55 protein-coding genes and 1 tRNA gene (2 of these 56 running past the window's edge) are annotated in these 57,438 nt (G+C 67.5%); 14 read left to right on the top strand and 42 right to left on the bottom strand.

Annotated features, from left to right (window positions below; translation table 11 throughout):
* The 15 genes from radA to VGK32_16730 all read right to left on the bottom strand — a co-directional run.
* On the bottom strand, positions 1-1,331 hold the 5' portion of the coding sequence (gene radA / locus VGK32_16800; protein HEY3383433.1) for a DNA repair protein RadA. Its footprint begins 58 nt before the window's first position; the window shows 1,331 of its 1,389 coding nt (coding positions 1-1,331); it begins with the start codon at positions 1,329-1,331; the stop codon falls past the left edge of the window.
* Positions 1,332-1,445: 114 nt separating this feature from the next.
* Positions 1,446-2,582: an alanine racemase gene (gene alr / locus VGK32_16795; GenBank protein HEY3383432.1), complete on the bottom strand. Its 1,137-nt coding sequence runs from the start codon at positions 2,580-2,582 to the stop codon at positions 1,446-1,448.
* Positions 2,583-2,627: 45 nt separating this feature from the next.
* On the bottom strand, positions 2,628-3,968 hold the full coding sequence (gene dnaB, locus VGK32_16790; protein ID HEY3383431.1) for a replicative DNA helicase: 1,341 nt from the start codon (positions 3,966-3,968) through the stop codon (positions 2,628-2,630).
* Positions 3,969-4,119: 151 nt separating this feature from the next.
* Positions 4,120-4,833: a CDP-alcohol phosphatidyltransferase family protein gene (locus VGK32_16785; GenBank protein ID HEY3383430.1), complete on the bottom strand. Its 714-nt coding sequence runs from the start codon at positions 4,831-4,833 to the stop codon at positions 4,120-4,122.
* Complete coding sequence (locus VGK32_16780; GenBank protein ID HEY3383429.1) at positions 4,830-6,380, bottom strand: sodium:solute symporter family protein; 1,551 nt, start codon at positions 6,378-6,380, stop codon at positions 4,830-4,832. Before VGK32_16780 ends, VGK32_16785 begins: the two co-directional genes overlap by 4 nt.
* Before the next feature lie 186 nt (positions 6,381-6,566).
* Positions 6,567-7,064, bottom strand: a complete 498-nt coding sequence (rplI, locus tag VGK32_16775) for a 50S ribosomal protein L9 (protein HEY3383428.1) — start codon at positions 7,062-7,064, stop codon at positions 6,567-6,569.
* 13 nt (positions 7,065-7,077) lie between these two features.
* On the bottom strand, positions 7,078-7,383 hold the full coding sequence (rpsR, locus tag VGK32_16770; protein HEY3383427.1) for a 30S ribosomal protein S18: 306 nt from the start codon (positions 7,381-7,383) through the stop codon (positions 7,078-7,080).
* Between the two features lie 2 nt (positions 7,384-7,385).
* A complete protein-coding gene (gene rpsF / locus VGK32_16765) occupies positions 7,386-7,808 on the bottom strand; it encodes a 30S ribosomal protein S6 (protein HEY3383426.1) in 423 nt (140 codons plus the stop codon).
* A 126-nt stretch (positions 7,809-7,934) separates the two neighbouring features.
* On the bottom strand, positions 7,935-8,519 hold the full coding sequence (pth, locus tag VGK32_16760) for an aminoacyl-tRNA hydrolase (GenBank protein HEY3383425.1): 585 nt from the start codon (positions 8,517-8,519) through the stop codon (positions 7,935-7,937).
* Positions 8,520-8,533: 14 nt separating this feature from the next.
* Positions 8,534-9,229 carry a 50S ribosomal protein L25 gene (locus tag VGK32_16755; GenBank protein ID HEY3383424.1) on the bottom strand — a complete coding sequence of 232 codons (696 nt, stop codon included), beginning with the start codon at positions 9,227-9,229 and terminating at the stop codon, positions 8,534-8,536.
* A 52-nt stretch (positions 9,230-9,281) separates the two neighbouring features.
* The gene (locus VGK32_16750; protein ID HEY3383423.1) at positions 9,282-10,235 is read right to left on the bottom strand and encodes a ribose-phosphate pyrophosphokinase; all 954 of its coding nucleotides are present in this window, start codon (positions 10,233-10,235) and stop codon (positions 9,282-9,284) included.
* Positions 10,236-10,294: 59 nt separating this feature from the next.
* A tRNA-Gln gene (locus VGK32_16745) sits at positions 10,295-10,368 on the bottom strand.
* A 103-nt stretch (positions 10,369-10,471) separates the two neighbouring features.
* A complete protein-coding gene (gene ispE, locus VGK32_16740) occupies positions 10,472-11,386 on the bottom strand; it encodes a 4-(cytidine 5'-diphospho)-2-C-methyl-D-erythritol kinase (protein ID HEY3383422.1) in 915 nt (304 codons plus the stop codon).
* Between the two features lie 68 nt (positions 11,387-11,454).
* Positions 11,455-12,261, bottom strand: a complete 807-nt coding sequence (locus tag VGK32_16735; protein HEY3383421.1) for a hypothetical protein — start codon at positions 12,259-12,261, stop codon at positions 11,455-11,457.
* On the bottom strand, positions 12,258-14,273 hold the full coding sequence (locus VGK32_16730) for a tetratricopeptide repeat protein (protein ID HEY3383420.1): 2,016 nt from the start codon (positions 14,271-14,273) through the stop codon (positions 12,258-12,260). Before VGK32_16730 ends, VGK32_16735 begins: the two co-directional genes overlap by 4 nt.
* An 82-nt stretch (positions 14,274-14,355) precedes the next feature.
* Here VGK32_16730 and VGK32_16725 point away from each other — a divergent pair, with 82 nt between their 5' ends.
* The 4 genes from VGK32_16725 to rfaE1 are packed head-to-tail and all read left to right on the top strand — an operon-like array spanning position 14,356 to position 17,889.
* A complete protein-coding gene (locus VGK32_16725; protein ID HEY3383419.1) occupies positions 14,356-14,529 on the top strand; it encodes a Trm112 family protein in 174 nt (57 codons plus the stop codon).
* Positions 14,530-14,535: 6 nt separating this feature from the next.
* Positions 14,536-15,621, top strand: a complete 1,086-nt coding sequence (locus tag VGK32_16720; GenBank protein HEY3383418.1) for a glycosyltransferase family 9 protein — start codon at positions 14,536-14,538, stop codon at positions 15,619-15,621.
* Positions 15,622-15,652: 31 nt separating this feature from the next.
* Positions 15,653-16,864: an O-antigen ligase family protein gene (locus tag VGK32_16715; GenBank protein ID HEY3383417.1), complete on the top strand. Its 1,212-nt coding sequence runs from the start codon at positions 15,653-15,655 to the stop codon at positions 16,862-16,864.
* Positions 16,865-16,902: 38 nt separating this feature from the next.
* Positions 16,903-17,889, top strand: a complete 987-nt coding sequence (rfaE1, locus tag VGK32_16710) for a D-glycero-beta-D-manno-heptose-7-phosphate kinase (protein ID HEY3383416.1) — start codon at positions 16,903-16,905, stop codon at positions 17,887-17,889.
* Between the two features lie 52 nt (positions 17,890-17,941).
* Here the strand turns inward: rfaE1 and purH are convergent, their stop codons facing one another.
* Entirely contained in the window at positions 17,942-19,579 is a 1,638-nt protein-coding gene (purH, locus tag VGK32_16705) for a bifunctional phosphoribosylaminoimidazolecarboxamide formyltransferase/IMP cyclohydrolase (protein ID HEY3383415.1), read from the bottom strand.
* Between the two features lie 205 nt (positions 19,580-19,784).
* On the opposite strand from purH, the gene VGK32_16700 reads away from it, so the two are divergent.
* Positions 19,785-19,991 carry a cold shock domain-containing protein gene (locus VGK32_16700; GenBank protein ID HEY3383414.1) on the top strand — a complete coding sequence of 69 codons (207 nt, stop codon included), beginning with the start codon at positions 19,785-19,787 and terminating at the stop codon, positions 19,989-19,991.
* Between the two features lie 99 nt (positions 19,992-20,090).
* On the opposite strand, the gene VGK32_16695 is transcribed toward VGK32_16700, so the two are convergent.
* Positions 20,091-20,696: an MXAN_5187 C-terminal domain-containing protein gene (locus tag VGK32_16695; protein ID HEY3383413.1), complete on the bottom strand. Its 606-nt coding sequence runs from the start codon at positions 20,694-20,696 to the stop codon at positions 20,091-20,093.
* Between the two features lie 15 nt (positions 20,697-20,711).
* Positions 20,712-21,167 carry a hypothetical protein gene (locus VGK32_16690; protein ID HEY3383412.1) on the bottom strand — a complete coding sequence of 152 codons (456 nt, stop codon included), beginning with the start codon at positions 21,165-21,167 and terminating at the stop codon, positions 20,712-20,714.
* Between the two features lie 117 nt (positions 21,168-21,284).
* Here VGK32_16690 and selA point away from each other — a divergent pair, with 117 nt between their 5' ends.
* Together selA and VGK32_16680 are read left to right on the top strand one after the other, a co-directional pair.
* Positions 21,285-22,727, top strand: coding sequence for an L-seryl-tRNA(Sec) selenium transferase (selA, locus tag VGK32_16685; GenBank protein HEY3383411.1), 1,443 nt, complete (start codon positions 21,285-21,287; stop codon positions 22,725-22,727).
* The gene (locus tag VGK32_16680; GenBank protein HEY3383410.1) at positions 22,724-24,067 is read left to right on the top strand and encodes an HDOD domain-containing protein; all 1,344 of its coding nucleotides are present in this window, start codon (positions 22,724-22,726) and stop codon (positions 24,065-24,067) included. The genes selA and VGK32_16680 overlap by 4 nt, the downstream gene beginning before the upstream one ends.
* Before the next feature lie 178 nt (positions 24,068-24,245).
* Here the strand turns inward: VGK32_16680 and VGK32_16675 are convergent, their stop codons facing one another.
* The 14 genes from VGK32_16675 to VGK32_16610 all read right to left on the bottom strand — a co-directional run bounded on the left by VGK32_16675 (position 24,246) and on the right by VGK32_16610 (position 36,743).
* Entirely contained in the window at positions 24,246-24,467 is a 222-nt protein-coding gene (locus VGK32_16675) for a hypothetical protein (protein HEY3383409.1), read from the bottom strand.
* Positions 24,468-24,553: 86 nt separating this feature from the next.
* A complete protein-coding gene (locus VGK32_16670) occupies positions 24,554-25,999 on the bottom strand; it encodes an NADH-quinone oxidoreductase subunit N (protein ID HEY3383408.1) in 1,446 nt (481 codons plus the stop codon).
* Positions 26,000-26,003: 4 nt separating this feature from the next.
* The gene (locus tag VGK32_16665) at positions 26,004-27,575 is read right to left on the bottom strand and encodes an NADH-quinone oxidoreductase subunit M (protein ID HEY3383407.1); all 1,572 of its coding nucleotides are present in this window, start codon (positions 27,573-27,575) and stop codon (positions 26,004-26,006) included.
* Between the two features lie 19 nt (positions 27,576-27,594).
* Entirely contained in the window at positions 27,595-29,628 is a 2,034-nt protein-coding gene (gene nuoL, locus VGK32_16660; protein ID HEY3383406.1) for an NADH-quinone oxidoreductase subunit L, read from the bottom strand.
* Between the two features lie 33 nt (positions 29,629-29,661).
* A complete protein-coding gene (gene nuoK, locus VGK32_16655) occupies positions 29,662-29,964 on the bottom strand; it encodes an NADH-quinone oxidoreductase subunit NuoK (protein HEY3383405.1) in 303 nt (100 codons plus the stop codon).
* A 16-nt stretch (positions 29,965-29,980) separates the two neighbouring features.
* Positions 29,981-30,508, bottom strand: coding sequence for an NADH-quinone oxidoreductase subunit J (locus tag VGK32_16650; protein ID HEY3383404.1), 528 nt, complete (start codon positions 30,506-30,508; stop codon positions 29,981-29,983).
* Positions 30,498-31,526 carry an NADH-quinone oxidoreductase subunit NuoH gene (gene nuoH, locus VGK32_16645; protein HEY3383403.1) on the bottom strand — a complete coding sequence of 343 codons (1,029 nt, stop codon included), beginning with the start codon at positions 31,524-31,526 and terminating at the stop codon, positions 30,498-30,500. Before nuoH ends, VGK32_16650 begins: the two co-directional genes overlap by 11 nt.
* A 6-nt stretch (positions 31,527-31,532) precedes the next feature.
* A complete protein-coding gene (nuoF, locus tag VGK32_16640) occupies positions 31,533-32,813 on the bottom strand; it encodes an NADH-quinone oxidoreductase subunit NuoF (protein HEY3383402.1) in 1,281 nt (426 codons plus the stop codon).
* Between the two features lie 124 nt (positions 32,814-32,937).
* Positions 32,938-33,549: an NADH-quinone oxidoreductase subunit NuoE gene (gene nuoE, locus VGK32_16635; protein ID HEY3383401.1), complete on the bottom strand. Its 612-nt coding sequence runs from the start codon at positions 33,547-33,549 to the stop codon at positions 32,938-32,940.
* Positions 33,546-34,727, bottom strand: a complete 1,182-nt coding sequence (gene nuoD / locus VGK32_16630) for an NADH dehydrogenase (quinone) subunit D (protein HEY3383400.1) — start codon at positions 34,725-34,727, stop codon at positions 33,546-33,548. Before nuoD ends, nuoE begins: the two co-directional genes overlap by 4 nt.
* 20 nt (positions 34,728-34,747) lie before the next feature.
* Complete coding sequence (locus VGK32_16625; protein HEY3383399.1) at positions 34,748-35,335, bottom strand: D-sedoheptulose 7-phosphate isomerase; 588 nt, start codon at positions 35,333-35,335, stop codon at positions 34,748-34,750.
* The gene (locus tag VGK32_16620; GenBank protein ID HEY3383398.1) at positions 35,332-35,892 is read right to left on the bottom strand and encodes an NADH-quinone oxidoreductase subunit C; all 561 of its coding nucleotides are present in this window, start codon (positions 35,890-35,892) and stop codon (positions 35,332-35,334) included. The genes VGK32_16625 and VGK32_16620 overlap by 4 nt, the downstream gene beginning before the upstream one ends.
* A gap of 4 nt (positions 35,893-35,896) precedes the next feature.
* A complete protein-coding gene (locus VGK32_16615; protein HEY3383397.1) occupies positions 35,897-36,373 on the bottom strand; it encodes an NADH-quinone oxidoreductase subunit B family protein in 477 nt (158 codons plus the stop codon).
* A gap of 10 nt (positions 36,374-36,383) precedes the next feature.
* Entirely contained in the window at positions 36,384-36,743 is a 360-nt protein-coding gene (locus VGK32_16610; GenBank protein HEY3383396.1) for an NADH-quinone oxidoreductase subunit A, read from the bottom strand.
* A 157-nt stretch (positions 36,744-36,900) separates the two neighbouring features.
* On the opposite strand from VGK32_16610, the gene VGK32_16605 reads away from it, so the two are divergent.
* The 6 genes from VGK32_16605 to VGK32_16580 all read left to right on the top strand — a co-directional run bounded on the left by VGK32_16605 (position 36,901) and on the right by VGK32_16580 (position 42,224).
* Positions 36,901-38,298, top strand: a complete 1,398-nt coding sequence (locus VGK32_16605) for a glycosyltransferase family 4 protein (GenBank protein ID HEY3383395.1) — start codon at positions 36,901-36,903, stop codon at positions 38,296-38,298.
* An 88-nt stretch (positions 38,299-38,386) separates the two neighbouring features.
* Positions 38,387-38,605, top strand: coding sequence for a sulfur carrier protein ThiS (gene thiS, locus VGK32_16600; GenBank protein ID HEY3383394.1), 219 nt, complete (start codon positions 38,387-38,389; stop codon positions 38,603-38,605).
* A gap of 4 nt (positions 38,606-38,609) precedes the next feature.
* Positions 38,610-39,386: a thiazole synthase gene (locus VGK32_16595; GenBank protein HEY3383393.1), complete on the top strand. Its 777-nt coding sequence runs from the start codon at positions 38,610-38,612 to the stop codon at positions 39,384-39,386.
* Between the two features lies 1 nt (position 39,387).
* Positions 39,388-40,242: a DUF3108 domain-containing protein gene (locus VGK32_16590; GenBank protein HEY3383392.1), complete on the top strand. Its 855-nt coding sequence runs from the start codon at positions 39,388-39,390 to the stop codon at positions 40,240-40,242.
* A 96-nt stretch (positions 40,243-40,338) separates the two neighbouring features.
* Positions 40,339-41,292, top strand: coding sequence for a glycosyltransferase family 2 protein (locus VGK32_16585; protein HEY3383391.1), 954 nt, complete (start codon positions 40,339-40,341; stop codon positions 41,290-41,292).
* Positions 41,293-41,300: 8 nt separating this feature from the next.
* The gene (locus VGK32_16580) at positions 41,301-42,224 is read left to right on the top strand and encodes a glycosyltransferase family 2 protein (protein HEY3383390.1); all 924 of its coding nucleotides are present in this window, start codon (positions 41,301-41,303) and stop codon (positions 42,222-42,224) included.
* A gap of 17 nt (positions 42,225-42,241) precedes the next feature.
* Here VGK32_16580 and VGK32_16575 read toward each other — a convergent pair whose 3' ends face one another.
* The 6 genes from VGK32_16575 to VGK32_16550 all read right to left on the bottom strand — a co-directional run bounded on the left by VGK32_16575 (position 42,242) and on the right by VGK32_16550 (position 50,474).
* Positions 42,242-43,645 carry a sulfatase gene (locus VGK32_16575; protein ID HEY3383389.1) on the bottom strand — a complete coding sequence of 468 codons (1,404 nt, stop codon included), beginning with the start codon at positions 43,643-43,645 and terminating at the stop codon, positions 42,242-42,244.
* Positions 43,629-45,482 (bottom strand): hypothetical protein, encoded by a 1,854-nt coding sequence (locus VGK32_16570; GenBank protein ID HEY3383388.1) that lies wholly within the window; start codon positions 45,480-45,482, stop codon positions 43,629-43,631. The genes VGK32_16575 and VGK32_16570 overlap by 17 nt, the downstream gene beginning before the upstream one ends.
* The gene (locus tag VGK32_16565; protein ID HEY3383387.1) at positions 45,483-46,640 is read right to left on the bottom strand and encodes a glycosyltransferase; all 1,158 of its coding nucleotides are present in this window, start codon (positions 46,638-46,640) and stop codon (positions 45,483-45,485) included.
* A 313-nt stretch (positions 46,641-46,953) separates the two neighbouring features.
* A complete protein-coding gene (locus VGK32_16560) occupies positions 46,954-48,063 on the bottom strand; it encodes a hypothetical protein (protein ID HEY3383386.1) in 1,110 nt (369 codons plus the stop codon).
* A 192-nt stretch (positions 48,064-48,255) separates the two neighbouring features.
* Positions 48,256-49,416 (bottom strand): glycosyltransferase, encoded by a 1,161-nt coding sequence (locus VGK32_16555; GenBank protein ID HEY3383385.1) that lies wholly within the window; start codon positions 49,414-49,416, stop codon positions 48,256-48,258.
* Entirely contained in the window at positions 49,416-50,474 is a 1,059-nt protein-coding gene (locus VGK32_16550) for a glycosyltransferase family 4 protein (protein HEY3383384.1), read from the bottom strand. Before VGK32_16550 ends, VGK32_16555 begins: the two co-directional genes overlap by 1 nt.
* A gap of 164 nt (positions 50,475-50,638) precedes the next feature.
* Between VGK32_16550 and VGK32_16545 the strand changes: the two genes are divergently transcribed.
* Positions 50,639-53,710, top strand: a complete 3,072-nt coding sequence (locus tag VGK32_16545) for a hypothetical protein (GenBank protein ID HEY3383383.1) — start codon at positions 50,639-50,641, stop codon at positions 53,708-53,710.
* On the opposite strand, the gene VGK32_16540 is transcribed toward VGK32_16545, so the two are convergent.
* The 4 genes from VGK32_16540 to rfbD all read right to left on the bottom strand — a co-directional run.
* On the bottom strand, positions 53,617-54,597 hold the full coding sequence (locus tag VGK32_16540; GenBank protein ID HEY3383382.1) for a glycosyltransferase family 2 protein: 981 nt from the start codon (positions 54,595-54,597) through the stop codon (positions 53,617-53,619). The genes VGK32_16545 and VGK32_16540 overlap by 94 nt on opposite strands.
* A complete protein-coding gene (locus VGK32_16535) occupies positions 54,594-56,129 on the bottom strand; it encodes an oligosaccharide flippase family protein (protein HEY3383381.1) in 1,536 nt (511 codons plus the stop codon). Before VGK32_16535 ends, VGK32_16540 begins: the two co-directional genes overlap by 4 nt.
* Before the next feature lie 13 nt (positions 56,130-56,142).
* Complete coding sequence (gmd, locus tag VGK32_16530) at positions 56,143-57,138, bottom strand: GDP-mannose 4,6-dehydratase (GenBank protein HEY3383380.1); 996 nt, start codon at positions 57,136-57,138, stop codon at positions 56,143-56,145.
* A 63-nt stretch (positions 57,139-57,201) separates the two neighbouring features.
* Positions 57,202-57,438, bottom strand: partial view of a dTDP-4-dehydrorhamnose reductase gene (gene rfbD, locus VGK32_16525; protein HEY3383379.1) — the 3' end only. The gene runs 627 nt beyond the window's last position; 237 of the gene's 864 nt are visible here — the last part of the coding sequence; its start codon lies off the right edge, out of view — the gene reads right to left on this strand; its stop codon occupies positions 57,202-57,204.

The following is a 57,438-nucleotide window of genomic DNA, read 5'->3' as shown; positions in this document are numbered from 1 at the left end:
CCGTCGCCGCCTGGCAGGTCGCGCGGGTCGATGTTGCCTTTAGGAAGGATACAGCGAGTGAACCCCATCTGTGCAGCTTCTCTCACACGTCGGGCAGCCTGAGTCACCGCCCGAATCTCGCCAGCCAGGCCAATTTCGCCGAAAACAGCCGTCTTCTGCCGCACCGGGCGGTTGCGGACGCTCGAGGTGATGGCCGAGGCCACCGCCAGGTCGGCGGCCGGTTCGTCGATGGTCATGCCGCCGGCGACGTTGACGAACACGTCCTCGCCCACCAGATTGAGGCCCGCCCGTTTCTCGAGCACCGCCAGCAGCAACGACAGGCGGTTCTGGTCGACGCCAATCGCCATCCGCCGGGCGTTCCCATAGAGGCTGCTGCTGACGAGGGCCTGGACTTCGACCAGGATCGGACGCGACCCCTCGATGCAGCAGACGACCGCCGATCCGGGCGACGCGGCGGGCCGCTCGGCAAGGAAGAGTTGCGAGGGGTTCGGCACCGGCCGCAGGCCCGTCCCTGTCATCTCGAACACGCCGAGTTCCGATACTTCGCCGAACCGGTTCTTGACCGCGCGGATGATCCGGTGGACGTGATGGTGCTCACCCTCGAAGTACAAGACCGTGTCCACGATGTGCTCGAGCGACTTCGGGCCCGCGAGGCTGCCCTCCTTCGTGACGTGGCCGACGAGGAACGTCGGCAAGTTGTGGCCCTTCGCGGTGAAGAGCAACTGAGTGGCTGCCTCACGCACCTGTCCGATGCTGCCCGGCGCCGACTGAAGCTTGAGCGAGAAAACGGTCTGGATCGAGTCGACCACCAGCAGCGCCGGCTTCAGACGGCCGGCTTCCTCGAGGATCCGCTCGAGGCACGTTTCAGCCAATAGATAGAGCGGCGCGTCACCGACACCCAGCCGTTCGCCGCGCGACTTCACCTGATGCTCGGACTCCTCGCCCGAGCTGTACAGCACGGGTCCCACGCGCCTGGCGAACGAGGCGGCCACCTGCAGCAGGAGCGTGGACTTGCCGATGCCGGGCTCACCGCCGAGCAGCACCAGTGAGCCGGGCACGATGCCGCCGCCGAGCACGCGGTCGAACTCCTCGATGCCGGTCGGCAGCCGCGGCGCGTCGGCCATCTGGATGTCGGCGTACAGCCGTGCGCCACCCCTGTTCGCCAACGCGTAGCGGGACGCGCCGATTGCCTCGGCCCCTGGGGCCACCGGTTCCTGCACGCGCTCCTCGACGAGCGAGTTCCAGGCTCCGCAGTCGGCGCAGCGCCCCATCCACTTGGGCGCCTGCGCCCCGCACTCCTGGCAGACGAACACCGATTTCTTGTCTTTCATCTTCGGGCCCGGGCGCAGCCTGCTACGCCCCTACCGGGACGGCGCTTTTCCTGCTGGGTTCTCGCGGCTCACTTCTGAATTCTCACTTCTGAATTCTGGCTCCTGGCTCCTGTCTCAGTCCGTCCCATCATATATCCGCTCGATCCGTGCGCCGATGCGGCACAGGATTTCGTACGGGATCGTGCCGATCGCGTCAGCCATCTCGCGGACGGTGATCTCGTCGTGTCCCTGGCTTCCGAGGAACACGACCTCGTCGCCCGGCTCTGCCGGCAGTCCGGTCACGTCGACCGCGAGCATGTCCATCGATACGGCGCCGACTATCGGCGCCCGACGGCCGGCCACCAGCACGTGGCCGCGACCGCCCAGCCGCGTATCGAGCCCGTCCGCGTAGCCGGCCGGGACGGTGGCGACGAGCCGCGGCGTGTCGGGCACGAAGCGGCCGCCGTAGCCGACGCTCTCCCCCGCCCGCACATTCTTCACGGCGACGATACGGCTGCGAAGCGAAAGCACCGGCCGCAGCGTTACCGGAAGCCCGGTGCCGAACGGCGCGACGCCATAGAGCAGGATGCCGGGCCTGACGAAGTCGAACCACGTGCGCGGATCGCGAACGAGCGCGGCGCTATTGGCCGCGTGGCGGGCAGGTGGGTGCACGCCCATCGCGTCGAGGCGCCCGATCGCCTCGTCGAAGCGCCGGCGCTGCGTGTCGAACAGCGGATCGAGCGGATCGTCGGCCGTCGCAAAATGGGTGTAGACGGCGGCCAGATCGAGGTTGGGGCTCGCAAACAACTCCGGCAGCGTGCGTTGAAGATTGTCGTGGCGGAACCCGAGCCGGTTCATGCCGGTGTCGATCTTCAGGTGATAGCGCAGGCGACGATTCCGCGCCGCCGCGGCCGCCTGCAGCGCGCGTCCTGCGGCCGGCGTCGAACAGGTCGGCGTGAGGTCGTGCTCGAACAGGCCCGCCAGGTCGCTCACGCTCAGGGCGCCGAACACCAGGATCCGCCCTTTCACGCCAGCCTGCCGCAGGACGATCCCCTCCTCGACGTCCGCGCACGCCAGCATCGTCGCGCCCGCCTGCTCGAGCGCCTGGGCGACATGGCGCGCGCCGTGGCCGTACGCGTTCGCCTTGACGACGGCGACGATGTTCGGCGAACGGCGTTCCGGCGACGTTCGGCTGTCGAGGAAGGCTTCGATGGCGCGGTAGTTGGCCTGAAGCGCGGCAAGATTGACGTGGGCGACGGTGCAGCGGACCACGGGGGGATTGTACGATCTTCAGCCGTCAGCGTTCATCCTTCATCGCTAGGCTCCGGGCGCGAGGTTCTCGAAGCGCGTGCGTTCGCGGATGAAGGCGAGCTTCACGGTATCGGTTGGGCCGTTGCGCTGCTTCGCGATGATGATCTCCGCGACGCCCTGCGTCTCCGCTTCCCGGTTGTAGGCATCCTCGCGGTAGATGAGCAATACGACGTCGGCGTCCTGCTCGAGGGCGCCCGATTCGCGGAGGTCGGAGAGCAGAGGCCGGTGGTCGGAGCGCGCCTCCGGCGCGCGGCTCAACTGCGACAGCACGACGACGGGAACGCTCAACTCCTTGGCCAGGCCTTTGAGTGAACGCGAGATGGCGCCCAGTTCCTGAGTGCGGTTGTCGAAGCGGCCCCGCCCCTGCATCAGCTGAATGTAGTCGATCACCAGGAGGTGCAGGCCGTGTTCGGCCGCGAGGCGCCGTGCCTTGGCGCGCATCTCGAGCACGCCAATCGACGGGGTGTCGTCGATGAACACCTTGGCCTCGCCCAGCACGCCGAGGGCGTGCGTCAGCATCTCCCAGTCGTCGGTCCGCAGAAACCCGGTGCGCAGCCGGTGGCCGTCGATCTGGGCCTCGGACGACAACATGCGCAGGAAGAGCTGCTCCTTCGACATCTCGAGACTGAACACGCCAACCGTCTTCTTGACCTTCGTGCCGACGTGCTGCGCGATGTTGAGCGCGAGGCTGGTCTTGCCCATCGACGGCCGTGCCGCGACGATGATGAGGTCGCCCTTCTGGAAGCCCGACGTGAGGTTGTCGAGTTCCTCGAATCCCGTCGGGACGCCGGTGATGAGCTGCTTCTCTTCGTGGGCCTTCTGGATGGCCTCGACACTGTCCTGTGCGATGTCGTAGAGCGACACGAACCCCGAACGGATGCGCCCTTCGGCAATGCGGAAGATCGACTGCTCGGCGCGGTCGAGGATCTCGGCGGCGTCCTGGTCGGCCTCGTACGCATCGACCACGATGGTGTTGGCCGCGGAGATCAGGTTCCGCAGGACGGACTTCTCCTTGACGATCTTCGCGTAGTGCTCGACGTTGGTCGCGCGCGGCACGCCATCGACGAGCGACGCGACGTACGCCGGTCCGCCCACGGCGTCGAGATCACCGGCGCGTGCCAGCTCTTCCTTGAGCGTGACGAAGTCCACCGCGGCCCCGCGTTCCGAGAGCGCGATGATCTTGTCGAAGATCCGGCGGTGCGCGTCGCGGTAGAAGTCCTCCGGCACCAGCAGTTCGGCCGCCAGGTTGTAGGCGTCGTTCTGGATCAGGATCGCGCCGAGCACCGATCGCTCGGCCTCGAGGTTGTGCGGAAGGACACGTTCGGCAGCGTTTGCGAGGTCAGCCACGGGAGTCAGAAGTCGGACATCACGGAGTACCAGCCCGAGGCCACGGGGCGTCAGTCGGAGGCCACGGAGTGCCAGTCGAAACCACGAGCCGTCGGTCGAGAGCGCGGCGCCTGGAGCCCAGAGTCGAGAGCCCAGAGCGTCAAGTTGAGAGTCAGGGAGAAAGTCTACCACGCCAGTGGCGAACGGAGACCGTCCACGACGCCAGCATGTAGTAGGCCGGAAACGCGAGCGAGACGAGCACCAGCCAGGACGGCGCGGCTTGCCCGCGCCAGACGATGACGACGAGCGCGACAGCCCAGATCAACGCGAGGACATTCGTGACGGTGCTGAGCGGACCTGCGTGCGATGGATACAGGTAGCGAGCCGGCGCGAAGGTCAGGATGGCGAGTCCAACGAGCACGACGACGACCCACGCCTCGGGCGGCCGGATCAGGTAGAGATACAGCGCCACGATGTTCCAGTACGACGGAAATCCGAGAAAGTAATTGTCGTCGGTCTTCGCCTCGACCTGGCAGAAGCCGTACGCGCTTGCGACCAGGGGCACGAGCATCCACAACGGGCTCGCGGCGCCGAGGACGCCCGCGCGCCACAGCAGGAGCAGTGGCAGGCACGTGTAGGTCTGGAAGTCGATCAGGTCGTCGAGGCGGCGGCCGTCGAATCCGGGCAGGACCTCCTTCACGCGAAAACGGCGAGCCAGCCACCCGTCGGTGGCATCGATCGCCGTCGCCAGCATCATGACCAGGAATGCCGCGCGCAACGCCGCGTCGCCGCCCCCGACGATGAGTACGGCGATACCTGCCGCACACACGAGGCCGAGCGCCGTGTAGGCGTGCACACACCAGGCGAGGACGCGGGCGCGTGTCATGCCGCCTCCACGTTGCGCAGCGGGCGGGGCGCGTCCCAGCGCCCCGTCAGCCGCGACACGACAGGCAGAAGCACGACGCCCGTCGCCGCCGCCATCGTCTTGAAGGGAAAGAGCAGCGATCCGTCGGCCGGGTCGTACCAGCTCGCCGCCGAGCCCGGGATGAACCGCGCCAGGAGTTCGGGGTAGTGAATCAGCGGCGGGACGCCGAACAGCGGCTCGCCACCGCCCAGGCGCAGGACCAGCGACACCGAGAACGCGACGATCGATCCGATGCGGTTCACGCGGGAATCGAACAGCGCAAAGACCAGCTGCGGGAACAGCAGCACGAAGATCAGGTCGCTCGTGAAGAACCAGAGCGTCTGCACGCTCCGGACATCCAGCGCAAGCACGGTGGCCAGCACGCCCAGCGCGACAATCGACAGGCGGATCAGCCGCGTCAACTGCACGTCGCCGAGCCGGGGCTTCCAGAGCCGATAGCAGCAGTTCCAGGTGAACATCGACGCGGCGGAGAGGATCGATGCACTGAAGCTCGAGGTGACCGCTCCGATGATCGCGCCAAGCCCGAGCAGCGCGACCCAGGGGGGCGTCACGTAGCGGAGGATCATCGGCAGCGCCTCGGCGGGCTGCGCCTGAATCTGCGCCAGTTGGTCCGCCGGCCACGCCACGCCCAATCCGCCGATGCCGATCAGGAGCGGCGGCACGGTGAACGCCATCGTGAGCAGCCCGGCCAGGATCGAATGCCATTGCGCCTTGGCCGGCGTCTGGCAGGAGAGCACCCGCTGGAAGTAGCAGTTCCACGGAATCCCGCCGAGCATCAGCATCGCGCTGACATCCCACCAGTTGATGATGGACGGCGTGCTCCATGTGCCGGCCGCCCGAAGCGGCGGCAGGAGGCCGACACCCGACGGCCGTGCGGCCGCGTAGGTCTGCCACGCATGCGCCATCCCGCCCGCGGCGGCGAAGACGAACGGCACCGCGACGACGAGACCGAGCGCCACCAGGGCCAACTGGAACGCATCGGTATAGGCGACCGACCACATCCCGCCCAGCATCGTGTAGAGCGTCACCACGATCGCGGACAGCAGGATCGCCGTCGTCAGGGTCAGGCCCATCATCACGCCAAGCGTCGATCCGATCGCCACGAGCAGTTCGGCGCTCCAGAACACCTCACCGAGCAGCGCCGGGATCAACAGGACGACAGCCCAGCGCTTGCCGAAGCGCGCTTCGAACGGATCGATCAGCGTGGTGAAGCGGAAGTGGCGCATCCGGCGGGCGAAGAACAAGCCGCCGAGCACCAGGCTCACACCGAAGCAGAGGCCGCCCTGCGCGCCCAGAGCGAGTCCCGACTTGAAGGTCCCTTCGACCGTGCCGAGCAGGTAGCCGCCGTCCACCCACGTCGCGGTCATCGTGAAGACGGCGAGCCACAGTGGCATGGCACGGCCCGCGACGAGGAGATCGCTCCACGCCCCGCCCCGCGCTCTCCGGGCCGCGACGACGCCAATCCACAGGAAGGTGCCGTAGAGGCACAGCAGCGCGACCATGGCCATAGGGGATCACCGAGCCGGACCAGGCATGGTAGCGCAGAACGGTGAAGTGAGAAGGGAGAAGTGAGAAGCCAACCGCCAACGGCGGACGGGCAGGGGCCCGGCGCGGGGGCGACCCTCATGGCCGCCCGTCAACAACGGTTACAGGCGTGAAGGGCGGGCTCGCGGCCCGCCCCTGCGCCTGTCAACCTATTCGGCTGGCGCTGGCGGTGCCGCCGGTGCGGCCGGAGCCGCGTGCTCGGCGCCAAGCGCCACGATCTTGACCTTGACGTGCGCCGGCACGTCGTGGTGGATCCTGACCGGCACCTCGAACTCGCCGATGGCCTTCAGCGGTTCGTGCAGAACGATCTTCCGCTTCTCGATGTCGAACTGCTTCTCGGCCAGCGCGTCGGCGATGTCCGCCGAGGTCACCGACCCGTAGAGCGTATCGTTCTCGCCCACGCGGCGGGCCAGGACGATCTCGACCGCCGCCAGCTTCGCGGCGATCGCTTCCGCATCCTGGCGCTCGGCCAGCTCGCGCGCCTCGGCGACCTTGCGCTCGCGCTCGATCTGCCGGCGGTTCTGCTCGTTGACGGGCAGGGCCAGCTTGCGCGGCAGGAGGAAGTTGCGGGCGTAGCCGTCCGCCACCTTCACCACGTCGCCGCGGCGGCCCAGGTTGTCGATGTGTTCACGCAGAATGACTTCCATGGTCCGTCACCTCTCAGTCCGTCACGTAGGGCACGAGGGCGAGCTGACGGGCCCGCTTGATGGCCGTCTGCAGCGCGCGCTGGTGCGGCGCGCACACGCCCGAGATTCGGCGCGGCAGGATCTTGCCGCGATCCGGCACGAACGGCATCAGCATCCGCACGTCCTTGTAGTCGATGTAGTCGATCTTCTCGGAGCAGAACTTGCACACCTTGCGGCGGCGGAAGAGCGATCGCCGCTGCCCGGTTCCCTTGTCTGCATTGCGCGACGCGCTTCCACGGCCACGCCCGCCACCACCACCTCGTCTCTGTTCGTCCGCCATTGCTATACCTCCGCGTCATCGCGGTCGTCGCCGCTGTCAGAGTAGTCACTTCCGTGGCCCATTCCCTCGCCTCCGGGAGGCCCGGTCCGGACCTTCCGCCGCGAGCGGGTGCGCTCGGCAGCCCGCAACTCCTCGTCCACGCGGACGACGAGGTAGCGCAGGACCTTCTCACTGACCCGCAGGCGCCGCTCGAGCTCCTTCATCAGCTCGCCGGAACCGTTGATCAGCTCGAGGACGTAGACACCTTCCTTGTGCGGCCCGATTTCGTAGGCCATCTTGCGGCGGCCCCAGTTCTCGGACTTCACCAGTTCGCCGCCGATGCGGGCGATCTGGGCCTCGACCTGCGTGTGCAGATCGGTGACCTCCTGCTCGCTCGCGTCGGGCGAGACAATGTAGACGAGTTCGTACTGTCGCGTTGCGCTCATGATTCTCCTTCTGGACGTCAACGAGCAACGGCCACCACACGGTGGCAAGGAGCCGATGGGTCAATACAGGGTTGGATTGACAGTCGGCTGGAGTCCTCTCACTTGGGCGGGCACGGAGGCCCGCCCCTACTCGGACACATCGTCGGCCGGGCCGTTGAAGCGGTTCATCACCCGCTCGATGCCCTCGGCGACGAACATCTCACTCGCGTCAGCCGCGCGCCCGATCGACTCGGTCACCACCGGTCGCTCGTCCGCGTCGAACCCGGCCAGGACGTAGTCGGCCAGGTCCCGTCGAGGATCGCCGCGACCGACGCCCACACGCAGCCTCGCGAATTCCTGCGTCCCCAACTGCTCGATGATCGACCGGAGGCCGTTGTGCCCACCCGCCGACCCGCCCGGTCGCACACGCAACCGTCCGAGCGGCAGGTTCACGTCGTCGGCGACCACGAGCAGATCGCCGATCGCGATCCGAAAGTAACGGGCCAGTTCCGACACCGCGAAGCCGCTGAGGTTCATCATCGTCAGCGGCTTGAGGAGCAGCGTCCCCTCGGGACCGAACGACCGGGCGCGCGCCATCAGCGCCTCGGCCGGCGCGGCCTCGAATGTCGTCCCGAACCGCCGCGCCAATTCGTCCGCGATCGCGAAGCCAATGTTGTGGCGCGTGTCGCGGTACTTCTTCCCCGGGTTGCCGAGCCCCACAATCAGCTTCATCGAGCCGCCCGCGGCTACTTCTTGGCTTTCGTCTCGGGTTCCGCTTCCTCTTCCTTGTCGGTCTTGCCCTTCTTGATGACCTCTGGCTCAGCCGGCACGGCCGCCACTTCACCCTCGGCCGGCGTCGGCTCGGCCTCGGCCTTCGGGGCGACGATGTGGATCAGCATGAGATCCACCTCGGCCAACGGCTTCCACTTGACGCTCTCGGTGATCTCCCGCAGGCGCACGCTCTGGCCCAGCATGAGGTTCGACACGTCCACCTCGATGTGCTCGGGGATGTCGCCCGGCAGGCACTCGATCTCGATCTCGCGGTGGACGAAGTCGAGCAGGCCGCCCTGCTGCTTCACGCCCGGCGCCTCGCCGCGCAGCACGATGGGAACGGTGACCTGGATCGCCTTGTCCATCGCGATGCGGTAGAAGTCGGCGTGCAGGAGGTGGTGCGTGACGGGGTCGAGCTGGTATTCCTTCAGCATCACCATCGGCGACTGGTCGTCGACCTTCAAGGTGATCAGGGTGTTGGCGCCCGACTGCGAGTGCAGGATGCGCATCAGGTCCTTCGGTTCGATCGAAATCGGCAGCGCCTCGGGCTTGCCCGATTCGTCCTTCACGCCCCCGTAGAGCACCGAGGGGAGCCGCCCTTCACGCCGGATGCGCCCTGCCTCGTTCTTGCCGAACCGATCCCGCTTGACGGCTTCAAGTATGGCTTCCATGTGTCAATCCTGTCCTTCCAGGCGCCCGGCGACGTGCGACGCGCGGGGAATGCTACACAAACAACGATGAAACCGAACTCTCCTCGTGGATGCTCCGGATCGCCTGCGCGAGCAGGCGCGCCACCGACAACACCACGATCTTGTCGCACCGCGCCCGCTGGTCGTCCAGGCGGATCGTGTTGGTGACGATCATCTTCTCGATCGGCGACTGCTCGATGCGGGCGATCGCGGGCCCGGACAGCACGCCGTGCACCGCGCACGCCACCACGCGTTCGGCGCCGTTCTTCTTCAGCGCCAGTGCCGCCTTCTGCATCGTCCCAGCGGTGTCGACGATGTCGTCCTGGAGGATGCAGGTGCGACCCTCGACGCCACCGATGACGTTCATCACCTCCGCCGCGCCCGTTTCCTGCGAGCGGCGCTTGTCCACGACCGCCAGTTCCGCCCCGAGCCGCTTAGCGTAGGCGCGCGCGCGCTCGGCACCCCCGGCGTCCGGCGCCACGATCGTCAGGTTCGGCAGCCGCTGACGCGCCAGGTGCTCGATGATGACCGGCGCGGCGAACAGGTGATCGACCGGAATGTCGAAGAAGCCCTGGATCTGCGCCTTGTGCAGGTCCATGGTCAGCACCCGGTTCGCCCCCGCGGCGCTCAACACGTTCGCGACGAGCTTCGCCGAGATCGGCACCCGCGGCTTGTCCTTGCGGTCCTGCCGCGCGTAGCCGTAGTACGGAATCACCGCCGTGATGCGCGCGGCCGACGACCGGCGGAACGCATCGATCATGATCAACAGCTCGACGAGATGCTGATCGACCGGGGGGCTCGTGGGCTGCACCACGAACACATCCGTGCCGCGGATGTTCTCGTCAATCTGGAACGACACCTCGGTGTCCGGAAAGCGGCTCAGTCGCGCCTGACCGATGGGAATCCCGAGATGACCCGCAATTTCCGCGGCCAGTTCGGGATGTGCGCTGCCGGAAAAGACTTTCAGCTCCGCGAAAGCCATCCTCATGCCCGCACCCTCGAGCCGTGCATCCTCACATCCTCCCGGGGGTCCTCTGCGTCGCGTCATGGCTGGGGCGGAAGGATTCGAACCTTCGATGCGGGATCCAAAGTCCCGAGCCTTACCACTTGGCCACGCCCCATCACCCGTCGCCGGCTGCCGCGCGTACCCTCCAGGCAGACGTACCCCAAGGCGTGGCCCGACAACGGCGGCGCAAACAGTTAGTGTATACGAGAGGAGACGGATCAGACAAGCAGGCGAGCCTGCCGCCTGGTCGCCGTCCGGGTCACGAGCGCACTCCAGCCGGCGGCGGTCAGGCGGTCGGCGGCGCCGCGTGCATCGACCTTGACGGTGAACAGACCAAAGACGGTCGAGCCGCTGCCGGTCATGGCCGTGTCTTCAGCGCCCGCCAGTTCGAGGAGGCGACGCACGTGGCCGATCTCGGGATGGCGGCGGGTGACCGGCGGCTCGAGGTCGTTGACGATCTGGTCGCAGGCCAGGAGGCTCGCACCGCACGGCAACAGGCTGGCGCGGGGGTCCTTCGCCGTGTCGATTAGGGCGACGCCGGTGTCCCTGCGTGCGTCGTTGTCCTCGTCGAACCACCGGAACGCATCCGGCGTGGAGACGCCGAAGGGCGGGAAGACCAGTACCACCCAGCGCGCCGTCGCGTCCACCAGCGGATAGATCTCGTCCCCACGTTCGAGGCCGAGCGCGGTGCCCCCGCACAGGAAGAACGGCACGTCGGCGCCAAGACGGGCGCCAAGCGCGAACAGCGCGGTGCGCGGCAGATGGGTGCCCCACCATCGGTCGAACGCCACGAGCGCCGCCGCGCCGTCGGAACTCCCACCACCCAGCCCGCCCTGCGCCGGGACCCGCTTGGACAACGTCACGCGCACGCCGTCCGGCTCGCCACCGCGGCCGGCTCCCTCTCGCCAAATCAACTGCGCTGCACGCACGATCAGGTTGCGGCTGTCCAACGGAATCCCGGGTGTGCGGCAGTCGAGCGTGAGCGGGCCCTCGCACGGCTCGAATGTCAGCGTGTCGTGCAGGGCCAGCGACTGGAACACCGTCTTCAATTCATGGAAGCCGTCGGGACGACGTCCCATGACCCTCAGGCTGAGATTGACCTTCGCGTGGGCGTGATAGGTGAAACTGGACATCGTCGGCTCTCGGCGCCAGACTCCTCGGCTCTCGGCCGGCTCCTGGCCCAGAGCCGGGAGCCGAGGGTCTACCTCTTTGCTCCCAGCGGCCCGGCGTTCCGCAGTTCGGTCACGCTCATCGCCCGGGCGTCGGGGGGAACCTTCACGGCGAACACGTCCGCGCCAAGTGGCACGTTGATATCCGCTTGGGCGACGGCGATGCGCAGGCCGGCCGCGGTCGCCCCGTCCGGGTCGAACCGCACGCGCGCCACCGCCGGAACCGGACCGGCCCCCAGGTCGTACTCCACCGTCATCCGCGGACGAACGCCCGCGCGCAGGCGCCACGCCTGTTGGCGGTCCTGCTGAAGGAACACCGCTCCACCGGAGGCCAGGTCCACCCGGGCCCAACCGCCCGAAAACCGATGCGCCCCGGTCGCCTGCGGATCCGGCGCCACGCAACCCGCCAGAATCGCCAGCAGCTCATCGGGGCCGAGTTCGATTCCGACCAACGCCTCGAGGATCGCCGCCGGCGACGTGTCGCGCACGACGCGATTGTCGCGCGGGAGGAGCAGCATCGCACTGGCGCCGTCAGCCACCAGCACGAACACCGGCGGGCCGAACGGCGCGATGCCTTCGAGTCGAATGCGTCCCGGCGCGGCGAGACCAACCGTGGCGCGCCCTCGCAGATTCCCGCCGCCGACCCGGCCGGTGATTGCCAGTTCCGCCGACAGCGTCCGCACCGCCCGACACCCGGCGGTGGCCTGCACGAACGCCGGCGAAAAGTCCGGAAACGCCTGGCCGTCGCCCGCAGGCAGTGCGAGGCCCCGCGGTGCGCACGCTGCGGACAGCGCGGCAAGGAGCACGCCCGCTGCGGCCCCAGCCGAGCGGGGCGTCACTGCTTCTCAGCCCGGTCGAGGGCCGACCGGAGCTTGCGATCGATCGCCGCCTTGTCGATCTGCTCGCCGTCGCCCTCGAGCGCGCGCTTCCAGGCCGACGCGGCCTCCCGGTAGCGTCCCAGCTTGAAGAGCAGGTCACCCAGGTGATCCTGAACGGCGGAATCGCGCACCCGCTGTTCGGCCGCCTGCCGCAGGTTGGTTTCCGCGAGGCCCAACTTGTTCAGCTTGAAATACACCCAGCCGAGGCTGTCCAGGTACGCGCCGTTGTAGGGATCGGTCCGAAGCGCCCGCTTGATGTAGCCGAGCGATTCGTCGAGCCGGTCGCCGCGGTCGGCCAGCATGTACCCGAGATAGTTCAAGGCCTGCGCGTGCAGCGGGTCCTTCGCCAGCACCTGGCGGAACGTGCGCTCGGCGTCGGCAAACCGCTTCCCTCTTTCGTACACGGCCCCGAGTTGGAACGTCACGGTGAGATTCGACGGGAACTGCTCCTGCGCCTCGCGCAGCACACGGGCGGCCGGTTCGAGTCGCCCGACCTGCATGTAGTACTCGGCGAGCGCGAGGTACGCCGACACGTCGCCGCGATGCGAGTCGAGGGCACCGGTCAGCAGACGCGCGCCTTCATCCCCCTGCCCCGTCTGTCGCAGCGCCTCGGACTGGAGGCGGAGCACGCGCTGATCTCCAGGATGCGCGGCGAGCCACGCCCGCGCCGCCTCGATCACCGCCGGGTAGCGCCGCGCCGCAAGGTGCGCCTGCATGACGTAGATGTCGATGGCGGTGTTGCCCGGCGACGAGGCGCGGGCGCGCTCGAACGTGGCAACAGCCTTGTCGTAGTCGGCAAGCTCGACGTACGCGAAGCCCAGATGGACGAATAGCGGCGTAATCTCGATGCCGCTCGCGCCCCGGTTGGGCGGCTTGGCGACCGCCGGCTCGAGCACCGCGACCACCTGACGGTACTGCTGCTTCTGCTCGAGCACGAGCGCCAGCGCGTACGGCCCGGTCAACGACGCGGGGGCGACGGCCAGCAACTCACGCGCGGTCTTCTCCGAATCATCCAGCTTCCCGGCCGTTCGCTGTGCCTGTGACAACAGGTACAACACGCGGGAATCTCCGGGGTTCGCCTGCCGAACCTGTTCGAGCACAGACAGTGCACGCCCGGACTTCGTGGCATCCCCGCCCGACAGCAGCGCTATCGCCAGGCGCGTCTTCAACTCGAGGCTCTTGGGATTGCGCGCGACGCCCTTCTCGTACGCCTCGGCAGCATCATTCCACCGCTGCTGGCGCTCGTATGCCTCGCCGAGCATGGGATAGAACTGCGGCTGCTCGGCCACGGTCGCTTCCAGCAGCTTCACCACATCGTCTGATCGTCCTGCCTGCGCGTACGCCTGGAGCAGCAATTCGACCGGCTCTGGCCGCCCGGCTTCATCCGTCACGACGGGGGTGAGCAGACCGATCGCCTTCTCCGCCTCGCCCGTCCGCAGGTAGAGGCGGCCGAGCATCAGGTCCATGCCCGACTGCGGCAGAAGAGTGGTCTTTCTCGCCGCCTCGAGGTGGGCCACCGCCTTGGCGGCGTAGGCCTTCGAATCGGAGTCGGCGCGCGTGGACGGATCCTCCACCCGGGCCAGGCTCGCATACACGATCCCGAGCACCCGGTGCGCCTCGGCGTTGTCCGGGTCGAGCCCCAGTGCGGCGTCGGCCGCGTCGATCGCCTCGCGAACGCGATTCTGCCTGGCGTAGGCCCCGCCGAGTTCGGCCTGGATCGCTGGTGACTTCGGGTCCAGGCGGACCGCTTCCTTGTACGCCGCAATCGCAGCGTCCGCGTCACCCTCGGATTCGAAGTGTCGCCCCAGCAGGAACTGATAGTAGGCGTCGGCGTTCGGCGGGGTCGGGGCCGAGAGGCCCTGGGCTGCCTGGGTCTTGATCGGCGCCTGCGTCGCCCAAGCCGCCACGGGAAGCCCGTCCGCCAGACCGGAACCCGCCAGCAGCCAGCCGCCGATGAACATGGAGAGGATCATCGGCTCGATTGTTCCATAAAAGGCCGGGAACGGATAGGGGCGGGCCGTTTTGGTATAGTTCCTCCAGACACAAGGAGGACACGTGCCTGTCGACCCTGAACTGCTCGAGATTCTCGTCTGCCCGGAGTGCCATCAGCCAGTGCAGCCGGTCCACGACGGGACCGGCCTGAAGTGCCCCCAGTGCCACCGCGTCTACCCGGTCGGCGACGACAACATCCCGGTGATGCTCGTCGAAGAGGCCAAGGTCGAAGACTGAGCCGCGGTGAACATCCTCCTCATCCGCCTGCGCCTGATCGGAGACGTCGTCTTCACGACGCCGATCATCCGCGCGGTTCGGCGGCACTGTCCGGCCAGCCGCCTCGCGTATCTGGTGGAGCCGCACGCGGCGCCGGTCGTCGCGGATAATCCGCACCTCGACGAGGTCATCGTCGCCGCCCGGCCGGAGTCCCGGGGCCGGCTCACGGCCGATGTCGCGCTCGCGCGCCGGCTCTACACGAATCGATACGACCTGGTCATCGACCTGCACGGCGGACCGAGGAGCGCGCTGCTCGCCTGGGCGACGCGGGCACCGCGGCGCATTGGATACACGATCACGGGACGGAGCTGGATGTACACTGAGCGTGTGCCGCGCGCGCGGGCGCTCCGGCCCCGCCACTCCGTGATGAATCAGTGGGACCTGATCGCGCCGCTCGGCATCCCGGCGCCGGATCCGGAGCAGGATGGAACAGAGATGCGGCCGTCAGCGGCTGCCATCGCGTCGGTGGGCGCCAAGTTGGCCTCTGCCGGAATCGACCCCGCGCGAGGGCGACCGATTGTGATCCACGTCAGCGCCGGGAACCCGTTTCGCCGCTGGCCGCCCCCCGCGTTCGTCACGCTGCTGACGCTGCTCGTCCGGCGCGACCCTCAACGACGGGTGATTGTCATGTCCGGCCCGTCGGAGCATGAGGCAGCCGCGACCGTCGGGCGCGCGGCGCGCGCCGAACTCGGCGCACTGGGTGCGGCGATCGTCGAGGGAATCGACTTCAACCTCGGCGAACTGCGTGCGTTGATGGACGTATCGTCGCTGTTCATCGGGGGTGACAGCGGACCGCTGCACGTGGCGGGAACGAGTGGTGTGCCGATCGTCGGGGTGTACGGGCCGACGCTGGCCGCGCGCTCGGCGCCGTTCCGGCCGGCGCGCTTCGTGACCGAGTCGCTCGAAGTCACGGATCTTCCGTGCCGGCCTTGCGATCAGCGCCGGTGCGAGCCGGGAGACTTCCGTTGCCTGGGCCTGATCACCCCCCAACAGGTCGCCGAGGCCGCGGAACGAGCAATCGCGAATCTCGGAATTGCCATCGGTCGCGACTGATTGGTCCCGACCCCAATGCCCCCGAGTATCTATGACGACTGAAGACACGGCGCCGCGGAACCACGGCCGGCTCGACCAGGTGATGCTGATCGCCCTGCTCGCGTTCGTCGCCACGGTGCAGTTCTCGATTGCCATCGCGGAGAGCCTGCTGGCCGTGACGCTCGTCACCTGGCTGGCCTCGCTGATCGTGCGACGTGAACGCCCGTCGGTGCCACCCTGGTTCTGGGCACTGCTCGCGTACGCAGCCGTCTCACTCGTCGCCACCGCCTTCTCGCTCGAGCCGTTCACGAGCCTCGGCGCGGCCAAGCAGATGCTGCTCTTTCTCGTCGTGCCCGCCACGTATTCGATTGCCGGCGGCCGCCGTGCCACCACCGTGATGCAGGTCATCCTCACGGTCGGCGCCATCAGCGCGATCGTCGGCGTGTTCCAGTATGGGGTGTTGAACTACGACTGGCTCGGCCAGCGGCCGCGTGGCACCCTGGGCCACTACATGACGTACGCCGGACTGTTGATGCTCGTCATCTGCTCAGCGGCCGCACGGCTGCTCTACGAGCGTCGCGATTGGATCTGGCCCGCGCTGATTCTGCCTGCCCTCGTCGTGGCGCTCGCTCTCACGTTCACGCGGAGCGCCTGGGTCGGCGCATGCGCGGGCGTCGGTCTGCTCCTCCTGCTCAAGGACCGTCGGCTGCTGGCCGTGCTCCCGGTCGTAGCCGCACTCTTCATTGCCGTCGCGCCCGCCGCCATCACCGACCGCGCGTACTCGATGTTCAGCCTGAAGGACCCCACCAATCGCGACCGCGTCGCGATGCTCGAAGCAGGCAAGGAGATCGTCGCGCGCTACCCGCTGACCGGCGTCGGCCCGAACCTCCTGAAGAAGATCTACCCCACCTACCGTCAGTCGAATGCCGTCGACCTGACGCCGCCGCACCTGCACAACGTGCCGCTGCAGATTGCCGCCGAGCGCGGATTGCCGGCGCTGGCGGTGTGGTTCTGGTTCGTGGTCTCCGCCGCCATCGGACTCTGGAGAAAGCTGCGGAACGACAGGCCGCGCTACCTGGCGGCCGCTGGCCTGGGCGCACTCGTGGCCATGATGGGCGCCGGGCTGTTCGAGTACAATTTCGGCGACTCCGAGTTCCTGATGATGCTGCTCGTCCTGCTCACGCTGCCGTGGGCGGCGGCCCGCGAGCGTGACCCGGAAATCATCACGACGGGCGAAACGAAGGTTCCACTGGAGAAGACCTAGCGACGGGCGAGAGGCCCGTGTTCCTAGGCAACACATCTATGCCTTCGACCTACGACCAGCTCCGCCGCGCGATCGACCGCTTCTCCTCATCCTCGGTGCTCATCGTCGGCGACGTGATGCTCGACCAGTTCGTCGTCGGCCGCGTGAACCGGATTTCGCCGGAAGCGCCCGTGCCGGTCGTGGAGTACGAACACGACGAGTACCGCGTCGGCGGCGCGTCGAACGTCGCGAACAACGTGCGGGCGCTCGGAGGTGCGGTCGAACTCGTGGGGCTGACGGGCGCAGACGGAGCGGGGCATCGCCTCCGCCACCTGCTGATCGACTGCGGCGTCGGAACGTCGGGCCTCGTCACGGACTCGTCGCGCCGGACGACAACGAAGCTGCGGATCGTGACGACGCGCAACCTGCAGGTGGCCAGGATCGACTACGAGAGCGACCACGAGACGAGCGGCGAGACGGAACTGGCGCTGACGGCGCAGATCGACCGGCTCGCGGGTAGCGCGAACGTCATCCTGGTTTCGGACTACCTGAAGGGTGCCGTGTCCCGCGCGCTGATGACACGAGTGATCGCTGCAGGACGCAAGCACGGGATCCCGGTGCTCGTCGACCCCAAGATCCCTCACCTCAACTACTACCAGGGCGCCACGCTCATCACGCCGAACCACCACGAGGCGGAGATCGCCACGCACCGACGGATTCGCACGCCCGAGGACGCGGTGGAGGCCGCGACGCTGTTTCGCGAACGCGCCGGCTGCGAGCACGTCCTCATCACACGGGGCGAGCACGGCATGTGCCTGCTCGACGTCCACCAGGCCCTGCACTTCCCGGCCGCAGCACGCGAGGTCGCCGACGTCACCGGCGCCGGCGACACGGTCATCGCGACCACAGCCCTGTCCCTGGCCGCAGGCTCGAGCCTGGCCGATGCCTGCAACCTCGCCAACCACGCCGCCGGCGTGGTGGTCGCGAAGTTCGGACCCGCAACGCTCACGCGAGACGAACTGGTGGAGGCGGTCGCGGGGGTGTAGCCCGTGCGCAGAAGGTGCAGGAGATTCCCGCGGGCTGCCTGCGGCCGCCGAGTCAGTGTCGGAAGTGCCTCCTCCCGGTGAACACCATCGCCAGGCCGTGCTCGTCGGCCGCCGCGATGACCTCGGCGTCGCGAACCGACCCACCGGGCTGGATCACTGCCGTCGCACCCGCTGCCGCCACCGCATCGAGGCCGTCGCGGAACGGGAAGAAGGCGTCCGACGCCGCCATGCTTCCGATGAGCAGCGCCTGACCGGCCGCGGTCGCGCCCTGGCGTTCTGCCGCCTTCATCTTCGCGACGTGGACCGCGTCCACACGACTCATCTGCCCCGCGCCGATCGCCAGCGTCCGATCGGAGGTCGTGAAGATCACGGCGTTCGACTTCACGTGCGCGCAGATGCGCCACGCGAATCGCAACCCCTGCCACTCGGACGCGGTGGGCTGCCGGCGCGTGACCACACGCAAGGTCTCGGTGGCTTCACGACGTACGGCCTCGCCGCCCGACGGCGGCCACGCGGCCCGCGCCTCGTTCACCACGTCGCGCTCCTCGACGAGGAGCCCGTCGAATATCGATCGGATGTCGAGATGCCGATGCCCCGCCGCGAACGCCCCCTGGAGGTCGGCGGCCACGACCCGCATGTTCTTCTTGCCGGCGAGGATGGGCAGCGCGGCTTCGTCCACGCCGGGCGCCACAATCGCCTCGATGAACGTGGAGACGATGGCCTGAGCGGTCGCGACGTCCACGGGCCGGTTGAGGCCCACGATGCCACCGTACGCCGACAGCGGATCGGCTTCGCGCGCCGAGACGTAGGCCTCGGCCAGCGACCGGCCGGTTGCCGCCCCGCACGGGTTGGTGTGTTTGATGACGACGGCTGCCGGTTCGTCGAACTCCCACACGATGCGGGCGGCCGAGTCGAGGTCGAGCAGGTTGGTGAACGACAGTTCCTTCCCCTGCAGGATGTCCAATCGTCCCGCGCCCTCGCGTCGATACCAGGCCGCCGACTGGTGGGGGTTCTCGCCGTAGCGAAGGTCCCTGGCCTTCGCGGCGTTCAGCATCAGTCGCCCCGGCAACCCGCCGGTCCCGGGCACCCGTTCGAACCCGGCGTCCGCCAAACGGACCTTCTCCAGTTCGGCCGCGATGGCCCCGTCATACTCGGCGGTGTGGGCGAAGGCCTTCCGCGCCAGCGCCAGACGAAACTCCGGTGAAGGCCCCCCCGTCTTCGACAGTTGCTCGATCACCTCGTCGTAGTCGTTCGGCGAGACGACCACCAGCACGTCGCGGAAGTTCTTTGCCGCTGCCCGAACCAGGCTCGGCCCGCCAATATCGATCTCCTCGACGAGCGCGTCGAACACCGTGTCCGCGTCGGCCGCCGCGCGGGCAAACGGATACAGGTTGACAACGACCACGTCGATGGGCTGGATGCCGTGGTGCGCAATCGCCGAGAGGTCATCAGGGCGGGACCGGCGCGCCAGGATGCCGCCGTGCACCGCCGGGTGCAGCGTCTTCACCCGGCCATCCAGCATCTCGGGAAACCCGGTCACCTCCGAGACAGATGTGACCGTCAGCCCTGCCTCGGCGAGGGCTCGAGCCGTCCCGCCGGTGGAGACCAATTCGTACCCGCGTTCATCCAGCGCCTGGGCGAACGCGGCAAGGCCGCCCTTGTCGGACACACTCAGGAGCGCTCGGGGCATTGCGTTCTTCATCTGGACTCCGCTCGTCTTCTTGACACTCATCCGGACAGCCCGGTATCATGCCATATGGCGCCGGCATTGCTCGGGCCTTGGCGTCGAGCCGCGTGTTGAGCGGCTTTTTTTGTGCCCCCGGGATTACCGCGTAACGCGGGGGTCGGTTAGTAGGGCGGCCCCAGGCGCCGCACCTTTGCAAGGCAGGGAACGAATGCGCATCACAGGCAAGGTCAAGTGGTTCAACAACGCGAAGGGCTACGGGTTCATCGAACGCGACGGTGGCAGCGACGTGTTCGTCCACTACTCGGCAATTCAGAGTAATGGCGGGTTCCGGTCGCTGGAGGAAGGCCAAGCCGTTGAGTTCGAGATCGTTGACGGCCCCAAGGGCCCGCAGGCCGGCAACGTCATCAAGGTGTAGCGCCAACACCCCGGGCGCCCGCCAGGTCGGGCGCCCGATATCCCGCCCGCGCATCCCCGGCTCGTGTTCCCTTCGCCACTCTCGACCAACCACCATCCGCTAATCGGGCGCTACCTCCGTCTTCAGACCTTTTGCCGTGAAGGTGACTTTCCCCTCCTTGACCGCCACCCGAAAGGCGACCTCCTGGCTGCCGGCGTGTTTGAGCCGGGTGATCTGCCCCTTCACCAGTTGCACGAACTTGTGGAACGGAAACGGGTCTTCAATCCCCACCTCGCGGCGGGCCGTGACGAGGGATTCGTAGATCGCCTCCACCTTGTCGGGCTCGGCGGACGGGTCGGCGACGGTCGCCACCAGCAGGATGTGGTCGCCGCTTGGCGGACGTTTCTGCTCTTCGCCCGGGCTCTCCTCGCGCGGAGGCTTGTAGAACGGCCCCGGGCGGCCTTCCTCGCGCGCCCGCAGCCCGCGGTCCCACAGATCCGCAAACACCGCGAATCGGGACTGCAGGGTCGTCAGACGGAACCGATCGACATAGCTTTGGATGTAGGCGCGGTCGTAGCGCCGGAGGATGCTTTCGACGCGGCGCCGGGTGTCCCAGGGCGGCTTGGGAAGCTGCCCGGCGAAGTACATGTTGTACTCGATTTCGAGTTTGCGCAGCGTCGCCTCGAGCAGCCGAAGATCGCGTTCGAGCTCGGTGTGTTCGGACACGGCGCTCCCTGGCGGTTATCGCATCAGAAGAAACCAGAACAGCGGGAGCCAGAGCTCGCGAGCATACGGGACTGGGCGATCATCCACCAGCACCTCGGCGGCGTCGAGATCTCCGACCACGTTCCAGAGCGCCCGCAAGCCCGTCACGTCGCCCGGTCGGTAGCGTGCCCGGTGGCGGAACCGCTCGCCCGTACCGGTTTCCCGATAGTCGAACGACTTTCGGGCCAGTTCGACGGCCTGCCCGTACACGGGGCCGTCGAAGCGCGGGAACACCACGGTCACCGAGAATTCGGTCTGCTCGACGCCGAACAGTTCCTGGCGAAGGGCCGGGTCGAGCGCCGCTACTTCCTCGTCGGTCGGCTCTTCCGGCACGTCCACGTACGGCCAGTACCGCTCGCGCGGCCGGTATTGCGGAACCTCGTCGGCCGGAGTGCCCGAAGGCAGGCTCGGACCGCCCGGTGTTGATGACATCTCGCTCATGATCGGACTGGGAAACCCTTCGGCCCGTCGGTGCGGACCGGATTCAAATCATCGGTGATGGTATCCTGAGTCCACCACGCCCGGCAAGAACTCCGGGCCACGAGACCTATGCCACACTACCGATACATCCCTTCGATCGAGCAGATGCGTCGGCGGCCGGCGGTGGCGGCACTGGAGCGCGACTTCGGCCCAGGGACGATCGTCGAGGCGTTGCGGACTGGCGCGGCGGAACTGCGCGCCGCACTGGGTCGCGACGACGCGGCCGGGACGACCGGCGTGCACGACCAGGAATCGGCTGCGATCTTCATCGAACGGCACGCGACGCTCCGCCTGCACCACCTCGGGCGCCCGTCGCTCCGTCCCGTCGTCAACGCCACCGGGGTGATCGTGCACACCAATCTGGGACGCGCCCCGCTGGCGTCGCCCGTGGTCACCCGGCTGAACACGCTGCTGCCGGGCTATTCGAATCTCGAATACGACGTTGTCACCGGCGCACGCGGCAGGCGCGACGTACATGCAGAGGCGCTGCTGTGTCATTTGCTGGGTGTCGAAGCCGCGGTCGTCGTCAACAACAATGCGGCGGCCACGCTGCTCCTGCTTGCCGCGCTGGCCGCTGGACGCGAAGTGGTCGTCTCGCGGGGCGAACTGGTGGAGATCGGCGGCGGGTTCCGGGTGCCGGACGTGATGGCGCAGTCGGGTGCACGGCTTCGCGAGGTGGGCACGACCAATCGGACGCGAATCGAGGACTACCGAGCGGCGATAGGACCGGACACGGCACTGCTGCTCCGCGTCCACCGGTCGAACTTCCGAATCGAAGGATTCACCGAGCAGCCGACGATCGACGAACTGGTTTCCCTCGGACGCGAGCACGCCGTACCGGTCGTGGAGGACATCGGCAGCGGCTATCTTGGGCTGCCCGGGGAATCGGACGATGCGAGGCTCGACGCGCTGCTGCGGGGCGAACCGCGCGTGCCAACCAGCCTGGCCGCGGGTGTGGACCTCATCTGCTTCAGCGGCGACAAGCTGCTCGGCGGGCCACAGGCCGGTATCATTGCAGGGCGCACGGATTTGCTGGCACCAATCCGGCGACATCCCCTGATGCGCGCGCTTCGGGTGGACAAGTTGACCTACGCGGCGCTCGAGGCGACACTCGGCGAGTATGTCGCGGGCCGGGCCAGCCGCACGATTCCCGCGCTGCGGATGATCCTGCTGTCCACCGAAGAGATCGGTGCCAGGGCAACGGCCCTTGCGGATGCTCTCCGCCCGGTGCCTGGCCTGCGGGTCGAACTCATCGACGGGCAATCCACGGTGGGCGGAGGTTCGACGCCGGGACTGGAATTCCCGACGCGTCTGCTGGCCCTGACCCACGCCGTGCGGAGCGCGAACTGGATCGACGAGCACCTGCGGAGACGGGAACCGCCCGTGGTTGGGCGCATCGAGAAAGACCGGCTGTTGCTCGACCTCAGGACCGTGCAACCCGACCAAGACGATGTCGTTGCCACGGCGTTGGCGGAGCTGCCCTACCGAGGCAGCGCGAGGACCCCACGATGAGGCCATTGCCCAGAACCCACGTCGCTTCCGGGGATTACCGCGTCGCCAAGACGCGACGGGAATACCTCGAGGCGTACCTGGGCACCTGTGTCGGCGTGGCCATCGTGGATCGCCGGGCGCAAGTCGGCGGCCTGCTGCACATCCTCCTGCCGGAAGCCGTCTCGGCGGGCCTCGCGTTCGGCAGCGCGCTCTGCGCCAGAACGAGCATCCCGCTATTCCTGGACGAACTGAGAGCCGCAGGGTGCTCGCCCGAGTCCATGGAGGCCACCGTCGCGGGCGGCGCCCTCGTGGGGAGCGTCACCAGCCTGGATCTGGATCTGGACATCGGCGGCCGGACTGTCGACGTCGTCGACGCGATGCTGAAGGACGCCGCCGTCCGGGTCGTCTGCTCGGAAACGGGTGGCCACTTCGGTTCGAGGTTGGCGCTGGACCTCGAGACCTTGACGTGCGAGATCGAGCCGATGGCGGTCGACGTATCAGCCGTCGGCGTCAGGCCTCAGCGCCTGACCGCCGATGAGTTGGATCTGGCGACCGCCCGCATCAGGCCAATCCCGCAGGCAGCGCTCAAGATCATCCGCATGCTCCAGATCGACGACTACAGCCTCCACGAGATCGCTCAGGAGATCCGGCGTGACCAGGTATTGACCGCGAAGGTCATCAGGACGTGCAATTCCGCGTATCTGGGCGCGCGAGAAGAGATCAAGTCGATCGACCGCGCGCTGGTGCTGCTTGGCGGACGGTTGGTCGGCGAGCTCATCCTTTCGACCGTGATGGGCACATTCTTCAGCAGTTACCAGCGGGGATACTCGATGTCCCGCGGCGGCCTCTATCATCACGCCGTGTCGACGGCCATCGTGTCGGAACAGCTCGCCATGCTGACCGGCGCTGCCCAACGCGACCTCGCGTACACGGCGGGTCTGCTGCACGACATCGGCAAGGTGCTGCTCGATCAGTACGTCGCGTCGGCCCGCCCGCTGTTCTACAGGGAGGTGGTCGCAGAGGGGGCCGAACTGCTCGATGTCGAGCGGTCCGTTCTCGGAGTCTCGCATGAGGAGGCCGGGGCGCGGTTGGCCGAGCTCTGGTCGTTCCCGGCCGTCTTGTGGAATGTCATCGCCCACCACACACGCCCGGCGGAAGCCGAGGGCGACAAGACCCTTCCGTACCTCGTCTATCTTGCCAACCTGCTCGTCTCGCGTTTCGATGCCGGGCACGATCTGGATCGCATGGGGACGAGTGACCTCGCCGATGCCCTGCGGCATCTCGGCCTGGAGGCGGGATCCCTTCCGGAACTGATTGGCCGCATCCGCTGGGCGGACCTGCAGGCGCCCGGCTATTCCTGATGCTTCGGGTGGGCCAGCAGCCCGTGGTGGAAGTCGCGGCGCAGCACCGTGGGCGACGATGCGCCCAGCCGGCAAGGCGCGACGACAGAGAATATCGGGCAATATTCGAGGGAGGACCAACGCAGCCGGGTGGGATGCAGCGTCGGCCGAATGCCGGCGGGGCTTTCACCACAGGCTGCTAGGACGCGACCCGCGCGGGGCTGGAGGAGGACGGCCGGTCGCCGTCCATCGGCGTCCCGGACGGGCGCTCGACCACGCGACCGGGCTGATGCCAGGGATTGGGACACGCCGCCCCGGCCTCTTCCACGATCCAGACGGCCTGGCCGTTGTACATCTCGTAGACGCCCACGAAGCAACTGCACGACAGCATCTCGCTTCGAAGGATTCTCAGTAGCCGCATGGTGCCTTCCGCTGGTGCTATAGACCGGCGGAACGCGGGAATGGTTGAAGGGGCGATCGCTGTTCGGTCGATGGCCCCGACCCCAATTACCGCAGGCTGCCTATGGATCGTGCGGCGAGGTCGATGACCTGTGTCGGCAGCACGCCCAGGTAGAACGTGGCGGCAATCGTCGCCGCCAGGGCGAATACCGCCGCGCGGGATGGGGCGGTGGCGGGTCCGCCATGCATTTCGGCCGGTTCGGCCATGTACATCATGACGATGACCCGCAGGTAGAAGAAGATCGACACGACGCTGGTCACGACGCCAATGATGGCGAGGCCGTAGTCGCCGGCGCGAACGGCGGCGCTGAAGATGTACCACTTGCCCACGAAGCCTGCGGTGGGAGGGATGCCGCCGAGCGACAGCAGCAGCACGGCAAGGACGGCCGCCAGCGCTGGATGGCGGTCGGAGAGTCCGGTGACGCTGTCGAGGTCGTCGTTCGCGCGGTCGCGAGTCCCGAGCAGCGCAATCACGCCGAACGCCCCGAGGTTCGTGATTCCGTAGGCCAGCAGGTAGAAGAGGATCGCACTCTTCCCCACATCGTTTCCCGACACGAGGCCGACCAGGATATAGCCGGCGTGGGCTATGCTCGAATACGCCAGCATCCGCTTGAGGTTGACCTGGGCGACGCCAACCACCGTGCCGAGGATCATGGTGACGGACGCGACTGCCCAGAGGATCGGCGTCCACGTCGCCTGCACCGGCTGGAAAGCCGTCACGAACACGCGTACGAACGCGGCAAATGCAGCCGCTTTCACGCCGGTGGACATGAAGCCGGTCACGATCGCCGGTGCGCCCTCGTACGCGTCGGGCGTCCACATGTGGAACGGCACGGCCGACACCTTGAAACCGAACCCGACGATGAGGAACCCCAACGCCACCAGCACCAGCTCCGGATGGCTCCCGGCATTCGACGCGATCGCACTGCCCACCTTGTCCAGCCGCGTGCTGCCCGTCACGCCGTAGACGAACGCGAGGCCGTAGAGGAAGAAGGCGCTCGAGAAGCCGCCGAGGATGAAGTACTTGAACGCCCCTTCGACCGATGCCGCGGCCTCCCGGCGGATCGCCGTCAGGACGTAGACCGCGAGCGACAGCACTTCGAGCGCGAGGAAGATCACCAGCAGGTCGGTGGCCATCGCCATCAGCATCATGCCGGCGAGCGCGAACAGCGACAGGGCATAGAACTCACCGCCCGGCAGCTCATCGCGCTCCACCAACTGCGGCGCCAGCAGCATGGTCACGACGCCGATGAGGACCAGCACCAGGCTGATGAACAGGCCGAAGTTGTCCGCCGAGACAACGCCGAACGACGTCGCATTGCGGCCCCAGAGCAACACGCAACTGATGCCGGCACCGACGAGGCCGACAAGACCAAGACCGCTGATCGGCATCCGCTCGTGCGGTTCCCGGAACGCTTCGGCCAGCATCGCGGCAATGCCCGCGGCGGTCACGCAGAGGATGGGAACGATGGCGGCGATGGAGGTCGATACCATGAATTCAGTTCTTCACCCGCACGTCGGCGGGTGGGAGATTCGTCACCTTGATGCCGCTCAACGACTGGCTCGACGCGGCAGGATGCGTGGCCACCGTGTCGCGGCTCACGCGCTGCAGGAACCGCTCGACCGACGGTTGCATCGGTCGGAGGAACACGCCCGGCATCACGCCCATCAGCACCGACATCGCCACGATGGGCACGATGACCCAGCGTTCCCGCACCGTCAGATCCGGCAGTGCCCGGTTCTCGTCGTGCGTCACCGGACCGTAGTTCACCCGCTGGAACATCCAGAGCATGTAGACGGCCGAGAGGATGACGCCCGTCGCGGCGAACGCGGCGTAGCGCGGGTCCCACCTGAACGCCCCCAGCAGGATCAGGAACTCGCCGACAAAGCCGTTCAGTCCGGGCAGGCCGATCGACGCCAGTGTGATGAGCAGGAAGGCGGCGACCAGCCTGGGCATGACGGCCTTCAGTCCGCCGAACTCCGCGATCTGCCGGGTGTGGCGACGGTCGGACAACATGCCGACGATGAGGAACAGCCCGCCGGTGCTCACGCCGTGATTGAGCATCTGGTAGACCGCCCCCTGCACACCCTGCACGTTCAGCGCGCAGATGCCGAGCACCACGACCCCGAGATGGCTGACGCTCGAGTAGGCCACGAGTTTCTTGAGGTCGGGCTGCACCATCGCCACCAGCGCGCCGTAGATGATGCCAATCACGGCGAGCACTGCGAGCGCCGGGGCAAAGTAGGCGGCCGCCGAGGGGAACAGCGGGAACGCAAACCGCACGAGACCGTAGGTCCCCATCTTCAGGAGGACGCCGGCGAGAATGACGGATCCCGCCGTGGGCGCCTCGACGTGCGCGTCGGGCAGCCACGTGTGGAACGGGAAGAGCGGCACCTTGATCGCGAACGCCAGCGTGAAGGCCAGGAAGAACCAGAACTCGAGCTGACGCGGAAGCCGCAGGTCGTACAGCTTGAGCAGGTCGAACGTGTAGCTGCCGTTGGTCGAGTTGTGCATCCAGGCGAGGCCGATGATCGCGATGAGCATCAGCAGGCTGCCGGCCGCCGTGTAGAGAATGAACTTCACCGCCGCATAGATACGCCGGTCGTAGCCCCAGATGCCGATGAGGAAGTACATCGGGACGAGCATCGCGTCCCAGAAGATATAGAACAGGAACAGGTCGATCGAGACGAAGACGCCGAGCATCGCGCACTCGAGCGCCAGCACGAATGCCGCGAACTCCTTCAGCCGCTTGTGCACGGAGCCCCAGGACGACAGCAGGGCGATCGGTGTGAGGAATCCGGTGAGGACCAGGAGGAACAGGCTGATGCCATCGACACCCAGGTGGTACTGGATGCCGAAGGCCGGAATCCAATCGAGCCGCTCGACGAACTGGAAGTCGGCGCGCGTCGGATCGAAGCGGGCCCACAGCAGCAGCGTCGCCGCGAAGACGAGCAGCGATGCGCCCAGCGCGACGACGCGGACGACAAAATCACGACGGCCGTCGCGATTGTCGATGAGGAGCAGCAGCAGGGCGCCGGCCAGCGGCAGGAAGACGATTGTTGTCAGCACCGGAACACTCGGTAATCGGTTACGGCCACAAGACGTAGGCCAGAATGACCAGCGCGCCGACGAGCAGCGACGCCGCATACGCACGGATCGAGCCGGTCTGAAGCCTGCGCAGCAGACCGCTCGCCCCGCGCACGGTCACGGCTGCACCGTTGACCGCCCCGTCGATTACGCCCACGTCCACACCCTTCCAGAGGCCATGCTCGGACAGCAGCCGAATCGGCTGCACGATCCCGGCGTCGTACACTTCGTCCACGTAGTACTTGTGGAGCAACAGCCGATGCAGGCCGCGGAATCGTGCGGCCAGGTGGTCGGCGAGGTCGCGACGTCGCAGGAAGAACAGCGTCGCGAGGCCGATCCCGACCAACGCCAACGCCGTGGAGACCGCCATCAGGCGCAGTTCGGTGGCCGTGTCCTCCCCCTCACCCTGGCGCGGCTCGTCGGACAAACGCGTGGCGAGACCGCCGCCGGCGCCTTCCGCGGCTCCCGCTGCGGTGAAGCTCGGCTGGAGGAACTGCTCGATCCGGTTCGATCCGCCGAGCGCCGTCGGGACGCCGGCATAGCCCGCGAGGACCGCGCCCACGGCCAGCACGACGAGCACGATCGCCATGCTGCGTGGCGCGTCGTGCAGACGGCCGGCGTGCGCGTCCCCGCCGTGGCCGGCGCCGGCCTGGGCGGGCGCATGGTCCGCCGTCGCATCGATTCCCGGATACGCGGGGGCGGCGGCCCTCGGTCCGTGGAAGGCCAGGAAGACCAGGCGGAACATGTAGCACGCGGTCATCAGCGACGCGAGACTGCCGAACAACCACAGCCACCGATGCCCGCTCGCGTAGGTGCGGTACAGCAGCTCGTCCTTGCTGAAGAACCCCGAGAGCAGGGGCACGCCGGCGATCGCCAGGGCGCCGACGAGGAACGTCCAGTACGTGATCGGCAACTCCTTGCGCAGCCCGCCCATCCGGCGCAGATCCTGTTCGCCGGCGAGCGCGTGAATCACGGCACCCGAACCGAGGAACAGCAGCGCCTTGAAGAACGCATGGGTGTAGAGATGGAAGATGCCCGACGCATAGGCGCCGACGCCCATCGCCAGGAACATCAGACCCAGCTGCGACACGGTGGAGTACGCGAGCACCCGCTTGATGTCGTTCTGGACGAGACCGATCGTGGCCGCCATCACGGCGGTGGCCACGCCGACAACCGCCACAATCTCGAGCACGCCGGGCGCGTGGGAGTAGAGCACCGCGTTCCGCCCGATCATGTACACGCCCGCCGTCACCATCGTCGCGGCGTGGATCAGCGCGGACACGGGCGTCGGCCCTTCCATCGCATCCGGCAGCCAGACGTAGAGCGGGATCTGCGCGGACTTGCCGGTGGCGCCAACAAACAGCAGCAGCGCCGCCACCGACAGCGTGCCGAACGCCGTCTCGGGCGCGAGCGTCTCGATGCTGGCGGCGAGCCGGTGGAAGTCGAGGGTGCCGAAGCGGGAGAACAGCAGCAGGACGCCGAGCAGGAACCCGAAATCGCCGATCCGGTTGACGATGAACGCCTTCTTGCCGGCATCCGCCGCCGTCTTCTTGTGGTACCAGAACCCGATCAGCAGGTACGAGCAGAGGCCGACGCCTTCCCAGCCGACGAACATCACGAGGAGGTTCGGCGCCAGGACGAGCACGAGCATGAACGAGGCAAACAGGTTCAGGTAGGAGAAGTACCGCGCATATTCGCTGTCGCGCTCCTCGTGCATGTACCCGGTCGAGTACAGGTGGATGAGCGATCCGATTCCGGTCACGACGAGGATCATCACCATCGACAACGGATCGAGGCGGAACGCGAACGGCACCTGCAAGTCGCCCGACGGGATCCAGGTGAACAGCGTCTGGTCGATGACGCGCGCGTCGGGCGGTCTCTGCACCAGCGACCACGAGGCCGCCGCCGCAACCGCGAACGACACGAACATCGCCGCCACCGCCGCGCCGCCGGACACGGTCTTCGACAGGCGGCGTCCGAACGACGCGTTCAGCAGGAACCCGAGAAACGGCAGGAGCGGGATGAACAGCAGCATCGGGTCAATCAGTCCAGCGGCGCCCCGGGGGCGTCACCACTTCAGCGTCGTGAACGCATCCGGATCGAGGGACTCCCGGACCCGGAATAGCGCAATGACGATGGCCAGGCCCACGGCCGCCTCTGCCGCGGCAACGGTGACGACGAAAAAGACGATGATCTGCCCGTCGACCGAACCCAGGTAGCGCCCAAACGCCACGAGCGTGAGGTTGACCGCGTTCAGCATGATCTCGATCGCCAGCAGCACCGTGATCATGTTCCGACGGAGGAACACACCGGTCGTGCCGATCGCGAACAGCACCGCGGACAGGACGAGGTAATGGGTCAGGGTGACCATGGTGAACTCACTGCCGTCACACGTGTCGCTTGGCCAGCACCACCGCTCCCACCATCGCGACGAGGATCAGGAGCGACGTGACCTCGAAGGCGAAGGCATAGTCGGTGTACAGCACCTGGCCGATCGTCCGCACCGATGAGATCGCCTGGCTCGAAGCGGCGTCCGGACCGCCCGCAATCGGCTCGCGGGGAAAGGCCGCGGCCCAGACGGCGAAGACGAGTTCCGCCGCCAGCAGCGCGCCGAGCGCGATGCCCGCTCGACGCGGCCCCGGCGACACCCTGTCAGCCGGCGCCGCACCCTCCTTCGGGGCGTTGAGCAGCATCACGACGAACAGGAACAGAACCAGGATCGCACCCGCGTAGATGATGATCTGGATGACCGCGACGAACGGCGCGTCGAGCAGCACGTAGAGGCCTGCCAGCGCGGCGAACGACGCGATCAACAGCATCACGCTGTAGATCGGGCTCCGCTGCCCGATGACCAGCGCAGACGACACCACCGTGATGGTGGCAAACACGTAGAAGAGCGATTGCTCAAACCCCAAGGAGCATCACCCCCGTGGCCGTCACCAGCAGGTTCAGGACGGCCAGCGGCAGCAGGAACTTCCACCCGAACTGCATCAACTGGTCGTACCGGTACCGCGGCAGCGTCCACCGCATCCAGATGTAGAAGAACAAGAGGAACGAGATCTTCAGGAGGAACCAGATCCAGCCGAGCGACGCCGGCAGGAACGGCCCGTGCCAGCCGCCGAGGAACAGGTCCGTGGCGACGGCCGACACCGTCACCATGTTGATGTACTCCGCCAGGAAGAACATGGCGAACGCCATGCTCGAGTACTCGGTGTGGTAGCCCGCTACCAGTTCCTGCTCGGCCTCCGGGAAGTCGAACGGCGCGCGGTTGGTCTCCGCCACCCCGGCCGCCATGTAGATGAGGAAGCCGACCGGCTGCACGAAGATGAACCACTTCGGCACGAACCCGAACCAGTAGCCAGCCTGGTGGTTCACGATGTCGGTGAGCGAGAGCGAATTGGCGAGCACCAGCACCGACGCCAGGGCCAGGCCGTACGACAGCTCGTAGCTGATCATCTGCGACGCGGACCGCAGGCCGCCGAGCAGCGAGTACTTGCTGTTCGAACTCCAGCCGGCCAGCACGATGCCGTAGACGCTCATCGAGGTGATCGCGAACACCACCAGCACCGCCACGTTGACGTCGGCGACCTGCAGCTTGATCGGCTGCTCCAGCAGACCGAAGAACGTCGTCTCCGCGCCGAAGGGCACGACCGCGAAGGCGGCAAAGGCCGCGGTCGCCGAGATGACCGGGGCGAGGCCGAAGAGGATGCGATCCGCGCCGCCCGGACGCAGTTCCTCCTTGAACATCAGCTTGATGACATCCGCGAAGGGCTGCAGCAAGCCCATCGGTCCGACGCGGTTCGGCCCTTCGCGCTGCTGGATGAACGCCGCCACCTTCCGCTCCGCGTAGACCATGGCGGCCGACGACAGCAGCAGCATGACGAAGACGGCGAGTACGAGGCCGAGTTGAACGAGTACGGTCAGTGACGGCATCGGGGATCAGTCCATCACGCGCCAGTCCGACGGGCACGTACAGCGGCCCTCGCGGACGTGTGCCTCGTATTCCGAACGGAAGTGCTGGATCGTGCTCAACACCGGGGCGACGGCCGCGTCACCGAACGGGCACAGCGTCTTGCCCCCGATGTTCGTCGCGACGTCCTGCAACAGGTCGATGTCGCGCATGCTGCCCTCGCCGTGTTCAATCCGATGCAGGATCTTCGTCAGCCAGTCGGTCCCCTCGCGGCACGGCGTGCACTTGCCGCACGACTCGTGCCGGTAGAAGTGCAGCAGGTTCTCGGCGAGCCAGACCATGCACGTCGTGTCGTCCATGACAATCAGCGCGGCCGACCCGAGCATCGAGCCGGCTTTCACCAGCCCGTCGAAGCTCGCCTGGGCGTCGAGTTGGTCCGGCAGGATGACCGGCGTGGACGACCCGCCGGGGATGATCGCCTTGAGCGGACGCCCCCCGCGAACGCCGCCAGCACACCCGTCGATCAACTCCCGAAGCGTCACGTGCATCGACGCCTCGTAGACACCGGGCTTCTCGACGTGGCCGCTGATGCAGTAAAGCTTCGGCCCGCCATTCTTCTCGGGCCCGAGCGCGGCGAACCACTCGGGGCCGTTGGTCAGGATGGACGGCACCGAGCACAGCGTCTCGACGTTGTTGATGGCCGTCGGACATCCGTAGAGGCCGACGACGGCGGGGAACGGCGGGCGGAGCCGCGGCTGCGCCCGCTTGCCTTCGAGCGACTCGAGCAGCGCGCTTTCCTCCCCCGCCTCGTAGGCTCCCGCACCGCGATGCACGTATATCTCGCAATCGAACCCGGATCCGAAGATGTTCTTGCCGATGTAGCCCCTGGCGCGCGCCGCTTCGATCTCCGCCTCGAGAACCCGCTGCACGTGGTAGAACTCGCCACGGATGTAGATGTAGGCGGCCTTCGCTCCGATGGCGTAGCACCCAATCAGGCATCCCTCGAACAGCAAGTGCGGGTTCCGCTCCATCAGCACGTGGTCCTTGAACGTGCCCGGCTCGCTCTCATCGGCATTGCAGCACAGGTACTTCGGCGTGGGCGAGTCCTTCGGGACGAACTGCCACTTCAGGCCGGTCGGGAACCCCGCGCCCCCGCGCCCGCGCAGCCCCGACGCCTTCACCGTGTCGATCACGTGCGCCGGCGCCATCCCGAGCGCCTTGCGGAGGCCTTCGTACCCGCCGCGGCGCAGGAAGGCGTCGACGGTGGTCGAACCCGCCTCGCGAACGTGTGATGTGAGAACTGGGTCCATTCGGCTCTCGAATACCCCGGACGGGCGAGACGCTCGTTCCACTCCGACGTACCGGGCGGGCACGGCTCGCATCGCCGAAGCCGTTCGGCGAACACGTGCGGCCCGCTCCCACTGCCGCCGATCTTTAGTCGCGGCTCTTTTCGACGTTCAGGTGGCAGCCCGTCAGCGCCGCCGTGCCCATCGTCCGCAGGCCGTCGAGCAACCTGGTCACGTCGTCGGGCGACTGGCACTCCTGCCAGTGCTCGTTGTTCACCATCACGACCGGCGCCCGATCGCAGGCGCCGAGGCACTCCATCTCCATCAACGTGAACGTGCCGGTCGGGTCGGTGCCGCCGACCGTCACGCCGAGCTGCCTGGACAGTTCCGCGGTCACGCGCTCGGCGCCGCGCAGGGCGCACGACAGGGTGCGGCACACCTGGATCACGTATTTCCCCACCGGCTCGCGGAAGAACATCGCGTAGTAGGTGACGACGTCATCCACCTCGGCCGGCGTACAGCCGATCGCGTCCGCGACGTGGCGGATTGCGCCGGCGCTCACGTAGCCCTGCTGCTCCTGCACGAGGTACAGCGCCGGAATCACGGCCGACCGCCGGTGCTCGGGCGGGTAGTGCGCGGCAATCCGCTCGAGCCGCTCGCGGTTCTCCGCGGTGAAGGCGAACGGCCCATCGTCTTTCCGCAGCTCGCGCCGCGAGACGTGCAGCCCCGCCTGGTAGTCCATCTCGGGGTGGAAGGTCACCGGTCCACGTCTCCCATCACCACGTCGATCGATCCAATGACCGCGATGACGTCGGCGATCAGACCGCCGACAATCATCTTCGGCAACGCCTGACACGACATCAACGACGGCGACCGCATCTTCACGCGCCATGGACGGTTGCTGCCGTCCGACACGACGTAGCAGCCGTGTTCGCCACGCGGCCCCTCGACCGGGACGTACGCCTCGCCGGCCGGCACGACGAATCCCTGCGAATAGAGCAGGAAGTGTTGGATCAGCGCCTCCATCTCCGTGTAGACCCGGTCTTTCGGCGGCGGCGCAATCCGCGGGTCGTTGACCGCAAAGGGTCCGGTCGGGGCGATCCGGTCGAGCGCCTGCCGGCAGATCCTCATCGACTGGTACATCTCCTCGATGCGCACCAGGTAACGGTCGTAGACGTCGCCGTTCGAGCCGATGGGCACGTCGAAGTCGAACGTCTCGTAGCCGGAATACGGGAACGCCTTGCGCACGTCGTACGGGACGCCCGACGCCCGCGCGATCGGACCCACCAGCCCCAGGGCCACGGCATCGTCGTGCGGCACGATGCCGACGTTTCGTGTTCGCTTGATGTAGATCTGATTGTGCGTGAGCAGGTCTTCGTACTCGACCAGCTTGGCGGGCATCCGATCGAGGACGTCCCTCACCGCGGCGTGGAAACCGTTCGGCAGATCCTCGCGCAGGCCGCCCACGCGGATGTAGCTCGGGAACATGCGGAAGCCGGCGATGAGCTCGTTGATGTTGAGGAACAGCTCCCGCTCGCGGAAGCAGTACAACATCACCGTCACCGCGCCAACCTCCATCGCGTGCGTGGCCAGCCACACGAGATGGCTGTTCAACCGCTGGAGCTCGGCGAGCAGCACGCGGATCCACTGCACGCGCTCCGGCAGCTCGATGCCGAGGAGCTTCTCGACCGACAACGCGAAGCCGAGGCTGTTCGAATGCGCGCTGAGATAGTCCATCCGCTCGACGAGCGGAATCACCTGCTGGTACTTCTTCTGCTCGGTCGTCTTCTCGATGCCGGTGTGCAGATACCCGACCGTCGTGTCGGCCCCGACGACCGTCTCGCCGTCGAGGCGAAGCACGAGCCGCAGCACGCCGTGCGTGCTCGGGTGCTGCGGCCCCATGTTGACGGTCATCGTCTCGGTTCTCAGCTCAGGCATCGAAGACCCACGTTCTCAGATCAGGCACCCGTCAGTTCCGCCTCCACGAGGTCACACAGGACATGCAGGATCGTGCAGTGCACCTCCTGGGCGCGGGCCGCGGAGGCCGTCGGCACGTTCAGGTGGATGTCCACCGCGCGGCCGAGCGCGCCTCCATCGCCGCCGGTCAGGCCAATCGTCATCAACCCGCGCGTGCGCGCCACGGTCACCGCGGCCATCACGTTCGGTGAGCCGCCGCTCGTCGAGATCCCCAGCAACAAGTCCCCGGGGTGGCCGTGCGCCTCCACCTGCCGTGCGAAGACCCGGTCGAACCCGTAGTCGTTGCCGATGGCGGTCAGCGTGCTGGTGTCTGTCGTGAGCGCCATCGCAGGCCAGGCCGCGCGCTCGCGGACGAACCGGCCCACCAGCTCGGCGGCGAAGTGCTGTGCGTCGGCCGCGCTGCCGCCGTTGCCGCACACCAGCACCTTCCGTCCGCCTGCCAGCGCCGTTCGGAGCGCCTCGGCCGCAGCCAGGATCGGCCCGTGACCCGCGGACTGCACCTCCTGGTGAAGGCGCACCGTCTCGGCAAATATGGCCTCGAGCGCGCGGTGTCGCTCGCCCGCGGTCATACGGTCTTCTTCGAGCCGCCGCGCACGGTCCGGTCGGCGGCAATGTTCGCTCGGAACTCCTGCTCGGTCAGCTGCAGCGGCTCGTAGACCTTGGGCTTCATCGTGATCTGCACCGGGTAATCCTTGCGGAGGGGGTGGCCGTCCCAGTCCTCGGGCATCACCAGACGGCGCAGGTCGTCGTGGCCGTCGAAGACGACGCCGAACAGGTCCCACACCTCGCGTTCCAGCCACCCGGCCGACGCCCAGATGCCCTTGATCGTCGGCACGTGCGCGTCCTCCCCCGGGACGCGCACCTTCAGCCGGAGCAGGGAGGTCCGATCGACCGAGAGGAGGTGGTACACCACTTCGAAGCGCGGCTCCGCGGGCCACCGATCCACGGCCGTGACATCGGTGAGCACGCCGTAGAGGAACACCGGCTGATCGCGCAGCACGCGGCAGGTGTCGACGAGGTGCTCGCGCGGCACGACGACCGTTGGCCGGTCCGTCGCGGGATCTGGCGTGAAATCGACGGCGGGCATCGTCGTCTGCAGCTTGGCGATGATCGAGGCAGCATCCACGTCGTTACCCCGCCTTCACAATCAGCTTCGACTCGCTGATCTTCTTCTGCAGCTGGATGATGCCGTAGATCAGCGACTCGGGCCGCGGCGGGCAGCCGGGTACGAAGACGTCCACCGGCACGATCTGATCGACCCCCTGCACGATCGCGTAGTTGTCGAAGACGCCCCCCACCGACGCGCAGGCGCCCATCGAGATCACCCACTTGGGCTCCGGCATCTGGTCGTAGATCCGGCGCAGGGCCGGGGCCATCTTTCGGGAGAGGCGGCCGGCGACGATCATCAGGTCCGATTGACGGGGCGATCCGCGGAACACCTCGGCGCCGAAACGGGCGATGTCGTAGCGCGACGCGCTCATCGCCATCATCTCGATCGCGCAGCACGCGAGGCCGAAGGTGACGGGCCAGATCGACGACTTGCGCGCCCAGTTCACCATCTTCTCGACGGTCGTCGTCAGGACGGGGATGTCGATGTCGAGAGCCATGGATTCGCTTCTATGGTTTGTCCCAGTTGAGCGCGCCCTTCTTCCACACGTAGGCGTAACCGGCCACCAGAATCGCAAAGAACACGACAATCTGCACCAGCCCGGGCCATCGCAGGTCGCGGAGCGCCATGGCCCAGGGATACAGGAACGCGACCTCGATGTCGAACAGCAGGAAGATCATCGCGATCAGGTAGAACTTGATCGGATGACGCTCGCGGGCGTCCGACACCGGAGGCATGCCGCACTCGTAGGGCGCGAGCTTCTCGGGCGAGGGTTTGCGCGGGCCCAGCACGCCCGACAGCACGATCGAGCCTGCGCCAAAGGCCGCGCCGAGCAGCATCAACAGGAGGATCGAAAGCCAACCCTGCATGTGAACGGTTTCCCAAAGGGGCGCTGACCGCCGCCGTCCAATCCGATTCGTTTCGAAGAGCAGGAATCTCGTCAATCCTATCGGACGCACCGGGGCAAGTCAACGAGCGGAAGTGTGGCGCTCGGTGTCTGCCGGGCCGCCCGGTTACAATATCCGGATGCCGCGCATCGCGTGGTTCACCCCACTGCCGCCGACTCGCTCGGGCATTGCGGCGTACAATGCCGAGCTGCTCCCCCTATTGACGCCTCGCTTCGCGATCGACGTCTTCACGACACCGATGCCGCCGCCAACGCCGCGCGCCGACGCGCATCCCCCGGTGTTCTCCGCGTTCGACTTCGCGTGGAAGCACTTCCGGGCGCCGTACGACCTGGTCGTCTATCAACTCGGCAACGCGGCGTGCCACGACTTCATGTGGCCGCACCTGTTCCGTCATCCGGGCCTGGTCGTGCTGCACGACGGGCACCTGCACCATTCCCGCGCACGGACACTGCTGACCTCCGGGAGGGTGGCGGACTACCAGGCCGAGTTCCTCGCGAACCATCCGGAGGCGCACGTCGATCTCACGCAACTCGTCATCACGGACCTCGCCGACACGATCTACTACTTCTGGCCGATGGTGCGCCTCGTGGCCCGCAGCGCACGGCTCGTCGCGGTTCACGCACCCTGTCTGGCGGCCGAGTTGACGCGCGAGCACGGCGTCGAGGTGTCCACGATCCGGCACGGGATGATCGACCCGGTCACCGAGGCGGCGGTCCGCGCGGCCACCGAGGTCCGGCGCCGCCACCGAATCCCCGAGGGGAGCGTCCTGTTTGCGGCCTTCGGCCTGGTCACCCGCGAGAAACGGATCCGTTCCGGCCTGCAGGCGCTGGCGCGCCTGGTGGCCGACGGCACGGACGCGTACCTCCTGCTCGCCGGCGGGACGACCGGGTACTACGATGCGGAAGGAGAGGCCCGCGCGCTCGGCGTCCACGACCGTGTGCGGATCGCCGGTTATGTGGCCGACGAGGACCTCGCGCCGTACGTGCTCGCCGCCGATGTGTGCCTCTGTCTGCGCTGGCCGACCAGCCGCGAGCTGTCCGGCACGTGGATTCGGGCGATCGCGGTTGGCAAGCCGACGGTGACCACGGCCCTCGCCCATACTGGCGATGTGCCTTGCCTCGACCCTCGGACCTGGAGACCGCGACCGGCGGCGTTCTCGGACCCGGCCCGAGGCCCTCGCCGGGGCGGTAGCCCATCGGACGCCAGTCCCGTGTCCGTGGCGATCGACCTTCTGGACGAAGACGAATCCCTGCGTCTCGCGATGAGCCGGCTGGCAGCAGACGCCAGTCTGCGTCGCGATCTCGGCCACGCGGCCCGCGAGTACTGGAGCGCGCACCACACGATGGAGTGCGCGGTCGAGGACTATGAGGCTGCGATTCAACGCGCGCTGAGCCGGCCAGCTCCGCACCCGCGCCTCCCGGCCCACCTGGTGACCGACGGCACGGAGCAGGTGCGGCAGATGACCGGCGCGCTCGGTGTCGGCGTGGACTTCCTGCGGACCGACCGCCGGATCTGACGCCGGACCTGATCCTTGCCCGCTGACCCCGGTCCGCTTGATTTTGCGCGGTACGGGCAGTACGCTCGATTATTTGCGAGGTCTCTTCGTGAAGATCCTGCTCAACGGTGAACCGTTCGAGACGCCCGGTCCGTTGTCGGTCGCCGCGCTCCTTGCCAGGCTCGGCATCGATTCGAGACGCGTGGCCGTCGAGCACAATCTCAAGGTGCTCAAGCGTGCCACCTTCGACGAGGTCGAGGTTCGCGAGGGTGACCAACTGGAAATCGTCAACTTCGTGGGCGGCGGCGCCGCCCCGTCCGGAGACTAAGCTCATGTCCGACACGCTCGTCATCGGCGACAAGACGTTGTCCTCGCGACTGATTCTCGGCAGCGGTAAGTACTCGTCGTATCCGGTGATGGTGCGGGCGCTCGAAGCGTCGGGCACGTCCATGGTCACGGTTGCCGTGCGACGCGTGAACGTCAGCGACCGAAGTCGCGAGTCGCTGCTCGACCACATCGACCCGAAGAGATACGCGCTGTTGCCGAACACGGCAGGCTGTTACACCGCCGCCGACGCGATCCGCACGGCGCACCTTGCGCGCGAGGCGGGCCTCTCGAACTGGATCAAGCTCGAGGTCATCGGCGACGAACGCACCCTCTACCCGGACAACGAGGCCCTCCTGGAGGCCACACGCGCGCTCGTCAAGGACGGCTTCATCGTCCTCCCGTACGTCAGCGACGACGTCGTCGTGTGCCGGAAACTGGTGGATGCCGGCGCCGCCGCCGTCATGCCATTGGGCGCACCGATCGGATCGGGACTCGGCATCCAGAACACCAACAACATCCGGATCATCCGCGAACAAGTACAGGTGCCGGTCATCGTCGATGCAGGAGTGGGCACAGCCTCCGACGCCGCGCTCGCGATGGAACTGGGGGCCGACGGCGTCCTGATGAACACGGCGATTGCCGGTGCCAGCGAACCGGTCGCCATGGCCGAGGCGATGAAGCTGGCGGTCCACGCCGGGCGACTCGCGTACCTGGCCGGGCGGATCCCGCGGAAGATGTACGCCTCGGCGAGCAGCCCGCTCGATGGTGTGATCGGACGCTAGGATGAGGAACGCGACGCCGCGCGGACTCGCTCGAACGCTCGTGGTCGTGCTGGCGCTCGCGACGGGACTCGCCGCGCTGGAGGCTCAGACTCGACGGCCGCGGAAGCCGGCGTCGAGTCCGTCCTCCGCTCAGCCGGCCAGGAAGCCTCTGCCGCTACCGGCGAGAACCGACACGAAGGTGCCGTTCCGGGCCGGCGAACGGCTGACCTACGACATCTCCTGGTCGGGTCACCTCACCGCCGGCGAGGCGACCATGGTCGTCAAGGAGAGGCGGGCATCGTTCGGATCGATGGCGTACTACATCGTCGCCGAGGGCCGACCGGTCGGCTTGCTGGCCCGGCTCCACTCGCTCTACTACAAGGCCGACACGCTGCTCGACTGCTACGCGTTGCTCCCCCAGCGGGGCTCGATCTACAGCCAGGAGGGCGCACGGCACCGCCTGCGGATCACCCGGTTCGACCATCTGGGCCACCGGGCCGAATACGAAGTGCAGACGACTACGAACGTCAAGTCCGTCGTGGCGATTCCGCGCCACACGCAGGATGCCCTGTCGGCGGTGTACGCCCTGCGATCGGTTCCGCTCGCGCCGCAGTCGCGGCTGACCATGCCGGTGTGTGACGGCGGCACCACCTACCGCGTGACGTTCGGCATTGGAACCGCGGAGCCGGTGACGACGCCGGCAGGCACGGTCACTGCCCTGCGGGTGACGCCCACCGTCCTCGACGAGCAGGGGCACCCGGTCGGCGGCAGGATGACGGTGTGGATCTCGGCCGACGAACGGCGGATCCCGATCAAGCTGCGGGTCGACGTGGCGATCGGCAGTCTCGATCTGGTCCTCAGGCAGGTCGTCTCCTGACCGGCTCCGGTGGGCGTCTGAAACCGCGCCATCACCTATACCGTTGTGACCGTCCGACGCCTCCAGTATCATTCAGCCGAGGACGAGTGGAGACGAATGGGACCGACCGGAGCGCTCATTGACGGAAATGCGGGTGACACGGTGACGCCAGGCCCCGCGGCGGCTGACCGGGCGCCACTGGTCTCGATCGTCATTGTCAACTACAAGTCGTACGCCGAACTGGAAGCCTGCCTCGCGTCGCTCACGAGCGACGGGAAGCTCGGGGCGGAGGTGGTCGTCATCGATCACGCTTCGTCGGAGCCTGACCTCGAACGTGTCCGCGCCCGCTATCCTCGTATCCGGTTGTTCGCAACCGACAGGAACCCTGGGTTTTCGGCCGGGGTCAACGCCGGGGCGCGGGTCGCCAAGGGACGGCACCTGCTGATCCTCAATCCGGACACCGTCATCCAGCCGGGCTCGGTACAGCAGATGGTTGACTACCTGGAGATGCACGCCGATACCGCGGTCGTCGGGGCGCGCGTGCAGACCCCCGGCGGCACCGTGCAACGGTCCGCTCGCCGCTTCCCGACGATGCTGACCGGCCTGGCGGGTCGTACGTCACTCATCACACGGATCTGGCCGGACAATCCCCTGTCGAGGCACGACCTGCTGGCCGACGCCTCGACGGCGGGCCCGATCGACGTCGACTGGGTGGCTGGCACGTGCATGGCGGTCAACGCGCACGCCTTCGAGACGATCGGCGGCATGGACGAGCAGTTCTTCCTCTACTGGGAAGACGCGGACTTGTGCAAGCGGCTGAAGGAAGCCGGCTGGCGCGTTGTGTACCTCCCGTCCGCGGTCGTGACGCACGGTATCGGCCGTAGCCGCCGCCACGCGCCAGGGCTGTCCATCCGCGCGTTCCATCGCAGCGCCTACCGGTACTTCGTCAAGCACCGTGCGGCGCGCTTCCGGATGGTCTCGCTGCCGGTGGCTGGCGCCGTACTGTACGCGCGGATGGCGCTGATGCTCGCCGTCCAGGCCATCGCCCGGCGGGGCCAATCCGATCGATAGCCCGCCGAATGAGCCGGCTCCCGACCGCACCCACACCGCGCGCCAGCGTCGTCATCGTCAACTTCAACGGACTCCGCTACATCACCGCATGCCTCGACTCGCTGCTCCGTTCCACCGCGCCGCCTACGGCGGTGGTCGTGGTCGACAATGCGTCGACTGACGGTTCCGCCGACACCATCGAGGCCCGATATCCGCAGGTCACGCTGATCAGGCACGCCGAGAATCTCGGCTTCACGGGCGGCGCCAACGCGGGGATCCGCTGGTGCCTACACGCCGTGTGTGACGCAATCCTCTTGCTGAATCCGGATGCCTTCGTCGAGCCCGGGGCGATTGCGACCCTCCTCGCCGCCAGCCAGCGCCATCCCCGGGCCTTGATCGGTCCCCGACTCGTGCCGGAGGACACCGCGGCGACGTTCAGGGGTTGCGGGCCGTCGATTTCGTGGTGGCGTGGACGGACAACGGGTCGGTTGCACACCGCTCCACCGTCCGGCGACGTTCGCGTGGATGCGCTGAGTGGATCCTGCCTGCTGTTGCCCCGGTCGGCCGTCGAGGACGTGGGGTACCTGGACGACGACTATTTCCTCTACTGCGAGGACATGGATTTCGCCGTCCGCGCCCGGGCCGCCGGCTGGGAACTGTGGATCGCACCCGGCGCCGTCGTCCGCCATCGTGAGAGCAGCGCGACGGGTGGCCCGGCCGCCCCTCTGGCGATGTACTACTTCGTCAGGAACCGTCACCGATTCGTGCGGAAGTTCAAGCGCGGCCGACCCGTCTACGCGGCGTTCCTGGCCTACGAGTGCGCGGACGTGTCGTTCCGCGTCTTGCGGGCGAGCCTCGAGGGCCGGCTGTCTCTCGCCAGGGCGCTCATCCGGGGTGTGATCGATGGATGGCGGGATGTACGCAACCGGGGCCGACAACCGTTCCCCGAGTGATTTCGGGCCGTTCGGCGCTAGAGCCGACGAAGGAGGACCAGAAGGATCACAACGCTCACCACGCCGGACACGCACGCCAGCCGCACGAACAGGGACGGCGCGGCGGGATCGACGGCCGGGTAGGGAAGTTCCGGCCACAGGCGCTGAGCGATCGTACGAAGCTTCGCCGCCATCTCGGCGTCCACGACGACGCGGTTCACGCGTTCCGTCCCGTCCACCGCCAGGTTGTAGAGCCGCTCCTCGAAGGGTTCCCGCGTCACGATGTACTTCCATGGCCGGAGATAGAGCGCCTTCTGCGCGTCCAGCTCGATCGCGCGAAGCCGCTCGCCCGGGGTCGGCGGCGCCGGCAGCACGGAGGAGACGAGCCCCACGGCCGCGTCGTCCGACACGCCGGCCAGCGCGGTGAAGATCCGCCGCACGTCGATGAGCTCGAACGGGTAGTCCGACGGCCCCGTTCGGTCCACCAGGCCCGGTCCCCAGAAGAGAACGGGCACCTGGACGAGCTCCTGGAAGAGGGTCGTATTGTGCCCGAACCCTCCGTGCTCGTGGAACTCCTCACCATGGTCGCCGAACACGCACACGGCCACCGGACGTGACCCGGCGCGAGCCGAGAGCGCGTCGAGCAGCCCGCCCACGAGGCCGTCCACGTAGAGCACATCGGAGTCGTAGACATCGCTCATGAAGGTGATATCACGCGGTGATGCCTCCCTCAGGCCGTTCACGAAGCGGTCCACGCCCATCTCGCGCACCAGCTCGCGGTGCCCCTTGTCGTACGGACTGTGCACGCTCATCAGGTGGGCGTACACGAACCGAGGGCGTTCGGACGACGCCTCGAGCACTGAGGCGACAGTCTCGAGGATCGCCTTGTCGTCGTTCGTCCCGTCCCGATCCCATGCACGCCAGCCTTCGAAGACCCCGAATCCGCGGTTGAAGCGGTTCTCCTCGGTGATCCAGGGATTGCCCACGAAGGCCCGCGTGTCGTAGCCAGCGGCACTCAGCACCTCGGGCAGCGTTGGGAGCGACGTCTCGAGCCGCGGATGCTGCCCGTTCGGCGGAAAGGACCTGGTCCGGGGGTCCCACTGGATCTTGTGGAGCCGGGGCGGAACACCCACGAAGAGCGAGGCGACAGATGGAACGGTGTGCGTCGCGTGCGTGACCGCGTCGGTGAACCAGCGCAGCTCCGACCGCCGCCGATCGAGGCGTGGCGTGGTCGGCCGGCCGTAGCCGGAGACAGAGAGACGGTCCGCCCGGAGGGCGTCGACCAGGATCAGCACGAGGTCCGGGCGCTGCCGGCCCGATGCGGTCGCGTCGGAGCGCGCGCCAGGTTCCGCGACAGCAGCGGCAACGGCGGGACTGGGCCACAGCCAGAGCACGAGCACGAGGCGCGCCACGCGCGCAGACCAATCACGAAGGAGCGCCAACGGACACCTCGTCGGAATTCTCGCCGGGTTCTCTTCCGGTCGGGCCGGTCTCATGACCATCGGTCAGGATGCTCTCGAAACCTGACCGGTATCTCAGCAGGAAAACATCACGTTCGGCGCACGCGGCGCAGAGAATCTCGAGCCTGGCGGCGTCGAGCCGCGACGTGGCGAGGATCACGCCATCCACACCCTGCCGCCCGACGGTCTCAATCAACGCGTCGAACCCGCCCAACATGCGAACGCCCTGCAGGCGTCGTTCCCGACCGTCCGATGCGTCGTCCATCACGCCGACCACGTCGAGCGCCGCCCGGCCGGATCGCGCCTCCCGCAACGCGGCCTCACCCGTTGCGCCGGCGCCGTACAGAACGACCCGTTCCCTCGCGCGGCGGACGCGGCGCGCGAGCCGGTGTACCCAGGCGAAGGACGCCCGTCCGACAGACAGCAGGATCAGCGTGAGCACCGCGGAGATCACGAAGACGCCACGCGAGTACCGCTCGAACCGGTAGAGGTACGAGACGGCCGTCACCGACGCGAACGCGGCAAGGGCGGTGCCCCTCACCAGCACGGCGGCGTCACGCAGACCGAAGTGCCGCCACCGCCCGCGGTACGCCCCCACCGCCCAGAGCGATGCGACAGTCGTGGCCACGACGAGGGGCAGCGAGTGAAGGAAGAGCGGGAAATACAGGACGAATGCGGGATCCCTGAACCGGACACGATATGCCGTGTAGTAGGCCAGCGTCGTGATGCAGATGTCGAGCAGGACGTCGAGGAAGTGCAGCGATGAGTTGAATGTCTTCAGGACCAGTACCACACCGTGTCTCGGCCCGTTCACCAAATCCGCAGGGTTGTAGACCCGCACGTGCGCCAGTTCGACGCCGAAGAAGGCCAGGCCGACCGTGAAGAGGCCCAGCAGGATGTTGGCGTGCGTCACGTCGAGGTAGAACCCCGACAGTCCTGCGACCGCCGCCGCGGCCGCGCAGCCATAGAGCACGAGCACGGCTCTCTGTTCCGGCAGACCGAGGGCCACGAGCCGGTGTGACGAGTGATCGCGCCCTCCGGCGGAAATGGGACGGCCGGCCAGACTGCGGATGAAGGTGACGAGCGTCGTGTCGAAGATCGGTACGGACAGCACAGCCACCGGCACGATGATCGCCGACGCGCCTCCCGCGCCGAGACCCGGACCCAGTCTCGTCGCGAGGAGCGCAACCGTGAAGCCGAGGAACAGGCTCCCTGTGTCGCCCATGAAGATCGACGCCGGGTGGACGTTGAACACGAGGAAGCCGAGCGTCGCACCGACGAGCGCGCTCAGCATCACGACGTCCGCGGGCGTGCCGCTCGTGACCGCGAGAACGAGATAGCCCGCGGCGCCGATCGCCGCGACGCCGGCGGCAAGACCATCCATGTTGTCGAGGAGATTGAACGCGTTGGCCAACCCGACGAGCCAGACCACCGTCAGGAGCGAGTCCACCGTCAACGAACCGGTCCAGCCGAGGCGATACCCGAGGAACAGGGCGGCGGCCGCGATGACCGTCTGGGACACGAGCTTGGTCCCCGGACCGAGCCGAAACAGATCGTCGATGAGGCCCAGCCCGGCCACGAGCAGCGACAAGCCGACAATCGGGCCGACGTCGTGGATCTGCCCGAACGACAGGACCGGCACGGCGAATCCGAGCGCGATGGCGATGCCGCCGAGCAGCGCTGTCGGGCGGCGGTGCCAGCGGTCGGCTCGCGGATGCGCCACGAACCCACGTCGTCTCGCGACGAAACGCACGAGGACCGTGAGCCCCACCGACACGGCAAACGCGAACGCCAGGGCCGTCACGGCAATCATCGACATCTAATCGGCTGCCTCCAGGAGCTCACGATAGTACTGCTCGGTTTCATTCACCATGTGTTCGAGCGAATGCCACTCGCTGGCGCGGCAGCGTCCGGCCTCGCCCATCGCCGTACGCGCCCGTGGGTGGCCGAGCAGGTGCTCGATGGCCGCGGCGAGCGCCTCGGGCCTGCCGGCCGGGACGAGCAGGCCGGTCACACCGTGCTCGACGAGATCGGCCACACCACCCACATCGCTCGCCACGACCGCGCGGGCGGCGGCGAGCGCCTCGATCAGCGCGACCGGCGTGCCCTCGAACTCCCGCACCGTCGGGAGCGCCACGACATCGACCGAGTGCATGATCGCCGGGATGTCACGACGCCAGCCGAGAAAGAACACCCGGTCTGCCAGACCGAGTTCTCGTGACAGCCGTTCGCACTCGGGCCGAAACGCACCGTCCCCGACCAGGACGACCCGGGCGCTCGGGCATCGCCCGACGAACCGCGCGCACGCCCGCAGGAATACATCCTGCCCCTTGATCGCGACCACGCGGCCGACGACGGCCACCAGCAAGGCGTCATCCGGCACACCGAGTTCACGGCGCAGGGGCTGGCCCGCTGCCGGCGCCGCAACAAACGGTTTCAGATCGATCCCGTACCGAATCACCCGCGACCGCCGCGCCGGTACGACACCCAGGTCGACCAGTTCGTCCCGCTGCCTGGGACTGACGACGATGTGGTCGCTCAGACCGGCAAGCCGACGCTCGATAGCCAGCACGGAAGTCCGTCGCCAACCGCGCGGAAACACATCGAAGCCCTTGCCGTGATGAGTGTGGACGACCACCCGCGTCCCGGCCCAACGCGCGGCCAACCGACCGATGACGCCGGCCTTCGAGGTGTGCGTCGCCACCACGTCCGGCTCGAAGTCGGCGAAAATCGCCTGGAGCCTCCACAACGCCAGCGCGTCGCGGCCGACGTGCGGGCTCCGACAAAGGCTGGGCAGCCTCACGATGCGGGCGCCGGCCCTGGCGGCTTCTGCCTCGAGCGTCCCCTCCCCTGGGTCCGGTGTCCCGACGATCAGCAGACTGTCGTGTCCCCTCGACCGGAAGCCGACCGCGAGCGAAATCACCGGTGCTGAGGCGCCGCCGATGTTCAGCCTTGTGATGACGTTTGCCACGCGCATCGTGAGCTTCGAAGCGTTGAAGGACCCGCCGGACCGGCGGTCGGGTCTCGGCGCTCCAGGTCACACTGTCGGCGGGGAGGCACCGACCCGCTCACGCTGCCGTGAATCGTCAGCGAGAGGATCGGCCGACAGGAGGTGTGCCGGTCAGAATGCCTAGCCTATAGTACGGACCGCGCCAGTCAGCGTCAAGCCGGACGGACCGACGTGCCGGACGGACCGACGCTGGGCGTTGCCGATCGACCGCCCCCGTATCCAGAGCCCACTCGCGTCGCGGTTCGAGCGGTCGCGCGCGGCTGTCCACCGCCCGACACGCTCAGCGCGACCTCACCGGCGAGCGCTGGAATCCCGACACTCGCAGGTTGGAGTCGAGATTGGGATCCCAGTTCCCGTCGTCGGCGTAGATCACCTCGCCCGCGCTGTTCTGCCACCGGTGCTTCCATTCGTTGGAGCCCAGTTCCTCGCGGCCGGTGTGGGGATTCACGTAGCGTTCCTGGTTGGTCAGCGTGAGGTACTGGTCCTGGTTGATTCGGGACATGGTGTCGGAACGCGAGCGGGCGATCTCGGCGTCGATCCGGGAGATGTCGCGGAGCGTGTCCTCCACGATCCGGCTGCGTTGAATCTGGCCCTGCATCTCGGCCTGCAGCCAGCCGGGGTTGAGGGCGAAGGAGTTGATGACCACCTTGGCGACCTTCCCATAGCTCGCGTATTCGGCATCTGGAGCCCGCGCCACGATGGTGAACGGATTGGCCCACAGGGCGGCTCCCATGTACTGGTAACCCTCCAGCGCCACGAAGAGCAGTTCCTGATAGCGGATGCCGCCCTCGGTGTAGGCGACCCGCACGGTGGACGCCGTCGCGACATAGCGGGCACCCTGTGCGCGCATGGTGCGCGCCACAGGGAGTTGGTTCAGCGCGGCCACGACATCGGGCCGATCCTGCGTCTCCAGCACCTGGACGTTCTGCGCGCCGGGCCTCAGCCTCGGGAAGAGCATGCGCATCAGGTATTCCGCGGGCCGCGGCATCGCCACGACGGGCATACCGTTCCAGTTGCCGCCCAGCATGGCGTTGTAGGGCGACGGCTGAGCGTAGTTGATCTTCGGCAGCCAGCGGATAGCCACCCGCCCTTCGCGCTCGCGCTGAATGGCGAAATCGATCTTCGCCTCGGTGGCATTGCCCACGCCGCCTGAGGCACTGAGCGGGTTCAGGCGCACCATGCCGCCGCTGATGCTCCAGCCCTTGGGAACCATCACCAGGAAGGCCCCCTCGGTCTGGTCCACGTAGCGGGTGAACACCATTGGCGGCGCGCCCGACGCAGTGGCCACCGCCGGCGTGTCGACGCGGCTGCCCCCCGGCGCCGTGCCGCCCGCGCTGCAGCCGATGATCATCGGAGAGAGGGCAGACAGAATCCCGACGTCGACCGCCATGATGATTCTTCCTCTCGTTCGTCGGCCCCCTGAGCGACGGATCCCTCCGATGCGCTCATGCCTGCGACGCTCCGTCGCGGGTGCAGGGCGTCGGGCCGGGTCGAACGACCTCGAGTCGGGATTCGAAACAGCCAGGTCGGGCATGGAGTCCTCGTGGATTGGCGGCCGAAGGTGCGAGTTCCACGTGGGGTGTCAGCCCGCCAACGCGCGGTCGATGGCGGCGGCAATCGCACGCGCGCGACATTCCCAGCTGTTGGAGCGCGCGAACTCCACACGCCGCGCCCGGTGCGCCTCATCGACGCGCGTCGGCATCGCTCGCTCGATGGCGAGAAGCAGTTCCCCGACGTCACCCACCTGCTCGACGATGTCGTTCGGGACACCTTCGAGTTCCGGAAGATGCGTCGAGACGACAGGCACTCCTGCCGCAAGATAGTCGTTGAGCTTCGTGGGATAGATGAAATCCACGAGCGGTCCGCGCCGGTACGGGATGAGAGCGACGGTGAATCCCTTGAACAGGGCGGGCAACGCCGACTGCGGCTGCGGCGGAATGAATCGGATGTTCGGGTGCGCTGCGAGCCGGCCGACCGAGGTACGTCGTGGTCCGACGAACACGAACGACCACGAGGGGCGACGGCGTGCCGCCTCGGAGATCAGGTCCTGATCGAGACGGAAGTCAACCGCACCGCTGAAGCCGATCACCGGGCCGGGCAGGCCGGTCAGTTCCGGCGCGACGACGGTGCCAGCGTCCAGCGCGCGGGCGTAGAGATCCGCGTCGGTGCCGCTCGGAACGACCTGGATCCGGCGATGCAGCGGTCCGAGTTTCTCGGCCAACCCGCGCGACGTCGTCAATGCAACATCCGTCCGCGCCAGGAGCCGTCGCTCGTAGCCGGCAACGATGGCGGGGTCGATGGCGCGGGTCAGCGCCCCCATATTGTCGATGCAGTAGTAGCAGACGAGTCGTTCATCGTACCGGCCGACGGAGGCGTACAGGTGCGGGAGATACGTGAACAGCACGGGACGGTCGATGCCAACGGTGCGCATCGCGCGGCGAACGAACGGCGTCACCCACGCCTGGCTGGCCGCGTTGAAGACGGCCACGCGCGTCTTGAAGGGCAGGACGGGAGGCGGAGTGTAGACGTGCAAGCCGTCCGTGATGCGGCGCGGGGCTCGACCGGCGCGCAACCATCGTCGATTTCGCGCGGGCTGCCGCAGGTAGACGGAGCAGGGAGGCGGTTCGACGTAGAGGATCGGGCCGCGACGGGCCAACTGAATGGCGACCTGTTGCGTGACGATCAGCGGGTCGTCCCAGTAGACGGAGGCGAAATAGAGGATTGCCGCGCCCGTCGAAGGCATCACGGATCGATCCCGGCCGCGTCGGTGATCACCCGGAACAGCCGGGGCGCCATGATGTCGAGCGAATAGCGCTCGGCTACTCGCTCCCGCCCCCGCTCAGCATGTGCCGCCCGAAACGCGGCGTCGTCGAGCACACGCGACAACGCCGCGAACCACTCGTCGGCGGTGCGGCAGAGGAGCGCGCCATCGCCGTCGCCCAGAATCTCGGCGTTCGTGTCGGTCCACGACGCAACCGTGGGCACGCCCGCGGCCCCGTATTGCAGCGCCTTGAGCGCCGCCTTGCCCCGGGTCCATGCGGTGTCGGGCATCGGCATGAGACCGACGTCGAAGGAGCAGATGTCATCCGCCTCGCGGTCGAGCGACCACGGGCGCACGTCGACTGCCAGACGCGCGAACGGATTCCGTCCGGCGCCGACCAGACGGATGCACATCCGTCGCTGGCTGCTCGCGCGCACCAGCGGCTCTTCGATTTCACACAGGTAGCGTGCCGTGGATGGAGACCCCATCCACCCGATCACCGCACGTGGCGTCCCGAGCGTCTCCCGATCGCGGCAACGCGCGGCAGCGAGGTCGACACACGTCGGCACGACGACCGCGCGTCCGCCCAACTCGCGCACGACGCTGGCGTTCCGCTGATTGGAGGTCACTGTGACGGCACAGTTCCGGATGGCGGTCTCGAGGCCTCGCCGCAACACGCGTGCCCGCAACGCGTGGAGCGCGCCTTCGTCCTCCGGCCGATCGATCGCATCGTCGAAGTCGAAGATGATCCGCGCCTTGTGTCGCGACAGATAGCGGCCCGCCCAGGCGGGCATCGGAAGGCGGTAGACGAAGATGCGGTCGAAGGCACTGAAGCGTGCCAAGACCTGCGCCATGAAGACGTGACGCTGAAACCCGAGGACAATCCGGTGCGCGGCGCGCACGGGCGGCGCGAGGTTTGCGCTGTGGACCGAGCGCCGCGTGGACCTCGCGCCCTGCATGACGGCAACCACCGGGGACAGCCCCATTCGCTCGAATCGCGGGAGGAACTGGAAGACCCGGTATCTCGGCCCCGCGGACATGATGCCTTGAGGTACGATGAACAGCGTGCGGAGCGCTGCCGACGACGCGTTCGACGATGCGACGGATCGCGCAAGACCGCTCTCCGGTTGGACCGTGTTGTGTGACAGCACTTGGTGAGGTATTCTTTGCCAATTCTCCGAGTTTGTCACTACTCTGCCACTAGATGCCATCCAACCACGGGCGGACGCGCGCGCGAACGGTACGGCCCGTCCTCCGGCTGATTCGGGCCGGCCTGTGGCTGGCGGCCATGCTCTGTGGCGCCGGTCTGGCATCCGCCCAGCTGGCGCCGCTGTCCCGGGCATGGAGGCTCGATCCGGTCGTTCCGGCTCCCTCGTTCGTGCACCTGCTGAGCCTGACGAACCCGAACCCGGAACCGGTCGACGCTCGCGTGACGGCCGTCGTCCGATCCGCTGCGGGGCACGCGGGAGACTCGATCCGCGTCGTCCGCACGATTGAACTACCCGCCACGGGGCACCGCGATCTCGACTTCGAGATTCTGCTACCGGGACTCGTGCGCCCGTTCGATCCGATCTCCGTAACGGTGGAGTGCCTGAATTCCGGCTCGACCACTCCCTGCCCCGACAACGAACGCATCCTGAGCGAACAGGTCGTCGATTGGCGGCCGCCAGCTGCGACGTCCGTCAACCTGCTGCTCGCGGCGCTGGGCCCGAGGTGGCTCGATGCCACACCGCTCGGTTCGGTTCTCGGCAGGAGGCCCTCGACTGTCTCTGGCGAGGCGGTACAGCTCATCAACCCCACCGATGGCATGGCACACGTGCGCGTCCGCCTGCGAACGCTCCACGAGCCGGCGTTCGAGAAGGCCCTGCTCGTGAACATCGCGCCGCGGACGCGCGCCGATCTGCCCATGGGGTGCAGGACCTGGGATATCGACACGTCTGAGTTCGCCAGCCGCCCGTTCGCCATCGACATCGAGTCCGATGTCCTCGTCCACGCGGAACGAACCAGTTTCTGGCCGTGGACACGCAACGCGTGGGCCAGCGCCCGGCAGGCGATCCCCGAGCCGCCCCCACCGGAGCCCGCCCTCGAGTGGTACTTCGCGATGGGCTCCGTACGGTCGATGGCCCCGGACGAACAGGAGACCTACTTCATCATCACCAATCCGAGCGACGTTCGATCGGCGAACGTGCAACTGAGGTACTACATCGAACGCGGCCGACCAATCATCACGCGCCCGGATCCGTACGATGTCAACCGGTGGTTTCCGGTCGGGCCCCGTTCGCGCGTAATCATCCGGGCCGGCTCCAACCAATCGATGGACAACCATCTGTTCGCGACCACGGTCCGCAGCGGCAACGGCGTGCCGGTCACCGTGACGCGGGTGTTCCAATGGGGACGGAAACCGAATGACCCGGCGGATTGGACCGTCTCGAACTGGGAGGGTGGCCATGTCGGCACCGGCGTCCGTGAAACGTCGATGAGGTGGGCGTTCAGCACGACATCGACCCAACCCGGTCTCCAGCTGTTCTTCCCCGTGCTGAACCCGACGTCCGAACGCCTGTCGATCCGCGGAACATTCATCTTCGACGACGGCGCTGGAGCGCGAACGGTCGTGGCCAACGTTCCCCCGTTCTCGCGGAGAACGTTGGCCGCCGGCTTCGTGCCGCCCGCGGCCAGGGAGCGCCGGTTCACCGCGTTCCTCGAGTCGATCGCGGGAACGGTCGGCGCGGAGCCCGTCCCGTTCGTGGCGGAGTCGGTCGTCTACTGGGAGGCAGGCGCGATCCGTTGGGGTGGTCGCGTGACACCCGGCATTCGATGGACGAGGCGGGTCGAGGTCCCCTCGGTGGTGCCTCGGCGGCCGGACCGGCAAGACGGCTTGATCCGTATCGGTCCCGTCGTGAACGTGCTGGCCTGGCTCCTGGCCGCCATCATGATGTGGTGGGCCACCCGGCGAACACGCCGCGATCGGGCAGTACAACTCATCCCGTCGCGCTGGATCGACACTGCCCGCGCCGGCCGCATGGGTCTCGGGGTAGTTCTGACCCTGGCGCTCGTGGCCTTCTATTCCCCCAGTTCGGTCGGCGGGTCGGCATCACGGTGGCTGACGATCTTGTCGCTCGTCGGCACGGCCACGCTGCTGGGCCTGCTGGCGGCCCTGCCAGCCATGCTGGCCGGCCGCGCGCTGGTCGTCAACTCGCTCGTGTTGATGGCCCTCCTGACGACGGCTACTGTCTTCACGCCGCTACCAACGGTCAGCCCGGGCGTCCCGTTCATCTTCCTGGCGCTCGCGTTGACGCTGTGCCTGGACCTGCGCCGGGTGCGGTTGGAGGGCAGCGGTCCGATGGTGCTCGCGATCGTTCACTCGCTCACGATCGCCATCGGGTTCGGGCTCCTGTTCAAGGTGCGACTGATCAGCGATTTCTTGATCCTGTTCTATACGCAGTACTACAGCGCCCTGCTTCCTGGCATGTTCATGCTCGGGAAACCGGTGGGCATCTTCGCGACGCACTCGCTCGCTGGTTTCATGTACTACCTGCTCTTCTATCTCGCACTGCTGCAGTACCGGGCCGAGCCGAAACTGCGGTGGCTCGCGCTCGCCGCGGCCTACGTGGCACTCCTGGCTGCCGTCAGTTCCACGACGTCCAGCTTGTTTCTCCTCGTGGCCGTTCCGCAGGTCCTCTGGGCGGCCGCGCAGAAGATGCCGCGGATCCGTGTCCCGTTGGCAGCGATCACGGCGGCGGTCATGGTCTTCGCCGCCGTCCATGCGCTGGGAGGCCAGCACTCGGCGTTGGTGGTCCTCCGCGGGCTGTTCGTCGGCGACCGCATGAGCGGGTTCGGGGCGAGATTCGGTGCAGATGGGCTGCTGGCTGGCGACGTCGCGTTCATCGCCAAGCATCCCCTGTCGCCCATCGGATTCGCCTACTCCGACCTGCTCTACTTCGGGGACTGCGGCATCGTGCTCACGCTGCTCCGGGGCGGGTTCCCGGCGGTCGCGTGCATCTATGGAGGACTGCTGGCATTCCTGTGGACGAACCTCCGCAGCCGCCGGACGGCTGTCTGGCTCTGGTTCGTGACCACCGCCTTCGAGATCGGATTCCAGCCACTCATGTCATTCAGGTTCGTCGCGTTCCTGCCCTTCTACGTCGTGTGTGCGAACGCGTTCCTCGAGCCGGCCGGCGCGCGTCAACCACCCGGCGCGTCGGATCGAGGAGAGGTCGGACCGGATGCATCGCGCCGTGAGGCCGAGGCGACCAGGGCGGGCGCCAGCCACCAATAGGCAACGAGCGTCTCCCGCGCCTCGCGGGCCGATGCGCGGAGCGCGGCGCGCAGCAACCTCGGGCCCAGTTCCAGGACGGTCGCCACCGTCACCAGGGCACGGCCCGCCCGGCTGTAGTGTTTCGACGCGTAGACCAGCCGGCTGCGCAGCGAATAGAAGAGCCGTTTCGCGCGAACCTGGCCCGTGGACAACCCGCCCAGATGGCGCGCCGCCACATCGGTGAGCACCCAGGAGGAGTGCCCAAGCCTTCGGGCGCGAAGTGAGAGATCGAGTTCCTCGAAGTACACGAAGAAGCGCTCGTCGAAGCCCTCGAGTTGCACGAACAGGTGCCTGCGAATCAGGAAGAACGCGCCGATCACCTGATCGACTTCCAGTAAGCCGACGTTCTCGTCGGGGCACAGCATCGTCGGCGGAAACCGGCGCGGCCACGAGCGCGAGAGGCCGAGCGCGTCGATGAGGAAGCTCTTGGCAGACGGAAACCGCGCGGCCGACATGCAGGGGGTGCCGGCTTCGTCGATCAGTCGAATCCCGCAGATCCCGGCGTGACCGGCCGCCGATGTCTCCAGAAACGCCAGTGGCCGTTCGAGCGAGCGCTCGAACAGCACGACATCCGGGTTGAGAAACAGCAGGTAGTCGGCGTCCGAGCCGCGCGCGCCCTGATTGCACGCGGCCGCGAACCCTCGATTCGTCAGGTTGCGCACCGCAACAAGCGGCAGGTCCTCCGCTTCCAGACTGTCACACGATCCATCGCTCGACGCGTTGTCCACCACGATGACCCGGCGCAGCACATATCCCAGGCGGCTGGTCCGCACAATCGAATCGAGACAAGCCCGCAGTTGTCTCCCGGTGTTCCAGTTGACGATGACGATGTCGAGCGACGGCGTCATCGCGGACTCCGTCCGAACCCGCGCACGCGGCACCACACACCGTGGACCCAGTCCCGCTCCATGCGGTCGGCGGTCACGATGGCCACGACGGCCACGGCGCCCAATACCGTCGCCGCGGCCGCAATTCGACCGGTGAGCGGGCTTGTCGCGCCGATGATGAGGAAGGCGAGCGGGACCGCCACACACCCGGCCGCGATACTCCGCCCCATCCCACGAAGTTCGGGAACCTGAAGGCGGCTCGCGATCGCGAGGATGAGTAGATCGGCGGCCGCGCGAAGGGCCCAGACGGCCGCCGCCCCGGTGATACCGTAGCGACCGGTCACCATCCACATCGCGCCCACGAACAGCGGCAGTTCCAACACCTGCAGAGAGGCAACCGTCGATGCGCCGCCACGCGCCTGCACGAAGGAGAACGGGGTCAACGCCAGTCCATTGGCCAGCAGGCCAAGACAGAACCACTGCGTCGGCACGGTCCCCTGCGCCGCAAAGTCGCGTCCCACCCACAGGGTGAGGGCTTCGGGCGCGGCTGCCGCGATGAGCAGCGTCACGGGAAACAGCAGCAGGAACGAATAGCGGATCGAACGACCGAACAACCGCGCCAGTCGGTCGCGCTCCGAATCGGGAACCGCGCTGAACGCGGGAAACACCACGCCACTGATCGCCGCCGGAATGATCAGGACTTTCGTCACCACTTCCTGCGGCGTCGCGTAGTACGCCAGCGCCGCGGCCGGAACGACCGCGCCCACGACGAGCCGATCGACGTAGCCGAGAGCCGAGCTTCCGATGTTGGCCACCATGAGCCACGCCCCTGAGCCGGCCAGTTCCCGCCAGCCGCTGGCCGAAGGCCGGATGCCGTCGCGGAGCGCCGGTTCGACGCGAAGCGCGCACAGCACGTAGGCCCCGCACGCCGCGATGCGAACGACGACGAGCACGGCGACGGCGAGCGCCAGCGACCGGGAGAACATCGCGGCGGCCGCCGGACCCAGATACATCAGGCCGCTGGACGGGGATCGCACGAGCGACACCAAGTCGAAGCGTTGGTACGCCTCGAGCACGCCGCGCAGCCCGGACGAGACCGTGACGAACGGCAGCGATACGGCGATCAACTGGACAGCGAGCCTGGCGTCGCCCACCAGGAGCGGCGAGATGTGGAGTGCCGAGGTGACGATCCAGTTCGACGAGGCCAGCATGAGCAGGCCCCCCGCCGCGCCGACCCCGGCCAGAGACAGGGAGGCCGTCCAGATCAGCCCAGGGATCGGTTCCCGCCGGCCGGCCCCGAGGCGGGCCGCGACGAGTTGGGTCAGCGCCCGCGAGAGGCCGAGGTCGAAGAGACCGAAGTAGCCCACGATGACCCAGGAGAGCGTGAGGAGGCCGAGGACCTCTCGCGTATGGAGACGCGCCAACACCGGCAGCGAGACGAGAGCGGCCAGAGCGGGCGCCACCTGGCCGAGGAGGTTCAGCGTCGCGTTGCGCGCCAGCAACGGGCCGTCGTGGGTCGGCGGACGATGGGCGGAACCGGCTCCGTGCGTCATTGAGGCGCGAGGGCTACAGAGACGAGAACCGTGTGCGCTGGCTGTCCGACGCCGCCAGACGTTTCAGATCCGCATCGACCATCATCTCGATGAGGTCTTTGAAGTCCACCGTCGGCTTCCAGCCCAGCTTCGTCCTGGCCTTGGTCGGGTCCCCGATCAGGTGGTCCACTTCGGCCGGACGCAGCAGTGCTGCATCGACCTTCACGTGCGTGGTCCAGTCGAGACCGACGCGGGAGAAGGCGACGTCGACCAGATCGCGCACCGAGTGCGCAATCCCGCTGGCGACGACGTAGTCGTCCGGCTCGTCCTGCTGGAGCATCAACCACATCGCGCGAACGTAGTCGCCGGCGAACCCCCAGTCACGGCAGGCGTCGAGGTTGCCGAGCGGGAGCGAGTCGGCCAGTCCCAGCTTGATCCGCGCAGCCCCGTCGGTCACCTTCCGCGTCACGAACTCCAGACCACGCCGCGGCGATTCGTGGTTGAACAGGATGCCGGAGCAGGCGTACAGGTTGTAGCTCTCCCGGTAGTTGACGGTGATGTAGTGGCCGAACGCCTTCGACACCCCGTAGGGGCTGCGGGGATAGAACGGGGTCAACTCGGTCTGCGGAACCTCGCGGACCTTGCCGAACATCTCGCTCGACGAAGCCTGATACAGACGGACCTTCGGACTCACCTGGCGAACGGCCTCGAGCACGCGCGTGACACCCTGCGAGTTGAACTCGCCGGTCAGCATCGGCTGGTCCCAGCTCGCCGGCACGAACGACATGGCGGCCAGGTTGTACAGTTCGTCGGGCTGGACGTCGCTCAGCACGCGCATCAGCGACAACTGATCGAGGAGGTCGGCCGGCCGCAGCGTGACGCGGTCGAGCAGGTGCTCTATTCGCCACAGGTTCGGCGCGCTCGCACGGCGGACGATGCCGGTGACCTCGTAGCCCTTCTCGAGCAGCAGTTCGGCGAGGTACGACCCGTCCTGCCCGGTGATGCCGGTGATGAGCGCACGCTTGGCCATAGCACGATCCTTGCAACAGAAACGGTCGAAACACTGGAATTCTATGGTGCGGCCGACGGGGGGTCAAGGACGCTTCGTCCGCTCGGACAGGTGACGCGCGAGCGCATCCTGCCATGTCGGCATCGGCATTCCCGCCTGCGCCAGCTTTCGGTTGTCGAGCGCACAGTAGATCGGACGGGCGGCACGAAGTTTCACGTCAGCCATCCGGACCGGCGCCAGACGGGCCTCCACCCCCACCTGTCGCCCAACCTCCAGACCGAGTTCGTGCCACGTACAGTGCCCCGAATTGACGCAGTGATA

The sequence above is a fragment of the Vicinamibacterales bacterium genome (assembly GCA_036504215.1).
Taxonomy (GTDB): domain Bacteria; phylum Acidobacteriota; class Vicinamibacteria; order Vicinamibacterales; family Fen-181; genus FEN-299.
This window is presented reverse-complemented; position numbering and strand designations above follow the sequence as displayed.

Bases quoted from the DNA above. Each gene is read 5' to 3' on its own strand.
- VGK32_16730 (HEY3383420.1), bottom strand. From the start codon at position 14,273: ATGATCCTCTCCATGTTCATCGGCGGCTGGCTGCTGGCGGGTTCCGGT.
- VGK32_16535 (HEY3383381.1), bottom strand. From the start codon at position 56,129: ATGACGCACGGAGCCGGTTCCGCCCATCGTCCGCCGACCCACGACGGC.
- VGK32_16785 (HEY3383430.1), bottom strand. From the start codon at position 4,833: ATGACACGCGCCCGCGTCCTCGCCTGGTGTGTGCACGCCTACACGGCG.
- VGK32_16780 (HEY3383429.1), bottom strand. From the start codon at position 6,380: ATGGCCATGGTCGCGCTGCTGTGCCTCTACGGCACCTTCCTGTGGATT.
- VGK32_16755 (HEY3383424.1), bottom strand. From the start codon at position 9,229: ATGGAAGCCATACTTGAAGCCGTCAAGCGGGATCGGTTCGGCAAGAAC.
- VGK32_16585 (HEY3383391.1), top strand. From the start codon at position 40,339: ATGGGACCGACCGGAGCGCTCATTGACGGAAATGCGGGTGACACGGTG.
- VGK32_16595 (HEY3383393.1), top strand. From the start codon at position 38,610: ATGTCCGACACGCTCGTCATCGGCGACAAGACGTTGTCCTCGCGACTG.
- VGK32_16580 (HEY3383390.1), top strand. From the start codon at position 41,301: ATGAGCCGGCTCCCGACCGCACCCACACCGCGCGCCAGCGTCGTCATC.
- gmd (HEY3383380.1), bottom strand. From the start codon at position 57,138: ATGGCCAAGCGTGCGCTCATCACCGGCATCACCGGGCAGGACGGGTCG.
- VGK32_16625 (HEY3383399.1), bottom strand. From the start codon at position 35,335: ATGACCGCGGGCGAGCGACACCGCGCGCTCGAGGCCATATTTGCCGAG.
- nuoK (HEY3383405.1), bottom strand. From the start codon at position 29,964: ATGGTCACCCTGACCCATTACCTCGTCCTGTCCGCGGTGCTGTTCGCG.
- VGK32_16750 (HEY3383423.1), bottom strand. From the start codon at position 10,235: ATGAGGATGGCTTTCGCGGAGCTGAAAGTCTTTTCCGGCAGCGCACAT.
- VGK32_16675 (HEY3383409.1), bottom strand. From the start codon at position 24,467: ATGCGGCTACTGAGAATCCTTCGAAGCGAGATGCTGTCGTGCAGTTGC.
- VGK32_16690 (HEY3383412.1), bottom strand. From the start codon at position 21,167: ATGTCATCAACACCGGGCGGTCCGAGCCTGCCTTCGGGCACTCCGGCC.
- VGK32_16540 (HEY3383382.1), bottom strand. From the start codon at position 54,597: ATGACGCCGTCGCTCGACATCGTCATCGTCAACTGGAACACCGGGAGA.
- rfaE1 (HEY3383416.1), top strand. From the start codon at position 16,903: ATGCCTTCGACCTACGACCAGCTCCGCCGCGCGATCGACCGCTTCTCC.
- nuoH (HEY3383403.1), bottom strand. From the start codon at position 31,526: ATGCCGTCACTGACCGTACTCGTTCAACTCGGCCTCGTACTCGCCGTC.
- pth (HEY3383425.1), bottom strand. From the start codon at position 8,519: ATGAAGCTGATTGTGGGGCTCGGCAACCCGGGGAAGAAGTACCGCGAC.
- nuoF (HEY3383402.1), bottom strand. From the start codon at position 32,813: ATGGACCCAGTTCTCACATCACACGTTCGCGAGGCGGGTTCGACCACC.
- VGK32_16715 (HEY3383417.1), top strand. From the start codon at position 15,653: ATGACGACTGAAGACACGGCGCCGCGGAACCACGGCCGGCTCGACCAG.
- ispE (HEY3383422.1), bottom strand. From the start codon at position 11,386: ATGTCCAGTTTCACCTATCACGCCCACGCGAAGGTCAATCTCAGCCTG.
- VGK32_16560 (HEY3383386.1), bottom strand. From the start codon at position 48,063: ATGGCGGTCGACGTCGGGATTCTGTCTGCCCTCTCTCCGATGATCATC.
- selA (HEY3383411.1), top strand. From the start codon at position 21,285: ATGCCACACTACCGATACATCCCTTCGATCGAGCAGATGCGTCGGCGG.
- nuoL (HEY3383406.1), bottom strand. From the start codon at position 29,628: ATGCTGCTGTTCATCCCGCTCCTGCCGTTTCTCGGGTTCCTGCTGAAC.
- VGK32_16555 (HEY3383385.1), bottom strand. From the start codon at position 49,416: ATGCCTTCGACGGGCGCGGCAATCCTCTATTTCGCCTCCGTCTACTGG.
- VGK32_16590 (HEY3383392.1), top strand. From the start codon at position 39,388: ATGAGGAACGCGACGCCGCGCGGACTCGCTCGAACGCTCGTGGTCGTG.
- rpsR (HEY3383427.1), bottom strand. From the start codon at position 7,383: ATGGCGGACGAACAGAGACGAGGTGGTGGTGGCGGGCGTGGCCGTGGA.
- VGK32_16700 (HEY3383414.1), top strand. From the start codon at position 19,785: ATGCGCATCACAGGCAAGGTCAAGTGGTTCAACAACGCGAAGGGCTAC.
- VGK32_16605 (HEY3383395.1), top strand. From the start codon at position 36,901: ATGCCGCGCATCGCGTGGTTCACCCCACTGCCGCCGACTCGCTCGGGC.
- purH (HEY3383415.1), bottom strand. From the start codon at position 19,579: ATGCCCCGAGCGCTCCTGAGTGTGTCCGACAAGGGCGGCCTTGCCGCG.
- VGK32_16615 (HEY3383397.1), bottom strand. From the start codon at position 36,373: ATGGCTCTCGACATCGACATCCCCGTCCTGACGACGACCGTCGAGAAG.
- nuoD (HEY3383400.1), bottom strand. From the start codon at position 34,727: ATGCCTGAGCTGAGAACCGAGACGATGACCGTCAACATGGGGCCGCAG.
- VGK32_16550 (HEY3383384.1), bottom strand. From the start codon at position 50,474: ATGTCCGCGGGGCCGAGATACCGGGTCTTCCAGTTCCTCCCGCGATTC.
- VGK32_16545 (HEY3383383.1), top strand. From the start codon at position 50,639: ATGCCATCCAACCACGGGCGGACGCGCGCGCGAACGGTACGGCCCGTC.
- VGK32_16670 (HEY3383408.1), bottom strand. From the start codon at position 25,999: ATGGTATCGACCTCCATCGCCGCCATCGTTCCCATCCTCTGCGTGACC.
- VGK32_16610 (HEY3383396.1), bottom strand. From the start codon at position 36,743: ATGCAGGGTTGGCTTTCGATCCTCCTGTTGATGCTGCTCGGCGCGGCC.
- rpsF (HEY3383426.1), bottom strand. From the start codon at position 7,808: ATGAGCGCAACGCGACAGTACGAACTCGTCTACATTGTCTCGCCCGAC.
- VGK32_16680 (HEY3383410.1), top strand. From the start codon at position 22,724: ATGAGGCCATTGCCCAGAACCCACGTCGCTTCCGGGGATTACCGCGTC.
- VGK32_16565 (HEY3383387.1), bottom strand. From the start codon at position 46,640: ATGCGCGTGGCAAACGTCATCACAAGGCTGAACATCGGCGGCGCCTCA.
- VGK32_16570 (HEY3383388.1), bottom strand. From the start codon at position 45,482: ATGTCGATGATTGCCGTGACGGCCCTGGCGTTCGCGTTTGCCGTGTCG.
- rplI (HEY3383428.1), bottom strand. From the start codon at position 7,064: ATGGAAGTCATTCTGCGTGAACACATCGACAACCTGGGCCGCCGCGGC.